The 46,252-nt window shown below is 46.9% G+C and carries 42 protein-coding genes and 1 other annotated feature; of the genes, 11 read left to right on the top strand and 31 right to left on the bottom strand.

Annotated elements, in window-relative coordinates; translation table 11 throughout:
* Window positions 1-386: 386 nt before the first annotated feature.
* From DIJ65_RS13240 to DIJ65_RS13205, 8 genes are all read right to left on the bottom strand, one after another.
* Window positions 387-770: an FxsA family protein gene (locus DIJ65_RS13240; RefSeq protein ID WP_313903023.1), complete on the bottom strand. Its 384-nt coding sequence runs from the start codon at window positions 768-770 to the stop codon at window positions 387-389.
* 27 nt (window positions 771-797) lie between these two features.
* Complete coding sequence (gene pyk / locus DIJ65_RS13235) at window positions 798-2,558, bottom strand: pyruvate kinase (RefSeq protein ID WP_117302998.1); 1,761 nt, start codon at window positions 2,556-2,558, stop codon at window positions 798-800.
* 21 nt (window positions 2,559-2,579) lie between these two features.
* Window positions 2,580-3,539: a 6-phosphofructokinase gene (pfkA, locus tag DIJ65_RS13230; RefSeq protein ID WP_117302996.1), complete on the bottom strand. Its 960-nt coding sequence runs from the start codon at window positions 3,537-3,539 to the stop codon at window positions 2,580-2,582.
* Window positions 3,540-3,687: 148 nt separating this feature from the next.
* Complete coding sequence (locus DIJ65_RS13225) at window positions 3,688-4,653, bottom strand: acetyl-CoA carboxylase carboxyltransferase subunit alpha (protein ID WP_117302995.1); 966 nt, start codon at window positions 4,651-4,653, stop codon at window positions 3,688-3,690.
* A complete protein-coding gene (gene accD, locus DIJ65_RS13220; RefSeq protein ID WP_117302993.1) occupies window positions 4,646-5,518 on the bottom strand; it encodes an acetyl-CoA carboxylase, carboxyltransferase subunit beta in 873 nt (290 codons plus the stop codon). The genes DIJ65_RS13225 and accD overlap by 8 nt, the downstream gene beginning before the upstream one ends.
* A complete protein-coding gene (locus DIJ65_RS13215; protein WP_117302991.1) occupies window positions 5,502-6,155 on the bottom strand; it encodes a FadR/GntR family transcriptional regulator in 654 nt (217 codons plus the stop codon). Before DIJ65_RS13215 ends, accD begins: the two co-directional genes overlap by 17 nt.
* A 111-nt stretch (window positions 6,156-6,266) precedes the next feature.
* The gene (gene dnaE, locus DIJ65_RS13210) at window positions 6,267-9,329 is read right to left on the bottom strand and encodes a DNA polymerase III subunit alpha (protein ID WP_230321423.1); all 3,063 of its coding nucleotides are present in this window, start codon (window positions 9,327-9,329) and stop codon (window positions 6,267-6,269) included.
* Between the two features lie 22 nt (window positions 9,330-9,351).
* Window positions 9,352-10,296 carry a DHH family phosphoesterase gene (locus DIJ65_RS13205; protein WP_117302987.1) on the bottom strand — a complete coding sequence of 315 codons (945 nt, stop codon included), beginning with the start codon at window positions 10,294-10,296 and terminating at the stop codon, window positions 9,352-9,354.
* Window positions 10,297-10,391: 95 nt separating this feature from the next.
* Between DIJ65_RS13205 and DIJ65_RS13200 the strand changes: the two genes are divergently transcribed.
* Window positions 10,392-10,691: a YtpI family protein gene (locus DIJ65_RS13200; RefSeq protein ID WP_117302985.1), complete on the top strand. Its 300-nt coding sequence runs from the start codon at window positions 10,392-10,394 to the stop codon at window positions 10,689-10,691.
* Between the two features lie 33 nt (window positions 10,692-10,724).
* Here DIJ65_RS13200 and DIJ65_RS13195 read toward each other — a convergent pair whose 3' ends face one another.
* Window positions 10,725-12,032 (bottom strand): DRTGG domain-containing protein, encoded by a 1,308-nt coding sequence (locus DIJ65_RS13195; protein ID WP_117303007.1) that lies wholly within the window; start codon window positions 12,030-12,032, stop codon window positions 10,725-10,727.
* Window positions 12,033-12,128: 96 nt separating this feature from the next.
* Window positions 12,129-12,809 carry a metal-dependent hydrolase gene (locus DIJ65_RS13190; RefSeq protein WP_117302984.1) on the bottom strand — a complete coding sequence of 227 codons (681 nt, stop codon included), beginning with the start codon at window positions 12,807-12,809 and terminating at the stop codon, window positions 12,129-12,131.
* A gap of 90 nt (window positions 12,810-12,899) precedes the next feature.
* Between DIJ65_RS13190 and DIJ65_RS13185 the strand changes: the two genes are divergently transcribed.
* Window positions 12,900-13,997, top strand: a complete 1,098-nt coding sequence (locus tag DIJ65_RS13185) for a M24 family metallopeptidase (RefSeq protein WP_117302982.1) — start codon at window positions 12,900-12,902, stop codon at window positions 13,995-13,997.
* A gap of 587 nt (window positions 13,998-14,584) precedes the next feature.
* On the opposite strand, the gene ald is transcribed toward DIJ65_RS13185, so the two are convergent.
* Together ald and DIJ65_RS13175 are read right to left on the bottom strand one after the other, a co-directional pair.
* A complete protein-coding gene (gene ald, locus DIJ65_RS13180) occupies window positions 14,585-15,700 on the bottom strand; it encodes an alanine dehydrogenase (RefSeq protein WP_117302980.1) in 1,116 nt (371 codons plus the stop codon).
* A gap of 55 nt (window positions 15,701-15,755) precedes the next feature.
* Window positions 15,756-16,016, bottom strand: a complete 261-nt coding sequence (locus DIJ65_RS13175; RefSeq protein ID WP_117302979.1) for a hypothetical protein — start codon at window positions 16,014-16,016, stop codon at window positions 15,756-15,758.
* Between the two features lie 96 nt (window positions 16,017-16,112).
* Between DIJ65_RS13175 and DIJ65_RS13170 the strand changes: the two genes are divergently transcribed.
* Entirely contained in the window at window positions 16,113-16,607 is a 495-nt protein-coding gene (locus DIJ65_RS13170; RefSeq protein WP_117302977.1) for a universal stress protein, read from the top strand.
* A 57-nt stretch (window positions 16,608-16,664) separates the two neighbouring features.
* Here the strand turns inward: DIJ65_RS13170 and cuyB are convergent, their stop codons facing one another.
* From cuyB to ezrA, 14 genes are all read right to left on the bottom strand, one after another.
* A complete protein-coding gene (gene cuyB, locus DIJ65_RS13165; RefSeq protein ID WP_117302976.1) occupies window positions 16,665-17,366 on the bottom strand; it encodes a cysteate racemase in 702 nt (233 codons plus the stop codon).
* Between the two features lie 3 nt (window positions 17,367-17,369).
* Entirely contained in the window at window positions 17,370-18,587 is a 1,218-nt protein-coding gene (locus tag DIJ65_RS13160; protein ID WP_117303006.1) for a carboxylate--amine ligase, read from the bottom strand.
* Between the two features lie 289 nt (window positions 18,588-18,876).
* On the bottom strand, window positions 18,877-19,011 hold the full coding sequence (locus tag DIJ65_RS16595) for a hypothetical protein (protein ID WP_260678706.1): 135 nt from the start codon (window positions 19,009-19,011) through the stop codon (window positions 18,877-18,879).
* A gap of 38 nt (window positions 19,012-19,049) precedes the next feature.
* A complete protein-coding gene (locus DIJ65_RS13155) occupies window positions 19,050-19,469 on the bottom strand; it encodes a universal stress protein (protein WP_117302974.1) in 420 nt (139 codons plus the stop codon).
* A gap of 147 nt (window positions 19,470-19,616) precedes the next feature.
* Entirely contained in the window at window positions 19,617-19,802 is a 186-nt protein-coding gene (locus DIJ65_RS13150) for a hypothetical protein (protein ID WP_117302972.1), read from the bottom strand.
* Between the two features lie 71 nt (window positions 19,803-19,873).
* A complete protein-coding gene (locus DIJ65_RS13145) occupies window positions 19,874-20,797 on the bottom strand; it encodes a class I SAM-dependent methyltransferase (protein ID WP_117302971.1) in 924 nt (307 codons plus the stop codon).
* Window positions 20,798-20,850: 53 nt separating this feature from the next.
* Window positions 20,851-21,357 (bottom strand): thiol peroxidase, encoded by a 507-nt coding sequence (tpx, locus tag DIJ65_RS13140; protein WP_117302969.1) that lies wholly within the window; start codon window positions 21,355-21,357, stop codon window positions 20,851-20,853.
* Between the two features lie 35 nt (window positions 21,358-21,392).
* A complete protein-coding gene (locus tag DIJ65_RS13135; protein WP_117302967.1) occupies window positions 21,393-21,971 on the bottom strand; it encodes an RDD family protein in 579 nt (192 codons plus the stop codon).
* Between the two features lie 12 nt (window positions 21,972-21,983).
* Entirely contained in the window at window positions 21,984-22,997 is a 1,014-nt protein-coding gene (sppA, locus tag DIJ65_RS13130; RefSeq protein WP_117302966.1) for a signal peptide peptidase SppA, read from the bottom strand.
* Between the two features lie 54 nt (window positions 22,998-23,051).
* Window positions 23,052-23,987: an EamA family transporter RarD gene (rarD, locus tag DIJ65_RS13125; protein ID WP_117302964.1), complete on the bottom strand. Its 936-nt coding sequence runs from the start codon at window positions 23,985-23,987 to the stop codon at window positions 23,052-23,054.
* 351 nt (window positions 23,988-24,338) lie between these two features.
* Complete coding sequence (gene mbcS / locus DIJ65_RS13120) at window positions 24,339-25,910, bottom strand: acyl-CoA synthetase MbcS (protein ID WP_117302962.1); 1,572 nt, start codon at window positions 25,908-25,910, stop codon at window positions 24,339-24,341.
* 106 nt (window positions 25,911-26,016) lie between these two features.
* Window positions 26,017-27,219, bottom strand: coding sequence for a tRNA uracil 4-sulfurtransferase ThiI (gene thiI / locus DIJ65_RS13115; protein WP_117302960.1), 1,203 nt, complete (start codon window positions 27,217-27,219; stop codon window positions 26,017-26,019).
* Window positions 27,209-28,327, bottom strand: a complete 1,119-nt coding sequence (locus DIJ65_RS13110) for a cysteine desulfurase family protein (RefSeq protein WP_117302959.1) — start codon at window positions 28,325-28,327, stop codon at window positions 27,209-27,211. Before DIJ65_RS13110 ends, thiI begins: the two co-directional genes overlap by 11 nt.
* Before the next feature lie 135 nt (window positions 28,328-28,462).
* Complete coding sequence (ezrA, locus tag DIJ65_RS13105; RefSeq protein ID WP_117302957.1) at window positions 28,463-30,166, bottom strand: septation ring formation regulator EzrA; 1,704 nt, start codon at window positions 30,164-30,166, stop codon at window positions 28,463-28,465.
* 153 nt (window positions 30,167-30,319) lie between these two features.
* Between ezrA and hisJ the strand changes: the two genes are divergently transcribed.
* Entirely contained in the window at window positions 30,320-31,126 is an 807-nt protein-coding gene (hisJ, locus tag DIJ65_RS13100; protein WP_117302955.1) for a histidinol-phosphatase HisJ, read from the top strand.
* Between the two features lie 13 nt (window positions 31,127-31,139).
* On the top strand, window positions 31,140-31,619 hold the full coding sequence (locus DIJ65_RS13095) for a GAF domain-containing protein (RefSeq protein ID WP_117302953.1): 480 nt from the start codon (window positions 31,140-31,142) through the stop codon (window positions 31,617-31,619).
* A 111-nt stretch (window positions 31,620-31,730) separates the two neighbouring features.
* Here DIJ65_RS13095 and megL read toward each other — a convergent pair whose 3' ends face one another.
* The gene (megL, locus tag DIJ65_RS13090; protein ID WP_117302951.1) at window positions 31,731-32,945 is read right to left on the bottom strand and encodes a methionine gamma-lyase; all 1,215 of its coding nucleotides are present in this window, start codon (window positions 32,943-32,945) and stop codon (window positions 31,731-31,733) included.
* A 363-nt stretch (window positions 32,946-33,308) separates the two neighbouring features.
* Between megL and rpsD the strand changes: the two genes are divergently transcribed.
* A complete protein-coding gene (gene rpsD / locus DIJ65_RS13085; protein ID WP_117302950.1) occupies window positions 33,309-33,911 on the top strand; it encodes a 30S ribosomal protein S4 in 603 nt (200 codons plus the stop codon).
* 121 nt (window positions 33,912-34,032) lie between these two features.
* A complete protein-coding gene (locus DIJ65_RS13080; protein WP_117302948.1) occupies window positions 34,033-34,830 on the top strand; it encodes a cobalamin-binding protein in 798 nt (265 codons plus the stop codon).
* Between the two features lie 91 nt (window positions 34,831-34,921).
* On the opposite strand, the gene DIJ65_RS13075 is transcribed toward DIJ65_RS13080, so the two are convergent.
* Window positions 34,922-35,464, bottom strand: a complete 543-nt coding sequence (locus DIJ65_RS13075; protein WP_117302946.1) for a general stress protein — start codon at window positions 35,462-35,464, stop codon at window positions 34,922-34,924.
* 146 nt (window positions 35,465-35,610) lie between these two features.
* On the bottom strand, window positions 35,611-36,879 hold the full coding sequence (gene tyrS, locus DIJ65_RS13070) for a tyrosine--tRNA ligase (RefSeq protein ID WP_117302945.1): 1,269 nt from the start codon (window positions 36,877-36,879) through the stop codon (window positions 35,611-35,613).
* A gap of 114 nt (window positions 36,880-36,993) precedes the next feature.
* Window positions 36,994-37,186 (bottom strand) — a binding site (T-box leader).
* 105 nt (window positions 37,187-37,291) lie between these two features.
* On the opposite strand from tyrS, the gene DIJ65_RS13065 reads away from it, so the two are divergent.
* Window positions 37,292-40,366 (top strand): transglycosylase domain-containing protein, encoded by a 3,075-nt coding sequence (locus tag DIJ65_RS13065; protein ID WP_117302943.1) that lies wholly within the window; start codon window positions 37,292-37,294, stop codon window positions 40,364-40,366.
* A gap of 100 nt (window positions 40,367-40,466) precedes the next feature.
* Here DIJ65_RS13065 and acsA read toward each other — a convergent pair whose 3' ends face one another.
* Window positions 40,467-42,185 (bottom strand): acetate--CoA ligase, encoded by a 1,719-nt coding sequence (gene acsA / locus DIJ65_RS13060; RefSeq protein WP_117303004.1) that lies wholly within the window; start codon window positions 42,183-42,185, stop codon window positions 40,467-40,469.
* A gap of 170 nt (window positions 42,186-42,355) precedes the next feature.
* Between acsA and DIJ65_RS13055 the strand changes: the two genes are divergently transcribed.
* From DIJ65_RS13055 to DIJ65_RS13045, 3 genes are read left to right on the top strand one after another with little or no spacing between them, the layout of a single operon-like run.
* On the top strand, window positions 42,356-42,988 hold the full coding sequence (locus tag DIJ65_RS13055; RefSeq protein ID WP_117302941.1) for a GNAT family N-acetyltransferase: 633 nt from the start codon (window positions 42,356-42,358) through the stop codon (window positions 42,986-42,988).
* Between the two features lie 18 nt (window positions 42,989-43,006).
* Window positions 43,007-43,651, top strand: coding sequence for an acetoin utilization AcuB family protein (locus DIJ65_RS13050; protein WP_117302939.1), 645 nt, complete (start codon window positions 43,007-43,009; stop codon window positions 43,649-43,651).
* Window positions 43,621-44,811, top strand: a complete 1,191-nt coding sequence (locus tag DIJ65_RS13045; protein ID WP_185959555.1) for an acetoin utilization protein AcuC — start codon at window positions 43,621-43,623, stop codon at window positions 44,809-44,811. The genes DIJ65_RS13050 and DIJ65_RS13045 overlap by 31 nt, the downstream gene beginning before the upstream one ends.
* A gap of 75 nt (window positions 44,812-44,886) precedes the next feature.
* Here the strand turns inward: DIJ65_RS13045 and ccpA are convergent, their stop codons facing one another.
* Window positions 44,887-45,888 carry a catabolite control protein A gene (gene ccpA / locus DIJ65_RS13040; protein WP_117302938.1) on the bottom strand — a complete coding sequence of 334 codons (1,002 nt, stop codon included), beginning with the start codon at window positions 45,886-45,888 and terminating at the stop codon, window positions 44,887-44,889.
* Between the last annotated feature and the right edge of the window lie 364 nt (window positions 45,889-46,252).

Genomic DNA, 46,252 nt, shown 5'->3' with positions numbered 1-46,252 from the left:
GCGAGTCGGTTTCCTGGTCCGGATTCTGAGATCCACGCATCCGCACGACTTCACTTCACTTCTACAAAAAAATAGTAGCACAGACCATGGCCGTGGTCTGTGCTACTAATGTTAGTATGTTTCCGCGTGGAACGGCCTGACGTGTCATTCTTGTTCGAGTTTCTCTTTCTTAAAAAGAACTAAAAAAGACAATCCTTTTTATTGAAGAAATCCTGAGATATGGAGCAAAACAGCGAAGACGCCCAGGGGACCAAGCGAAGTGCTGAGATCCACTCGGGCGAAGTGAAACGAGCCCGAGTTAGCTCAGCGCGAGCCCCCAGGCAAGCGAAGCTGTTTTACGCAATATCGATTTAAAATACTCATTTCTAAAAAACAAAATACTCGGGTTATCCAACTATAACCCGAGTATTTTTCATTCTTTTTTGGATAAATCGGTAAACCAACGGCTTATACAGCTTTTGGGTTGGTGCAAATAACAGGCTGAATCCGACAGCGTCAGAAATAAAGCCGGGGGTCAGCAGCAATACGCCGCCAACCAGAACGAATCCGGCACTCAGCAGGTTTTCACCCGGTGGCTGATAATTCGACATTGCTTTCTGAATGTCGCCGATCGCTTTTAGTCCCTGCTTTTTGGCAAGAAAGGCTCCGACCAAACCGGTGGTGATAATCATGGCTACAGTGACGAAAAACCCGATATTATTTGCTGCCCAAATCAGCAGCGCCAATTCCAGCGCCGGAACAACGATCAATAATGCAATCAGCCACTTCATGATGAACTGGCACCTCCTGTTTGAATCTTATAGAACACTCGCGTGCCCGTGGTAAATGACTCCACTGTCTGCATCAATGGTGATATCTTCTTTGTCCTTGAGAATACTTGTCGCATTTTCAACGCCTACGATAACAGGAATTCCAAGGCTGAGACCGACTACAGCAGCATGGCTGGTCAATCCGCCTTCTTCTGTTATGATGCCCGCGCATTTTTCTATTGCCGGCATCATTTCACGGTCGGTTCCGATTGTGACAAGAATTTTGCCTTCAGTATCCACTGCGTTCGCTTCTTCTGCGGTTCTTACGATAAGGGATTCGCCATAGCCGACCGACTTGCCGATCCCCTGGCCTTTGGCAGCAATATCTCCAATAACATGGACCTTCATCAGATTCGTTGTTCCCGCTTTCCCTACGGGTACTCCGGCAGTAATCACGACAAGATCACCATGATCAACATAATCGTGCTTCAGGCTTTCCTCAACCGCACTTACGAACAGTTCATCAGTTGATGACACCGCTGCTCCGACTATCGGCTGGACGCCCCAGACCAATGTCAGTTTTTTCGCTGTTAATACTGAAGATGACACAGCGACAATCGGTGATTCCGGACGATATTTTGCGATCATTTTGGCGGTAGTGCCACTTTCCGTAGGTGCAATGATCGCTTTCACTTTCAAGTTCAAAGCTGTATAGACCACTGCCTGACCAATTGCTTCAGTCATATTCGATTCTTTTTCTTTTCTTCTGGTTGAAACAAGCTGTTTGTAATTGAGCGCAGATTCTGTCGCCTTGGCAATACGGTCCATGGTTTCAACCGATTCAACCGGGTATATCCCCGCTGCTGTTTCTCCGGACAGCATAATCGCATCCGTGCCATCAAAAATTGCATTGGCTACATCACTTGCTTCAGCTCTTGTCGGCCGCGGATTGCGCTGCATGGAATCAAGCATTTGCGTGGCAGTGATGACCGGCTTCCCTGCACTGTTGCATTTCTTGATCAGTGATTTTTGGACGAGTGGCACTTCTTCTGCCGGAATTTCCACGCCCAAATCTCCTCGGGCAACCATCAGGCCGTCAGAAACCAGGAGAATATCGTCAATATTATCTACGCCTTCCTGATTTTCGATTTTCGGGATAATATGGATATGAGAACCGCCATTTTTTTCCAGAAGTTCCCGGATTTCCATTACATCCGACGATCTTCTGACGAAAGAAGCGGCTACAAAATCCACTCCCTGACCAATGCCGAATAAAATATCCTGCGCATCTTTCTCGGTCATTCCAGGCAACTGTACCGAAACCCCTGGTACATTTACACCTTTTTTGGTTTTCAGGGTACCCGCATTTTCTACAATGGTATGGATCAACCCGTTTTCCATATCAATGCTCTCGACACGCAATTCAATCAAGCCGTCATCCAACAGAATAATGGAACCTTCATGGACATCTTCGATGAGGGATTCGTAAGTGATTGAGAACATTTCAGGTGTACCGAGCACTTCTTTCATGGAAATGGCGATTTTCTGATCCGTCACCAAATCAATTCCGTCGTTTTCCATTTTGTGCGTCCGTATTTCAGGACCTTTCGTATCCAGGAGAATCCCGACAATTTTGCCTGTTTTTTCTGAAGCCTGACGGATTCTTTTAATACGCTCCGCATGCTCCTCGTGATTGCCGTGCGAAAAATTAAGTCGGGCAACATTCATGCCGGCTTTGATAAGATCTTCCAATATTTCCGGCGATTCACTCGCTGGTCCGATGGTACAAACGATTTTTGTTTTTCTCAATTGGCTCACTCCATTTTGCATTTAAATTGATAGTTCTTTTGATAACGTATACAAGCTCATATCGGTGTCATGTTCACCAAGGAACGCTTTAGTCATATCATAGTCTACCACTTGATGATTCTTCATGCCAATTGCCTGACCTCCGGTTCCTTCGAGCAGAACTTCCACCGCTCTAGCGCCAAACAGGCTGCCCAGGACACGATCGCGCCCGGTCGGTGAACCGCCCCGCTGGATATGCCCCAATACAGAGACCCTGGTTTCGAGCTCAACTTTTCCATGAATCATTTCAGCAAGCTGATTGCCCCCCATGACCCCTTCGGCCACGATAATGATACTGTGCTTTTTGCCGCGTTTCTTCCCTTTTTGCAGACGGTCAATCATATCATCCATGTCAAAATCGACTTCCGGTATCAAAATCGTCTCCGCGCCTCCTGCAAGACCTGCCCAAAGCGCAAGGTCACCAGCATCACGGCCCATTACTTCAATGATGAAAGTCCGTTCATGGCTTGTCGCCGTATCACGGATTTTATCGATTGCTTCAATAATTGTATTAAGGGCCGTATCAAATCCGATTGTGTAATCCGTACCCGGAATATCGTTATCGATCGTGCCGGGAACACCGATGCAGGGAAAGCCTTTTTCCGTCAATGCCATCGCGCCACGGTATGAACCGTCTCCGCCGATGACCACGAGTCCTTCGATGCCATGCTTCTTCAACTGTTCAATGGCCTGGTGTTGACCCTCTTCCGTTTTGAATTCCTCGCACCTTGCCGAAAACAATTTCGTGCCACCCCGCTGGATAATATCTCCAACATCACCTGCTTCAAGCTTTTCAATATTTCCGGCCAGTAAGCCCTGGTAGCCGTAATAAATTCCAAAGACTTCCACTTCATGAAAGATTGCCTTCCGCACCACAGCCCTCACCGCTGCGTTCATTCCAGGCGAGTCTCCGCCACTTGTCAAAACTCCGATTCGCTTCATATTCCATGCCTCCCTGGTCTTCCTGATACTTACTTCACCTTACCACGATTTGTGGCTTACTGTCAGTTCGGTTACCCTGTTTTTTTCATTTTATAACCAGTTCCGGAAATCTTCCCAAAAACACAAAAAAAAACCGCCGAAGCGGTCGTTATTCTGAAAAAACACCGATTGCCTTGAATTTTTTATAGCGCTGATCGATTAATGCAACTGCATCCAGAGGATTCAATTCGTCCAATGATTTTTCGATGGCAGCTGTCAGCAGTTCAGCCTGTTTCACGGGATCGTGATGTGCCCCACCCCGGACCTCGGAAATCATCCGTTCGATAATTCCCATTTCAAATAAGTCAGGCGCTGTTATTTTCATTGCTTCGGCGGCAGTTTGCGCCAGTGCCGAATCTTTCCATAATATTGATGCTGCCCCTTCAGGTGAAATCACTGAAAAAGTCGCATTCTCAAGCATCAGAATATGATTTCCGACACCAAGTGCAAGAGCTCCGCCGCTTCCGCCTTCACCGATGACTATCGATATTACAGGAACTTCCAGACCCGCCATTTCCACCAGATTGCGGGCAATTGCCTCACTTTGCCCTCGCTCTTCCGCCGCTTTACCTGGATACGCGCCTTTTGTATCAATCAGGCAGATGATCGGCCTTTTGAACTTTTCGGCTTGTTTCATAAGACGCAATGCTTTACGATAGCCCTCCGGATGAGGCATTCCGAAATTCCGGCGGACATTCTCTTTTGTATCTTTGCCCCGCTGATGTCCGATTACGGTTACCGGCTGGCCTTTAAAGGAAGCGATGCCACCGACAATTGCTTCGTCGTCCCCATACAGGCGGTCACCGTGAAGTTCGATGAAGTCCTCGAATATCAACGGAATATAGTCCAGTGTTGTCGGCCGGTTCGGATGGCGTGCCACCTGGACGCGGTCCCATGGTTTCATATCTTCGTATATTTCGCTTTCCAGCTTTTCCAGCCTGGTTTCCAGACTGTTGATCTCTGAACTTAAATCCACTTCCGCACTTTCGGTATATTCCTTCAGCTCCGCAATCTTTTTTCGGAGCTGGATCAATGGTTCTTCAAATGGCAGCGACTTTTGATCTTTTTTAGCCATGTTCCACAGCTCCCTTCGTATGCAGCCTGATTAACGAGGACAATGTCTTGCGCATATTATGGCGGTGAACGACAGCATCAAGCTGGCCGTGTGCCAATAAAAATTCTGCAGTCTGAAAATCTTCCGGCAATTTTTCCCGGACTGTCTGTTCAATTACACGGCGCCCCGCGAAACCAATTAAAGCTTTCGGTTCTGCAAGATTGATATCCCCGACGGAAGCAAAACTGGCAGATACGCCACCTGTCGTCGGATGAGTCATAATGGAGATGAACAATAAGCCTTCATTGCTGTGGCGTTTTAATGCGACGCTGGTCTTAGCCATCTGCATCAGCGATAAGACGCCTTCCTGCATACGCGCTCCGCCACTTGCAGTGAAAATGACAAATGGATAGCCTTTATCTGTTGCCAATTCGACGGCACGTGTTATTTTTTCACCCACGACCGACCCCATGGAGCCCATGCGAAAATGGGAATCCATAATCGCGGCTACCACCGGCTGCCCATCAATTTTCCCGGTGCCTGTCAGAACTGCCTCGTTCAAACCCGTTTTCTTGCTGTCAGCTTCGATTTTTTCACTGTAACCCGGAAAGCTCAACGGATTTCCGCTTTTTAAATGGTCATCGATGGATTCAAATGTTCCCTCATCCATTAGGCTCTCTACCCGTTCCCATGCTGTCATCTTGCAATGATGGTCACATTTTGAGCAGACTTTCTGAAGTTTCGTCATTTCCTTTGTCAATTCGATATGCTTACATTCAGGACATTTGTACATCAGCCCTTCCGGGACATCTTTAGCTGCTTTGGAAGGTATGGTCGGATCGTTCCGTTCTCTATTTCGTTTGAAAATATCACGTATCATTGTCATTTTCTTTACTCTCCTTTTGCAGCCAGTCAATCCAGAAGCTCAGTCCGGAAGTGGCTTTTTCAGCGTTTTGTTGCCTGATGGCATCCAATATATCTTTCATCATTGACGTTTCCTCTTCTGATACCCGGTCCTTATAAGGATTGCCGCTGTATTGGGTCAACAGCAGCCAGATTTTCAGAGACAGCCGGTTACCGGAAAGGACCAGCATCTCCCGGATTAGATCTTCACGGAGGAACCCTTCCCCCTCATCCAGTTTCTGTGAAAAGCTTTCCCAAACCGGGAGACGGCAGACAGCATCATTTTTGCAGATCGCCTGAATTGCTGCAATTTCATGAATCAGCCTTGTCTCCCATACATCTTTTTGTGACTGGTTATCCTGAAGTATGAATGTTGATAATACCTCAACCAGCTGATGATTGCGATGATCGGCAAGAAATGTGCCTTCTCCTCTGCGCGTTTCGATCAGACCCAATAATTCAAGGCTTCTCAGTGCTTCACGAATCGTCGAACGGCCGACTTTTAAAGTTTCGGCCAATTCCCTTTCTGATGGAATCTTATCACCCGGCCTGATATTTTCCTGACTAATCATTTTCCGTATATCCAGGACAATGTCCAAATATCGTTTTGGTTGATTCATAATTGACCCCAGTTCCATTTTTTTGAAAGTGGTCTGACCACTTATATCCCTACAATACAAAAAAAACTGTCCGACGTAAAGAAAAAACTGCTTTTCTTTTCAGAAAAGCAGTCATTTGCTGATATTTTTACATATAACCGATGTCCGGTTCATGCGGTTTTCGATGGTGCCCTGCACTTCCAGAATTGCATCTTCCTGGAGCAACGCATTGAATTTTGCATATTCCTCCGGGAACAGGGTTACCGAAGCCGGCCCCGTGTCGTCCTGAAGATTGACAAAAGCCATGGCATCCCCTTTTTTTGTGCGGATTCTTTTGACTTCCTCAACCATGCCGAGCACGTGCACGCGGTCTTTGTCCCGCTTATGCTTCAACGATTTCAGATCATCGAATTTTTGGTTTCTCTTTTCCTTTTCACGTTGGAGCGGGTGTGTGGACAGATAGAAACCGAGTACTTCCATCTCCAGATCCAATTTCAGATTCTCGGGAATCGGAGAAGCCTTCGTATACTTCGGTTTCATGAAACTCGCACCCATTTCATCGAACAGGCCAGGTTCTTCATCCGGTTTGACCAGCTCAGCATGTTTCACAGCGCTGTCAAGAGAAGCCAGCATCACTGCACGGTCCAGCTCAAAATCATCCAGTGCACCTGCTTTGATCATAGGTTCGAATGCTTTTCGGGTGAAATGAATTGCCGAAATCCGCTCCGCGATATTAAAGAGGCTTGTAAAAGGCCCTTCTTTTCGTGAAGCGAGCAGCGCTCTGACTGCTGTTCCTGGTACCCCTTTGATGCTGTTCAGCCCGATTCTGATTTTACCTTCTTCTATAGAATAGGAAGAAAAGCTCTTTTGGACGGAGGGCGGCAATAACGGGATGTTCTTTTCTTTCACTTCCTGAAGAAGCTGCTTGGTTTTTTCAGCGTTGCCGGCGGAATTTCCGAGCATTGCCGTATAGAAATGGACGGGATAATTCGCTTTCATAAATGCCAGCTGGTAAGAGATCATGCTATAAGCGACAGCATGGCTTTTCGGAAAACCATAATCGGCAAAGCGGACAATCAAATCATAGACTTCGGTCGCTTCACTTTCCTTGAAGCCCTTCTTTAATGCACCGTTCACAAAATTGACTCTTTCCTGATCCAGGATTTCCCGTTTCTTTTTGCTGACAGCCCGCCTTAATATATCGGCCTCACCTAAAGAGAACCCGGCCATTTGGGCAGCAATTTTCATGATTTGTTCCTGATAGACAATGACGCCGTAAGTTTCGCTCAGAATCGGCTCCAATATCGGGTGGACGTAAGCGACGGATTCCTGTTTATGCTTTCTTCTGGCGTATAACGGAATAAATTCCATCGGACCCGGCCGGTAAAGTGCATTGACAGCGACAATATCCCCGAAAGCCGTTGGCTGAATTTGCCTCAGGGCTTTTCGCATGCCGTCCGATTCCAGCTGGAAAACGCCCGACGTGTCGCCTTCCGCCAATAATGTATACGTTTTTTCATCGTCCAGTGAAAGTTTCCGGTAATCAATCGTGCGGCCGGTGTCCCGCGCCAGCAGTTTTCGTATTTGCTCAAGTATCGTCAAATTCCGTAAACCAAGAAAGTCCATCTTTAACAGGCCAATCGTTTCAAGATCACCCATCGGCCATTGCGTCAGGTAGATGCCTTCATTGCCCTCTTCAATTGGTACATATTCCACCAGCGAAGACGGGCTCAGTATCACTCCTGCCGCATGGGTCGAGGCGTGCCGCGGGAGTCCTTCAAGCTGGATCGCGGTCTTAAACCAGGTTTTGCGCTCTTCCCGGGCAATGATCCAATCATTCAGAGCCTTGTTCTCTTTCAACGCTGAACGCAACGTGGTACCCGGCCGATTGGGAATCAATTTGGATATAGCTTCCAGGTCTTCACTTTCAAAGCCGAAAACCCTGGCTGTATCCCGGGCTACCGCTTTTGCAGATAATGTACCGAATGTTATTATTTGGGCAGTTCTTGTCTGGCCATATTTCCTGGCGACATATTCAACCACCTCATGCCTTCTGTGATCAGCAAAATCAATATCAATATCCGGCAGCGTCACCCGTTCCGGGTTCAGGAACCGTTCAAACAGCAATCCGTGCTCCAATGGATCAACATCCGTTATCTGAAGGGAAAACGCGACGAGGGAACTGGCGGATGAACCACGTCCCGGCCCTGTCAAAATCCCTTCTTGGCGGGCAAATTTCATGAAATCTGCAACAATCAGAAAATAATCGATATAACCCATTTTCTTTATGACATCCAGCTCATATTCCAATCGGGCCAGATATTCACTCCAAAGGGAGGTGGTGCCGAGCCTCTCCTCCAGTCCCTGTAAACAATATTCCTTTATGTAATCCGCTTTGTTTATCTCTTCTGCCAATGGAAATACAGGCAAAAGTTGACGGTTTGTACGGATCGCCACTTTGCAGCTTTGGAGCATTGCCGCGGCAGCGTCCAGCCATTCGGGCTTGTCCGAAAACCACAATTCCATCTCATCTGCAGTTGGTGCATAGGCATTGGTGTGTGCCGGCAACAGCCGCTGGCCATCCGACAGCTTCAATCCCTGGCCGATGGCTGAGGCCACTTCATAAGCAAAAGCACCTTCTTTTTTAAGGTACCGAACTTCCTGCGTGGCGATAATTGTAAGGGAAACACGTCCGCAGGCAGCAATAAACCCTTCTTCACTTTCCGCTATTTCACCACCTGGCCGCTGGACACTGCCAAAACAGCGGTCTCCGAAAATTCCGGAAATATAGTTAAAAACTTCACTTCTGTCCGTCAATGTCCATTCAAGTTTATCGGGAATCACACAAACGAGGCCCTCTTGATATGCTTTCAGCCATTGTTCCGGAATCGACTCGCGCTTGCGTGTCGCCAGGGCACTCGAAATTTTCAGCAAGTTGCTGTAGCCCTCATTAGTCTTTGCATACAGCACGACCGGATAATGCTGCTCCTCAAATTCAATGGACGTCGAAAAGCCGAGCACCCCGTGGATGCCGGCCTGGTTGCAGGCTTCCCAAAAAGGAAGTGCGCCGTATAATGTGGAATTGACAATGGCAACGGAGGCCGTCCCTTGTTCTTTCAGAAAAGGGAAAAGTTCGTCAATGCGCACCGTGCTCTTCAGCAAGTCTGCAGACGTGCTTATGTATGGGTAGACCATTGACAAAAGAATCCCTCCTTTTTCATGCCTCTGACGCGCAAATTTCTTTCAGGCGAACAATCACTCGTTCCGCTTCTTCCCAGGAGTAGGCTGTAGCCCCGGAAGCCATCGGATGGCCGCCGCCGCTGAATTCTTTTGCCAACCCATTTATCACCGGGCCTTTTGAACGGAGACGCACCCGGATTTCATCTTCTTCTTCAATGAAAATGACCCACGCTTTCATCCCTTTTACATTGCCGAGTGAGCTGACAAGCAGCGAGGTTTCGGTGGCCGTCACTTCGTATTCCCGCAGAACATCCAATGTGATCTTTACAAAAGCGGCTCCATTTTCATCCATTTTGAAATTTTGATACATATATCCCTGAAGATGAAGAAGTTTTCTATCCATTTCATACATGCCGTTATGCAACGCATTTCGGTCAAAATCGCTTTTGATCAATTCACCGGCAATCTTGAATGTCTTCTGGGTTGTGCTTGGGAACAGAAATCGACCGGTATCGCCGATGATGCCGGCATAGAGCTGCCGTGCAGCGGATGTTGGGAGTTCCCAGCCTTCCTGTTGCTGTCCGGTTGCAAATAGTTCATAGACCATTTCTGAAGAGGAGCTGGCCCGTGTATCGACCAACAGAAGGTCGCCATAAGCATCGTCGTTCGGGTGGTGATCGATTTTGATGATTTTTTCCCCGCCGACATAACGCTGATCGTCGATCCGTTCTGTGTTCGCAGTATCTGTGACGATGACCAGCGATCCGTTGAAATCGGTATCCGCTACTTCATCCGGCATTCCGAGAAAATCCATCGTCCCATCATGTTCCCCTGCAGCCAGTATCCGCTTTTCAGGATAATTATGTTCCAAAAGGTATTTTAGTCCCAGCTGGGAACCGTAGGCGTCCGGATCCGGCCTGACATGCCGGTGGATAATAATCATTTCATATTGTTTAATTGTGTCGATGATTTGACTGTTCATAGAGCCGTTCCCCCCGTTTTCAAGGAAATCCATTCGCATTCACACCCATTTCTCAGTACAATAGAAGAAGAGTTTTCGAATACAGGAGGTCCTTTATGTTAATATTCGTATTTTTGATAATACTGTCAATCGTGTTTTATTTCTATTATAAAACAAAACAATTTCGCGCCAAATTGCCGATCCGTAAAAAATGGTACGCTTCCACAGCATCGATGTTCCTCGGAAGTTTCATCCTGTTTTTTGGCATTAATCAGTTGACGATCTTCCAGAGCACCATCACTTACCTTATTGCGGGCATATTCATTGTTCTGGGCTTGGCGCTGGTCATCTTCAATTTCAAAGCGGCAAGGCATTACCATAAATTCGTGGCTGAAGAAACACGATTGAACCAATAGCAAGTCCCCCTCTGGCTGAGGGGGTTTTTTTATTCAGCGATCCAGCAATTGGTATGTCAACAGGGCCTTACCGATGATTTCCCCTTCAAACGATACCTCTATATCGACTTTAGCTGATTTCCGGCTGATATCAAGTATCGATGGTTTGATGGTTATCAGCGAGTCGAGCTGCACAGGTTTCAGGAAATAAACGGCCATATTCTCCAGCACGCTGTCTTTCCGGTTTTTTGTCTTTAAAGCAGCTGTAGCGGCTTCCGACAGGATGGTGGTATAAGCCCCATAAGAAATGGACCCATAGGAATTGGTCATTTGCGGAGTCACCCTGAATTCCAATGAAAGCTTTTCGTGCGGCTTCATCTGGAGCTGGCTGATGATGATGTCATCAATCGTTTCCCCCTGCTGCGGTTGCCGCTGTGCCGTCTGAATCGCTTTCAGTACATCCTGGCGGCTTATGACACCGAGCAGTTTGCCGGAATCGCCTATGACCGGAAGAAGGTCGATTCCCTCCCAGATCATCCGGTGACCGGCTGATGCAACGCTGGTTTGAAGCGATACGGTAATGGGATCTTTCGTCATCGCTTTTTCGACAGAGTCCGCATCCTGAAAGCCGATTATATCCCTTGAAGTCAGAATCCCGATAATTTTGCCTGCATCATCAACTACCGGGAACCCTCCATGCGTGGTTTCCCGGTTCAATTCGCGGTAGCGGCTGATCGGATCGTGGTGATGGAGAAAATGAGTGTTTTCCAGCGGAATCAAAATATCCTCAATCAACAGGATCTCTTTCTTGATCAATTGGTCATAGATAGCCCGGTTGATCATCGTAGCCACCGTGAATGTATCATAACTCGTTGAAATGACCGGCAGCTCGTATTCGTCAGCCAGTTTTTTGACGGTGTCCGAAGCGTCAAATCCCCCTGTCACCAAAACAGCTGCACCCGCTTGCAGCGCATATTCATGGGCTTTAAAGCGATTGCCGACAATCAGCAGATTGCCTGCTTCCGTATAGCGCATCATATCTTCAAGCTGCATTGCCCCAATGACAAATTTGGTCAATGATTTGTGCAATCCGGCCCTGCCGCCGAGGACCTGCCCATCCACGATATTGACGATTTCCGCATAGGTCAGTTTTTCGATATTTTCTTTCTTTTTTCTTTCGATGCGTATTGTGCCGACACGTTCGATTGTCGATACGAGTCTTTTGTTTTCCGCTTCTTTGATGGCACGGTATGCAGTGCCTTCACTGACTTGAAGTTCCTTTGCGATGCGGCGGACGGATATTTTTTCCCCGACATCCAATGTCTCGATATAGTCAAGAATCTGTTCATGTTTCGTCGCCATCGTTTCACCCATTCTTTCTGCTTTCCTGATGCTTTCAGTGTACCATATTTCCCATAACAGAAACCCCCGAAGAATTTGCTCTTCGGGGGTTTTGCATCATAATTCGAATGAATCTCCGGCATTAAGAATCCGGACTTCCGACGATTTGACCAATTTCTTGAATTCCTGCGGATCCTGCCTGATGGGCGGGAATGTGTTGTAATGGATCGGCACGACGGATTTCGCTTTCAGCAGTTCGGCCGCATATGCAGCATCTTCCGGTCCCATCGTGAAAAAATCTCCTATGGGCAGGAACGCCACATCGATTCGATTGCGGTTGCCGATCAGCTCCATATCTCCGAAAAGGTCTGTGTCACCCGCATGATAAATGGTTTTTCCTTCCGCTTTGAAGAGAATACCCGCCGGCATGCCGCCGTAAATGACTTCTCCTTCTTCAGTTGTATAGGAAGAACTGTGGAACGCTTTTGTGTATTTGACGGTGCCGAAATCAAACTCTTTTGCACCGCCCAGATTCATGCCGACTGCATCCAGCCCGAAAGTGCCCAGGTAATTCGCCAGTTCCACAGGGGCAACGACTTTTGCATTGCTTCCCTGCGCCAGCTCCACAGTGTCGCCCACATGGTCATTATGGGCATGTGTCAGCAGGATCACATCCGGCTTCTCTTCTGCCACCTTCAAATCCGTCAGGCTGTTGCCGTTGATAAACGGATCGATCAAAATCGTTTTGTCTCCCGTCAGGATTTTGACAACGGAATGTCCATGGTAAGAAATTTTCATGTTATCCCTCCATTAGGTAATGCGTTCAGTTTCTAGCTGTCTTATACCCTCATCTTTGTTATGCTACACATAAAGAGGAGGAATTCATTTATGAATAAAATCAGTAATTTGCAGGCGTATTTAAAAGAGAACAGAATTGATGCGGCGTTCATCACCAATCCTGACAACGTCTTTTACTTTACCGGCTTCAAGAGCAATCCCCATGAACGTCTGCTCGGCGTCATGATTTTCAACGAGGCTGAACCATTCCTGATCTGTCCGCAGATGGAAATTCCGGATGCAAAAGCTGCCGGCTGGAATGGCGACATTGTCGGCCATACCGATACGGAAAATGCGATGGAGATTCTCCAGCGCACCGCTCACGAAAAGGTTTCTTCAATTGCTACTTTGGCAATTGAAAAGTCTCATATGATTGTCGAGCGTTCCGATGCGATCAATGAATTTTTCAATACACCCGCCATTGTCGGCATCGATGACAAAATCAACGCCATGCGGGTCATCAAGGATGCTGCCGAAATGGAAATTCTGCGCGAAGCAGCTGCGCTTGCCGATTACGCAATCGAAGTCGCTGCCAAAACCATTAAAGAAGGCATTACGGAAATTGAAGTAATGACCGAAGTGGAATTGGCACTCAAAAAACGCGGCGTTACGCACATGTCATTCGATACGACGGTGCTGACGGGTGACCACGCCGCTTCTCCGCATGGCAAAACCGGGGACCGCAAACTGCAGAAAGGCGACCTCGTCCTTTTTGATCTGGGAGTTGTCCACAAAGGCTACTGCTCCGACATCACCCGCACCCTGGCACTTGGCGAACCCGGCGAAGAACAGAAAAAAGTGTACAGCATCGTGCTTGAAGCCGAACTGGCTGCACTGCATGCTGTGAAACCCGGCATTACCGCCGCCGAACTTGACGGAATCTCACGCGGTGTCATTGAGCAGGCTGGATATGGTGAATACTTTACACACCGCCTGGGACACGGTCTCGGCATTTCGGTACATGAGTTCCCGTCCCTTCACGGGTCGAATGAGATGAAAATGGAAGAAGGCATGGTGTTTACGATCGAACCCGGCATTTATGTGCCCGGTACCGTCGGCGTTAGGATTGAAGACGATCTTGCCGTGACGGCAGATGGCGTCGAAGTCTTGACGAAATACCCGAAAGAACTTCAGATAATAAATAACTGATAATTGTCAGCTTGTTGAGAAAAAAGATAGGAAACCGATATTCCGCAAAACAGCTCCGCTTGCCTGGGGGCTCGCGCTGAGCTAACTCGGTCTCGTTGCACTTCGCCCGAGTGGATCTCAGCACTTCGCTTGGTCCCCTGGGCGTCTTCGCTATTTTGCTCCATATCTTTAAACATTTTCTATATAAGATATTCATTTTACCTGTTTTATAGTATAGAAGCAGATACTCTATGCCGGAACATAATCCGAATAAAGTGACAGACGGTGAAGGACAAAGATGTGCTCCTGCATCGCTCCGCTGCTTCGTCGCAAAGACTTGTCCTCGCAAGCTTCGGCCAATGTCTTTCCTGCGGGAACCAGAGCGAGTCCTGAGACCCCGCAAGGAGCGACGCGACTGAGGAGGCTTAGGCCGCAAGCATCCGTCTAAAGCGGAATGATTATAGAAGTTGATGGTTTCTCGACTGCCTGAATTATACCAGTGTGAAATCCCTTCGTTCAATATACTGTAAAAAGCTGCACCGGATAAAATCCCGGTGCAGCTTTTCTTATTTCTATTGAAGCCGCGCAATAGCGGTTCGTGTTCTTTTTTAAGCCAGCAGCTCTTCAAGGGGTTTATACAACAATTCATGATCATCAGCAACCGCTTTATACGTAACATAGCCCTCAAGGGTATTGACGCCTTTTTTCAGTGCTTCGTTATCAAGTATTGCCTTTTTATAGCCTTTGTTGGCAATTTGAACAGCATATGGCACAGTGACGTTTGTCAATCCGATTGTAGAAGTCCGCGGAACCGCCCCAGGCATATTCGCAACAGCGTAGTGGACAACATCATGTTTGATGTATGTCGGTTGATCGTGGGTCGTAATGCGGTCACTTGTTTCGAAAATCCCGCCCTGGTCAATTGCAATATCCACCACCACTGATCCCGGTTTCATCGATTTGATCATATCTTCTGTCACCAATTTCGGCGCTTTTGCACCTGGAATCAGAACTGCCCCGATCACCAGATCCGAATTGGAAAGTGATTGTGCAATATTCAACGGGTTTGAGATTAAGGTCTGTACGTCCGTGCCAAACAAATCGTCCAATTGGCGCAGGCGATCCGGATTCAAGTCAAGGATGGTTACATTTGCTCCCATTCCGACTGCGACTTTGGCAGCGTGCGTTCCTGCCACTCCCCCGCCGATTACTGTAACTTTGCCGCGTGATACACCAGGAATTCCTCCAAGGAGAATACCGCCGCCGCCATGGATTTTTTCCAGGAATTGAGCACCGATCTGTGTCGCCATCTTGCCTGCAACTTCACTCATTGGAGTTAATAACGGCAATGAGTTATTTGGAAGCTGTACAGTTTCGTAAGCAATTCCGATGACTTTTGAATCCAGCAACGCTTTTGTCAATTCCGGTTCAGCTGCCAAATGCAAATAAGTGAACAGGATCATTCCTTCCCGGAAATATCCATATTCAGAAGACGTCGGTTCCTTGACCTTCATGATCATCTCCTGGTTCCAAGCCTCTTCAGCCGTTGCAACCATGCTGGCCCCTGCCGAACTGTAATCTTCATCAGTAAAACCGGATCCGAGACCGGCCCCCTTCTGAATAAAGACTTCGTGTCCGTATAAGGATAAATTGACAACGCCTGATGGTGTCATTGCTACTCTGTTTTCATTGTTCTTCACTTCTGTTGGAACTCCAATACGCATGACGAAACCCTCCATTAAACTTTAATAGGAAATATAGATCAGTAATTTTTATACTTCAAAGCAAATCCATTCTATCAGATATTATTAAACTTTGCCCCTTTTTCTTACCAAACCAAAAATCTTTTTCTGGCCCGGGCAGAACTGCAGCATTTTGGAATGGTAAAAGGCGGAATAATGGAGAGCATTTCCAAATTAAAATTATATTAATATAGATAAAACGCTTTTTGTTGCCTACAATATCGTCGGATAATAAATCTCCTCCCCTTTTATTGGCAGCAACAGGCACAATGTTCGTTTCATTTACATTTCTATTCATATAGCAGACACATATTTCAGGCATTTTTTTAAAGAAAAAGAAGGAACTGGCTCCACCGACAGCGAATTTCATAGATAGATAAGGAGGAATGCAATTATGACATTAGAATATCGACAGATCCTGGTGGCAGTGGATGGGTCAAAAGAAGCTGAATGGGCCTTCAAAAAATCTGTGGGGATCGCTACACGTAATAAAGCAACATTGAACCTCGTCAACATCATCGACACAAGATCATTTGCAGCAATCGAAGCTTATGACCGCTCCATCGCGGACAGAGCTCAGAAATTCGCTGAGGACCTACTGGCAGACTATAAAAAAGAAGCAAACGCAGCAGGCGTTGAAAACGTCAATATCGTGGTTGACTATGGTTCACCGAAAACCATGATTTCCCGGGATCTCGCTGCCAAGATGCATGCAGACCTGATCATCTGTGGTGCCACCGGCCTGAATGCCGTGGAACGGTTCCTTATCGGCAGTGTATCAGAACATATCGTCCGCTCGGCCAGATGCGATGTACTCGTAGTCCGGACAGACGATGCGCCAGCCGAACTGGAAGCACGAGTAAATCAAGATCAAGATCCAATCACTTGATGCAAAGCTTTTAAAAAAGCCTTTTCCGTAAAAACGGAAAAGGCTTTTTTCTATGACTTAATCAGCGAGTTCGTAGCCGCACGACAGGATGGCGAGTTCTGCCAGAACGAGCAGCGAATCAAGGTGGTATTCCGACAGTTCAAGTTCCTTCTTCACGATGGAGAGCTCCGTGCAGCCTAGCACGAGCCGGTCACAACCCTGTACTTGCATATAATTTTCAATTTCACGCCATTTTTCCCGGTCTGCCGCTTTGCCGGCTTTCACATTATCATAAATAATGGACATGACTTTCTCCTGGATTTCTGTGCTCGGCACAACCGGTTCCAGGCCGAAATCTTTTGCCGCACGCTGGTACACTTCTGACGTAACAGTGCCTGTGGTGGCGAGGATGCCTACTTTCGCGGCGCCCTCATCAGCTGCCCGCTTCATCGTTTCACGAATCATATGGATAACGGGAACAGGACTGCCCTGCTGAAGTTCCTGGTAAAAAGTATGGGCGGTATTACAGGGGATGATCAGTATTTCCGCACCCATGGACGTCAGCCTTTCCATATCGGCTATCATGACAGGAATTGGATTTTCCTCTGAATCTCCCACGATAAAAGCGGTACGATCCGGGATTCGGGTATTGTTCGTGATGATCGAATTGACATGATCCTGGTCTTTTACAGCCTTTGTGCGGCGTACGATCATTTCACCGATGAACATAGTGGCCAGCGGGCCCACACCGCCGACAATGCCAAGAGTCTTTTTTTCCATAGTTTACGACAGACCTTTGTTATTGAAGTATTTTTTGTATTTTCGATGATAATTTAAATTATTCAAGCTGAGTTTCGCCCAGCGTTTCGGGTTGAAATCTTTCTTATAGAAGAGGGAATTCGTTGCTTTCCCTTCTTTGATCAGCCGCTTCGCTTCTTTTTTCAGGACCTCATTCTGTGCATATTTAAAGAGCACCTTCTTAGGGATGATGAGCCAAAGATGCTTGTCTTTTGCATAAACCAATTGCTGGGGTTTATTGAAGATATGGTCATCTGCAACGTATTTCATCAGGTTATGTCCGCTTGCAGTGACGTAGTAGCTGCTTCTTCCATTACGGAGGTTGATTTCAAATAATTTATAGGAATCATCCCGTGCATCATATTTCATGTCAAAATTGGCAAAGCCGGTATAGCCGATGTCTTCAAGAAAGAATCGCACTTTATCCAGCAGTTTCTGATCGAATGTATTGATGATGGCCGCGTAGCTGCCGATCCCTTCAGGAGAGTGCTCCTCGAGAATCGGATTGCCGAGTGCCATCAACTTCACTTTTCCATCTTTGCCTACATAGGCATTCAGAACACGCATAAAGGAATCGTCTCCCGGAATGAATTCCTGGATAGTCAGATTGTCTTTATAGGAAGAGCTGTAGATGGCTTCCAGAATGGCATCTTTTTCAGCTTCGTCATGTGCTACAAATACTTTCTTTTTGCCCGGGAACGAGCAATCCCAGTAAGCCACAGAATTGGAAGCCTTGATAATGATTGGATACACGAAGTTCGGAGAGAAGTTTTTATAAGTCTCATATGTGCATAAGTCAGTACGGGGATAGCTGAAACCGTATTGCTCGCAGATATCATAGAAATTTTCTTTCAGAACAAGCCGGTCCATCAATTTCTCGTCGATATAAGGAACCGCGAAATAGGGTGTCAACTTTTCCTTGTTGCGGATGATCAGTTTCGCATAATCATCTCCGCAGGCAAGCAACAGCAGTTTCTTTCCTTTATATTGGGATGCGATATCCAGCAATGCAGGAAGAAATGTTTCCTGTTCGTTCAACTCTTCAATTACCCGAAAGTCCAGGATACTGCTGTTCTGGGTAGCGGAAAGATTTGCACGTCCCAAAACAAGGGACTTGATGCCGTAAGCTTCGTAAAACGAGCGGGCCATGCCGTATGCATTCATATCCGAACCCAGGAGTATTGGTAAAAATGTGGATTCCATCTCTTTTTCAGTCAAAATTATCAGCTCACTTTTAAATTATTATAGTATAAGTCTATCACAACCCGGGATACCTTCACTGTACGGAGGCATGCCCTTCCATAAAACAGTCTTTACAATCAGCTATTATAGCATTTCCCAGTGCTTCAAAAGAAATCACAAGCTGAAAATAGGATAAATTACTTAGGGAGGCGGCTGAAAAAACAGCAAAAAGGACGGAGTAAATCCGCCCTTCCTTCTATATCCTATAATTCGCCAATGAAAACCGGAATTTCTGTTATTTTGACTCTTTTCAATCGATAGACACCTGAACTCTCTCTAGTTCTTCTTTCAATTTTGCAACCTCGTCTTCCAATTGACCGATTCGATGATGAATTTTATAGAAAATCGGGATATAAGCAATCACTACAATAATCATCCATATCATTCATGCACACTCCTCATTAAAGCTGAATTTTGCAGATGTCATTTAACAATCAGCATGGGGACATCAACCTTGTTTAACACAGAACGGCTGACACTTCCGAGCACCATTTCCTGCATCGGATTCAATCCTCTTTTTCCCATTATGAGCAAATCGAAATTTCGGTCACTTGCATATTCAGTAATTACATGCGACGGGATGCCATAGATCATTTCCACTTTATGAAATATCTTTTCCTTTTCCAGTAAGTCGATGACAGGCTGAATTTTCTGCTGTCTCGCCATTTCAAATTCCGGAGAAGCACCGTGGTGTATTTCTTCATTTCCCGCTTCATTGTGATCGATGACATAAAGGATGGTCACTTCCGCCCCTTTGGCCAACGAAGCCATTTTGACCGCTTCTTTCGCTGCACGCACGGAATTATCAGAGCCATCAGCCGCTATCAAAATTGTTCTGTACATGTTTCCCACTCCCTTGAATGCGGATTTTGTTTCCTGTCATTATTAAATTACTTCTATAAAACTGTCCGTAACCCTTTATTTCGAAAAGGGAAAACTCGAAATTACATGCGAAAAGGCAGACCTTGGAGGTCTGCCTTTCCCGGATGGTCACACGCCCATTTTGCGGCGGGTGTTATTAACTTTTTTCGTCTGCTGGCTTTTCATCTTTTTGGTTTCCGAAGATGAATTGCCGCTTCCTTTGTTGCCTGAAGCCTGATTTTTTTTGGCTTCGAGCTGGCGTTTTACTGCTTCCTGCAAACTTACTTTTTTGGGTGTTTCATTGGATTCACTCACGTGTCATCCCTCTTTTCGATTGGACTGGTGCAATATTACTGCTGAATCCAGTATAGCATATTTCTGTCATTTCATTCTTTATTTTCTTTGAACCAATTACTTACTTGTGCAAAAAATTTGGACATTGAATCCGGCTTCGACATATTCGGAACTCTTGCCAACAGAACTTCCCGCGGTGCTTTTAAGCCTTCTTTTTTCTTTTGAAGAACCAGGATCGCTTTGGCATGAGAGGCGTTTTTAAAAAGGGTGTCGGGCAATTCCATGACCGATTGGATATGGGCTGTTTTCTTCAAATAAGTATGAAGCTGGTCCGCCATCGGCGACTCGAACAGCGCTTTCGGCACGATAAAAAAGAGATAGCCGCCTTCTGCAGTATGTTTCAATGATTGTTCGATGAATAAATGATGGGCATAGGACATGCCTTCCTCCGCCTTCAATTCATAGGTTGCAGCATTTTCATCATTCGGATAATAGCCGACGGGCAGATCCGATACAATTGCATCCACCGGGTCGATCAACAATGGCTGCAGGGCATCCTGCAGATAAAGCGTTACCGGTTGCTGCACCAGATTCCCGGTGTTTGAAGCCAATTTGATCAGGAGTTCATCGATTTCCACTCCGGCTCCCTGTAATTTGCCGTCCAGGTAATTCATGATGGTGAACAAAAGGTTTCCTGTGCCGGCAGCAGGATCCAGAATTGTCGCCTGCTCTTTTTTAACAAATAATTCAACCAGATATCCCATCAGCAAACCGAGTGCATCCGGGGTCATCTGATGATGCGGTTGAATATGCTCTTTCATGCCTTTCAGCACAGCCAGCTGGATCGCTTTCCGGATATCTTCTTTTCCAGCTTCTCCATCCGGTTGAATCACACCGTCCAGCCATTTCTCTGTAGTAGTCAGCAGGCTTTCAAGATAGGAATTTTCCTGTTGCTGTTGTATTTCGGTTGTATGCTGGTCGATAAAATTAAATATATTCTCCATTGATGAATTCATTAGTTCTCCGTCCCCAATAAGGAAACCCACTCAGGAGAGTGGGTTTCAAGTTTTTATTTCGTCAGTTCTTTTACTGCTTGGATCGCTTTATCGTAATCAGGGTGATCCGTTCCTTCAGAAACATATTCAACGTATGCCACTTCATCATTTTCATCGACGACAAAAATGGATCTGGCAAGCAGCCGAAGTTCCTGCATTGATACTCCGAACGATTCTCCGAAAGATAAATCCCGGTGATCGGACAGAGTTGTCAGGTTATTGACGCCGTTGATTTCGGTCCAGCGTTTTTGTGCAAACGGCAAATCACACGAAACAGCCAGAACTTCGACATTGTCTCCAAGCGACGCTGCTTCATCACTGAAGCGTTTGGTCTGATCGGAACACACGCCTGTATCAAGTGAAGGTACGACACTGAAAAGCCGAATCTTTCCTGCAGTATCCTGGGCAGTTACTGGGCTCAGGTCATTTGCCAGAACTGTGAAATCCGGGATTTTTTCTCCAGCTTTGACTTCTTTATTCGGTAACGTAACAGGATTTTCTTTAAATGTAATTTGTACCAATAAGAACGCCTCCCTTTCGTATTGTCTTCATCATACTAAAAGGCGCTCTTCTCTTGCAACTCAGACCCATTGCGGCGAATCTTCTGCATCATGCGGCGCTGTCTGTAAGATTGTTCATGCACGACCGTTGTATCCGCGAAAAAATCATGCACTCCCTGCTTTAATGGCGTAAATCCCACGATAAAATAAAGCGGGAGAATGGTTGCTGAGATGAACCGGCCAATCCATTCCCGGAACAAGAGGGTGCTCCAATCGAGCGTATCTTTTTGGAGCGACACAACCCGAATGGCAAAAATCATCTTTCCGATTGTCTGACCAAAAAATTTTGTCATCAAGACAAAATAAGCATAAAACAGGATTGCTGACAGAAGCGCAAAAGGTGCATACCAGGGTCCAGAGCCGGTTTCGCTTCCTATAAGCGCAAAAATCGGCTTCAACAAAATTGAAGCAAGAGCTGAGATCACCAGCAAATCGATCAGGTAGGCACAAAAACGGATCCAGAATCCGGCTGGTTTGCGTTCATAAAACATCACTTCTTCGTATTCCAAGCCGCCAGGGCGTTTGTCCCGGGGTTCAGCGACATTCGATTTTTCAGGAATATCATTGTTTGCCATGTTCGCCCCTCCTTATTTGTCACCGTATAAATACATCATGCGCGGCGAACTGTATTCAGTCATCAGCTTCGTCAGCATTTGCGTTTCAATATCATTTCCGAATAACGATTGAACTTTCACAGCAAAAAGTGAACCCCAACTTTCGGATGTTCCATATTTAAAAACCTGGGCATTCGACAAGTCGAAGTCGGCACGGAGTTGGGCAATGACATCTTCTTCATAGCCGAAATCATCTGCCAGATTCGCCTCAACTGCCTGACGGCCATTCATGATGCGGCCATCAGCGACAGCCAGCACTTCGTCTTCGGGCATGTCACGCCCTTCTACAATGATATCCACAAATCTCTGATAGGAATCGTCCAGCATTTCTTCCAATAACGCGCGTTCTTCTTCCGTCATGTCCCTTGTAGGGCTCATGATATCTTTATAAGGGCCTGATTTGATCGTTACAAAATCAACCCCGTATCGTTCTGCAAGTTCGCCATAATTGACGCTTTGCATGATGACACCAATCGACCCTGTCAAAGTTTCCTTGTTAACAAATATTTTATCCGCTGGTGCAGCAATATAGTAACCGCCTGAAGCTGCAATGGCACCCATAGAGACATAGAACGGCTTGCCTGTTTCTTCCTGGATTTCAGTAATTTCGTCGTAAATCTCTGCCGACTCGACCACTCCGCCTCCAGGCGAGTTGACCTTCAGCATTACCGCTTTGACTGTGTCATCTTCTTTTATTTGCTCCAGCTGCTCCATGAAAAATTCATGATTATAGCCTGTTGCGCCGAACAGCGGAGATGCTTCTCCCGTATCCTGTATGGCGCCTTCAACTTCCAAAACTGCTATGCGTGATACAGCGCTCCCTTGCTCGATGACCGTCTCGTCAATCTGTGCAGTCTCCAAAGTCATCAAATCCGAAAAATCACTGACAAAATCATTTTGGAACATCGCAAAGACCGAGTTGATCACCAATGACACCATAAGCACCGCCCCTGCTATAAGCAACGCGATCCATCTTTTTGTGTTCATGAAAAATTGCCCCCTTTTTTTATTCTTACTATACGATCCACCCATAAAAATGTTTCATTGTTTTGCGCTGTAGGCAATCGGATTTTTCACTTTTTCCCTTCGAATCTTGCGGGCTTCCGACACTTTTGAGGCTGTGAACAGGATCAGCGCCACCCAAATGAATGAAAATGAAATCAGGCTGATCCGGTTGAATTCCTCTCCGTACATGAGCACTCCTATAATAAGCATCATTGTAGGCGCTATATATTGAAGGAAACCGATCATATACATCGGAATGAGCGGTGCACCGGTTGCAAACAATACCAGCGGCAACGCTGTAACAGCCCCGCTCAGGATCAGCAGCCAGTCAGTTTCCGCATTGACCGTCGTAAACGACACCCGATCGATGGCAAACAGGTAAATGTAAAATGCAGTTGCGATCGGCAGGACAAAAAGTGTTTCAAGTGCAAGCCCGCGCAATGCATTCAATTTGATCATTTTTTTGATCAGCCCGTAAAACGCAAAGCTGAGTGCCATGCCGGCTGCCATCCAGGGAAATGTCCCATACGACACCGTGAGGATTGCGACACCGATGGCTGCAAGGACAAACGCAAATTTAATGGCGGGTGTCAGTTTCTCTTTCAGAAAGAACACACCGAGCAGCATCGATACCAATGGATTGATGTAATACGCCAAACTCGTTTCAACAATCCGGTCGTTGGTCACCGCATAAATGTAAAGGAACCAGTTCAGCGTAATCAGATAGGACGCAAGCATCAGGGTGAAAAATGCTTTCTTTGATTTCCAGAGGCTTTTCAGATCGGCTAAAAGATTTTTATGCCCCCCGATGGCAAAGATGAAGGCCACGGTTATCCAGAAAGCCCAAAAAATTCGCGCTGCCAGTATTTCATCACTTGGAACGTGCCCAAGCTGCTTCCAGTAAATCGGAAGGACTCCCCACATCGCGTAAGTCAGTATCGTAAAAATTATTCCTTTTTTCTCATCCGCCATATTCAGTACGCACCATTCTGTTATTATTTTGCAAAACGAAACATTATTCAATTATAGGCTCCCGACTAGGGGAAGGCAATATTAAAAGCAGCCTGGAGAAAGGCTGCTTTAGCTTGTTGAGAAAGAATGATGCTGCTGATCGATATTCCGCAAATCAGCTTCGAAGACAGTAGACGTGTCCTGCACGGATACTGTCTTTGCGACGAAGTGCGCAGCACTGCAGGAGCACGATTTTAAGGCTGCTCCTGCATCGGGTTTCCGCAGCGACTAAGGAAGCTCAGGCCACTCCCCGCGGAAAGCGTTCCCCAAAGCACAATGATTGTAAAAATCACCAGTCAATCGGATGCTCTTTTACTTTTTCATTTCCTTCTGCCGGAGTTCGATGCGGCGGATTTTGCCGGATGCGGTTTTCGGCAATTGCTCCAGGAATTCAATGGCCCGCGGGTATTTATAGGGAGCCGTCAATTCCTTTACATGGTTCTGCAGGTCCTTCACCAGTTCCTCTGTCGGTTCAGTGCCTGGAACCAACACGACAAATGCCTTTACAATGGTTCCGCGGATCTCATCCGGCGATCCGACAACGGCGCATTCCTGCACCGCGGGATGTTTCACCAATGCATCCTCCACTTCGAATGGCCCGATCGTATAGCCGGAAGAAATGATGATGTCATCGCCGCGACCCTCAAACCAGAAATAACCGTCGTCATCCTTCGAGGCCTTGTCTCCGGTAATGTAATAATCGCCGCGGAATTGCATTTTCGTGCGTTCATCGTCTTTATGATAACCCTTAAACAATGCCGGAGTCTCCGAGTGGACAGCGATATCACCGACTTCCCCCGGTGGGCACGGCTGCCCGAACTCATTGACAATCTCCACTTTGTTGCCCGGCGTCGGTTTGCCCATGGAACCGATACGGATTTCCATTCCTTTCATGACTCCAACGAGCAGCGTGTTTTCTGTCTGGCCGTAGCCATCTCTGACTTCCAATCCGAAATGTTCCTTGAATACATTGATGACTTCCGCATTGAGCGGTTCCCCGGCGGACACAGCGCTGTGAAGTGCGGACAGATCAAAAGTCGACAGGTTTTTCTGTTTCGCCATCAGGCGGTATTCTGTCGGCGTACAGCAAAGCACATTGATCCCTTTCGCTTCCAGGATCTGCAAATACTTTTCCGGATCAAATTTCCCGTTATAAACATAGCCGGTTGCTCCGCTTCCCAATGTTGCGAGGAACGGGCTCCAGATCCATTTTTGCCACCCGGGACTGGCCGTTGCCCACACCAGGTCATCTTCTTCCACACCCAGCCAGTGCTCAGCAGACGTCCGCAAATGGGCATATGCCCAGCCGTGGCTGTGCACCGCTCCTTTGGGATTGCCAGTGGTCCCCGATGTATAGGACAGGAACGCCATATCATCGCTGTGAGTCGCCGCTTTTTCGTATAATTCGGATGCCGACTCCATTTCCTTTGTCAGGGAAATCCACGAACTGTCCGAATTTCCGATAACGAATTTCACCACACGGTCCATTTCCGGCACTTCACTGAATTGATCCATAAAGGGTTCGTAGGCGATCACCGCTTTGGCACCGCTGTGATTCAACCGGTAGGAAATATCCTTCGCCCGAAGCATTTCTGAGCTGGGGATTACGGTAAGCCCTGCTTTTAAAGCTCCAATATAGGATACATAGGCTTCAATCAGCCTCGGCACCATGACGAGCACGACATCCCCTTTTTGGAGACCCGCCTTTTCAAAACTATTGGCGGCTTTGTTCGCCAGCCCCATCAATTCATCATATGTGACAGTTTTCGAATCGCCTCCGTCGTCCTCCCAGACGATGGCTTTTTTCCCTTCCCCGTTTGCAAATTTCTCGATTTCATCCACCAGATTGTAATTTTTCGGAGCCAATAATGCTTCCCGATCCATGTTGAAACCTCCTCTATGTATTAGCTGTATTCGTTCATTATTGTACCGCAATAATTTTATTATTCAAAATAATTAAAGAAAAATAAAGGCCGCCTTTTGGCAGCCTTTACAATAATTCGTCAAATTCGTTTATTTTGGCTCTTGGAAATTTGATGACTTCCCGTTTTTCGACCGCTTCCTGAATCAGCTCGTCGAAAGAAACGAATCCCTCATAATATTCCACTTTTTCCAGCTTTGGTTTTGTTTTCGGATTTGCCGGAGTGAATATGGTGCAGCAATCTTCATAGGGGCGCACCGAAATGTCATGCGTGCCGATTTGCATGGCTGTATCGATTATCTCCAACTTATCTGTTGCTATCAATGGACGCAGGACAGGTGTAGTGGTCACTGCATTGATTGCATGCAGGCTCTCGAGTGTCTGGCTCGCCACCTGCCCAAGGCTTTCACCGGTGATGATCGCTTTGCATCCAGTTTCTTCCAATACACCATCCGCTACCCGCATCATCATGCGCCGTGTTGAAGTCATCGTGATATTGTCGGGAACCTGTTTATGGACTTCCTGCTGCAGTTTGGTAAAGGGAATGATGTGCAAATTGACCGATGAACCAAATTCACTCAGCTTTTGCGCCAAATCAAAAACTTTTTCTTTTGCCCGGTCATTCGTAAAGGGCGGACTGAAGAAATGGATCAATTCCAGCCGGACGCCTCTTTTCAGCATATGAAAACCTGCGACTGGGCTGTCGAGACCTCCCGACAGCATCAGCAGCGCTTTGCCTCCTGCTCCGATCGGCAAACCACCTGCGCCCTGTATGACTTCAGCCGTCATATACGCAGCTTTGTCCCGGATCTCCACTTTCAAATCGATTTCCGGATTCTTCATCTGAACCAACAGTCCGGGAAACGCCCGCAGAACATGGGAACCGATGCCGTGGAGAATTTCGGGTTTTTGAAGCTCGAAATCTTTATTGGCGCGTCTGACAGTAACCTTGAAACTTTTGCCTTCCGTATCCATTTTGCCTATTAAAGTTTCAGCCGCCGACTTCATCGCTTCCAGCGACAATTCCGTCTCCGTAACCGGGCTGAATGATTGGATGCCAAACACTTTCGGAAGCCGGGAGATAACTTGTTCCATATCCTCTTCGCTGTCGGAATTGATGAACATCCGGTCGCGTTCCGCTTTTATCTGCAGCTTGCCCAGATCACTGAATGTATGGTGGATATTGTCACGAAGCCTGCCGATAAATGAACTTCTGTTTTTACCTTTTGTCGAAAGCTCGCCGTATCTGACGAGAATTTGATTAGTTTTCATTATTTCGAACTCCTTTGATTATCCGGTGGACCTTTTTGAAAGCACGTTGGAAATCTGTAATATTTTGTTGCGTGGTAAATGCGCCGAAACTGATCCGGATCACACCTTCTCTGAATACAGGAGGCAGATTCAGCGCTTCTATGACATGGCTCGTCTCCGTATTTTTTGATGAACAGGCACTTGATGTGGAAACAAACACTGCTTCATCCTGCAGTCCCGAAACCAGAACTTCCCCTTTCGCTCCCCTGAGGGCAACAGAAAGGATATGCGGTGCGGCATTGTCGGGGCTGACAATCATGATGTCGTCAAAAGAACCGAAAAATTCCCGCAGGTTCCTGTTCCATTCTGCGAACAGCGGATTCGGCTGCGCCAGGCGAAGCGCTTTCGCCAATGCAGCCGCTTGGGGAACCGCAACCGTACCGCTGCGATATCCCGATTCCTGGCCGCCGCCGAACAGAATCGCTCCGGGCTGGACCTTATTGAACGCCAGGACGCCGCTGCCCTTCAAACCATGGATTTTATGTGCGGACATCGTCAGTAAATCCGGCATGGAATCCGTGTCCAGCGGGACTTTTCCGATGCTCTGGACAGCGTCTGTGTGAAGCAGGGCGCGCGTACCGCCCAGAATTTTTTTGATTTCCGCAATCGGATGGACTGCCCCTGTCTCGTTGTTGATATGCATTAATGTCACAAGAATCGTATCGCTTCTCACGCTGTTCTTCAACTCATTTAAATCAATCTGTCCGAACTTATCCACTGCCAGCCGGGTGACTTCAAAGCCTCTGCGTTCCAGTTCTTCCAATGGTTTCAATACGGATGCATGTTCCGTTACAGCGGATACGACGTGACGGCCGCGGGAACGGTAAGCATCGGCTGTGCCCAGAATCGCCAGGTTATTCGATTCAGTGCCTCCGGATGTAAAGACAATTTGGTCCATCTTCAGCAATTGTGAGATTTGCCGGCGCGCAGATTCCAGCAGTTTCTCAGCCTCATTGCCAATTTTATGAAGGGACGCCGGATTGCCAAAATACTCTTCGCTTGCCTTGAGAAATGTTGCCAGGATTTCTTTATGCGGTTTTGTTGTTGCACTGTTATCGAGATAGATCATAATATTGCCTCCAAAAGAAAACCACCAGCAGGAGAGCTGGTGGTTTCAAATTTTTACTGGTTGAGAAATTATAACCTTCAGCGTCTGGAAACTCTTGCTGAAAAGGTTTTCAGACTCCGGGCCCCGCCGCTTTATTTATACTCGCCAAGCGTCTTCTTTTACAAATACTTCAATCCGTTTCATCGATCCCGGCTCAAAGCTTTCGACTGCAGTAGCAGCCTCTTCAAGCGCTTTTGAATAGCGGAGCTGGCGGAATGATTCCTCAGCCTCAATCAATTTCTGGTTCATTTGTGGATTTGTTTTGCGGTACCGGTTGCCGTACTGGATAATGCGTTCGATCAAGTGGACATTCTCCACCATTTCAACCGATTTTTCCTCCACTTCTTCAATGGAGCGCTCCGCTTTCAACAAATAATTATCCACTAATTTCATATTCAGCGGCACTTCCTGCAAGCCCTGCATCGCTACAAACAAGTTTTCTTCCGCTTCTTCAAGCCTGACATCCATTTCCTCAGGAATTCCCGGAATGTTTGCTTTGTGGAGCATCCGGTCAGTTTCCTGCAGTTTCCTTTTCAGAATTTCGAGTCTTGCGCGTGCTTCGTGTTCATCGGTCCGCAGGCTTTTCAGTGACTCGAAGAAACCTTCCTGTGTAGCATTGATCGTTTCCAATTCAGCCCTGATTTCACTCAACTCTTGGTGAAGGCTGGAATAGGCGGATCGATCTTCCTGCGTCCGGGAATGCAGCATGTCAAAACGCTTCTGAAGCTCTTCCAGCGATTCCAGGCAGTTTTTTGGAATTTTGGCTTCCTGTTCCGGGATCTTATAGCTTCGCTGCACGACAGCGCATTCATCAGACATTTCCCTGGTTTCTGCAGTGACTTTTTCCAGCATGTCAGCAGTGGAATTTTTATGCTGATCAACGTAATGTTTCGATTCGACTTCTTTTTCAAGAAGTTCATAAAACAGCTCTACTTTTTCTTTCATTTCTTCAACAGCTGCTTTCGGTTCATCAATAGTAAGATTGATGACCTGCTCTTTTGCAATTTCGAGGTCTTTTTCCATTGCATCAAGTTGAACTGAAATTTCAAGGTGCTCCAGATAATAGCTTTGGGACTCCATTTCGCGGATGCCGCTCCGAAGTTCGTTTATATAGGAAGGTATTTTGGATTGGATGTCTGCAAGCAATGGCGGTATGACTTCAATAAGTCTGAAGATATGCTTGCCTTCGCCCGACAGGCTGATGACGATTTCCCGGGCTTTCAAATAATTCCCTTGCGCCGTCAACTCATCATATTCCTCGAACAGCGGTGTGAAAGTTTCGAGCTTCTTCTCGAGAGGTTCAGCAGCCGCGCCATAAGAATACTGGTGTGCCAGCAGTGTTTTGCGTGCCTGGCGGTATTGATCCCTGAGAAGATCCATTTCATTGCGGTTCTTCTCATCACTGCCGATCAATTCTTCCAATTCTATGAGGATCTCATTCATCTGTTGGTCGACTTCAGTGATCTTTTCTTCCGCCTCATTTTCTGAAGCTGAAGCTTTTCCGAAATTGAAACGGTCGATCGCATCTTCTGCATCAAACAGCAGACCGTCAATTTTCGGAATATGTACATCCATGACTTCGGTCCAGTTCGAACGCCAGCGCTCAAACATTTCTTCAGTTTGGCCGTTCATATTCAATTGTTTCACCTTTGTCAGTTCTTCCAATATCGGTTTGTTTTGTATTTGCAGTTTTAACTGTTCCAAGCGTTCAATTTCCGCGTGATGCTTCTTTCGAAACATAAAGCCGACGATAATTACCGCTAATAGAATGATGACCGCAATGATGATATACTTCACCATAAGCCATATAGCCCCCTGTTCAAAATCACATTTCCAGCTCGATAAATTTAAAATCCTAGATTCTTCTATTTTAGCATGTAATGGACTCTTTTGTTCGCGAAAATAAAATAAATAGCATAAAAATTTTCATTTTAATCGAAAGCGGGTTTTTCCATGAAAAGAGATGCGCACATCCATTCCCCCTATTGCCCTCACGGTACAAAAGATGCCCTGAGTGCCTATGTTGAAAAAGCGATAATTTCAGGTTTTACAGATATCAGTTTCACAGAGCACGCTCCCCTCCCGCCTTCCTTTGAAGATACGACGCCTGACCAGGACAGCGGGATGGACTTACCGACACTGGCCGCTTACCTTGATGCGGTCGAGCGGGTAAAAGAGTCATACAAACAAGATATCACCATCCGAACCGGTCTCGAGGTCGACTATGTCGAGGGCTACGAAGAAGAGACCCGTGCATTTCTCGATGAAATCGGTCCACGGCTGGATGATGCGATTTTATCCGTCCACTTTCTGAAAATTGGTGACCGCTACTTTTGCATAGACTTCAGCGAAGAGGTATTTATGGAAGCAGCCCGGCTGGCAGGGTCGACCAAAAAACTTTATGACCGCTATTATGACGCAGTCGAAGCATCGGTGACAGCTGATCTTGGCGTATACAAACCCATGCGCATCGGCCACCCGACATTGATACACAAATTCCAGCTCCACCACGGCGATAAGATTGATGATCACATCCGCATTGAAAGGCTGTTCCGGACTATAGCCAAACAGGGATACGAGATTGATATGAACGGAGCCGGCTTCTCCAAAGCCGGTTGCCTGGAATCCTATCCGCCGGCCGCTTACCTTCCTTATGCTAAATCGCTGGGCATCCCTTTGGTATTCGGTTCGGACGCCCACAATGTTCAGGGCTTGCACAAGCATTATGAAAAATTTTATAATGAATCCACTCCAAAATGAAATGAGGGTCTCCATGTTTACTCAAACAGATTACAGTGGAACGCGCGCTGAACAATATTCAATGCTCGGCAAGCAGCTCGATGCCCTGCTCACAGGGGAAACAAACCGAGTTGCGAATTTAAGCAACGCCGCCGCCTTGCTTAACCAATTTTTGGAACGCATCAATTGGGCTGGTTTTTACCTGATGGAAGAAGGCGAATTGGTCCTGGGCCCCTTCCAGGGACTTCCCGCCTGTGTTCGCATCCAAGTCGGACGCGGTGTCTGTGGAACCGCAGTCTCTGAAAAAAAGACCATGCTTGTTGAAGATGTCCATCAATTCCCGGGACATATCGCATGTGACGCAGCTTCACGTTCGGAGATCGTCATTCCGCTGATTCAGGACGGCGAGGTGCTTGGCGTCCTCGATATCGACAGCCCTGAACTCAGCCGCTTTACAGAAGAAGACCAGGAAGGCCTCGAAGCTTTCACAGAAATTTTAATGCGCCATATATAAAATAGAAGCCGGAAACTCTATCCATGAGTTTCCGGCTTCTATTCATTTCATGAGGGTTTCGCTATTACATCCGCAGGAACAACTGATTGTCGTTTCTTTAGAGATTCGAATTTAAATTTCCTGCAGTTTCGCTTCCGGCGCAACTTTCTTAAATGCTCCAGCCAGGTCGGCAATAATGTCTTCAGATGCTTCCAATCCGATTGACAACCGCAGCAGTGAATCCGAAATTCCCATGGCCTGTCTTGAAGACTCAGGCACGACGGCGTGGGTCATTGAAGCCGGGTGCTGAATCAGCGTTTCCGCGTCACCGAGGCTCACTGCGATTTTGATCAGGGACAAAGCATTCATGAATTTCTGCGCTTCCCGCTTGCCTCCAGCAAGTTCAAATGAAATCAAACCGCCGCCTTTTGCCATTTGTTTTTGCGCCAGACTGTATTGCGGGTGGCTGGCGTCCATTGGATAGAAGATTTTCTTCACTTCTGGCTGCTGCTGCAAAAACTGCAGAACTTTTTGGGCGTTGTCAATATGCCGGTCCATTCTGACATGCAGCGTTTTAAGGCCCCTCAGGAGGAGCCAGGCATCAAATGGAGACATGATTCCCCCAACGTCTTTCTGTACAGTCATCCGCAGGTGCTGCATTTCTTCGCCGTCTTTTCCGACTAAAATCCCCCCGATGACATCTCCGTGGCCATTCAGGTATTTCGTTGCGCTGTGAAGAACGAAGTCTGCACCCATTTTCAACGGATTCTGAAGGTACGGTGAACAGAATGTATTGTCGACCACCACACGGATTCCGTGTTTCCTGGCAACTTTAACCACTGCCTCCAAATTGACGAGTTCCATTGTCGGATTGATCGGGGTCTCGACGTAAATGCACACCGTCGAAGGTTTAATGGCCGCTTCGATTTCTTCTTCCGTGGTCATTGAAACCAGATCATGTGTGATGTTGTACTTTTCTTCCATAATCTCCAGAAGTCCGAATGTGCAGCCATAAATACCGCGTGAACAAAGTACATGGTCATTCGCTTTTGTCAGGTAGATCAGGATTGCACTTACCGAAGCCATACCTGATCCGAATGCCAATGCCCCTTCACCGTATTCGATTTCAGCCATACGCTCCTCAAGCACCCGAACTGTGGGATTGCCCAGGCGCGAATAAATGTTTCCTTCCGTGTTTCCGGCAAACCGGTTTTCCCCTTCTTCTGCTGTGGCAAATGAAAATGTTGATGTCTGATAAAGCGGCGTCGATAAACTGTCATGATGCTTCGAACTGTCATATCCTTTGTGAATCACCGCAGTTTCCATACTCATTTTTGGTTTCTCCATTATTCACACCCCTTATCCATATATAGAAAGCGCTTACATTATTCAGCTTCATTCTACCGCGTATATCAAAAAAAGAAAAGCCCCCTTTCCTGACGATAATTTTTCAATTGACTTTGTTCCATGAAATCGGTTATACTATGCTTTGTGTAAAATAATCGCAGCAGTTGTATGTGCCTGCTCGCCCATTTTGTTCCTCTGATGAAAAGCGGAAGCCCCTTTGTGGTGCTGAAGCGCAGACTGATGAGGTGTATCGTGTAACTCTTGGCTGCTGAGCGAAGATACAGGAATATAAAATGGCTTGCAGCATGAGTACATCTGGTTTTTATTTTACTCTAAAAACCAAAAACAGAGGAGGAGACTTATATGTCTCGTTATACAGGTCCAGCATGGAAACTGTCCCGCCGTTTGGGAATTTCCCTTTCAGGAACAGGTAAAGAATTGGAAAAACGCCCTTACGCACCAGGTCAGCACGGTGCCAACCAGCGCAGAAAAGTTTCTGAGTATGGTTTGCAACTTCAAGAAAAACAAAAACTTCGTTTCATGTTCGGAGTAACTGAACGCCAATTTAAAAACCTATTCAACAAATCCGGCAAAATGCCAGGTAAACATGGTGAAAACTTCATGATCTTGCTTGAAGCACGCCTTGATAACGTTGTTTATCGTTTAGGTCTTGCGCGCACTCGCCGCCAGGCTCGCCAATTGGTAAACCACGGACACATCCTTGTTGATGGTAAACGCCTTGACATCCCGTCTTACAGCGTAAAACCAGGACAAACGATCACTTTCCGTGAAAAATCAACCAACCTTGACATCGTCAACGAAGCAATCGAAGTGAACAGCTTTGTTCCTGAGTACGTTTCAATCGACGCTGACCAAAAAGAAGGTACGCTTGTACGCTACCCGGAACGCAGCGAATTGTCTGCTGAAATCAACGAGCAATTGATCGTTGAGTACTACTCACGTTAATCTTACGATTTCAAAACCCCAAACCGGACCTCCGGTTTGGGGTTTTTCTGTTGAGCTGCAGCCGGTTTTCCGGGAAGAGCTTTCTTCTTTATGCTAAACTGATGAAAATGGAGGTGCAGCAATGAGAATCATATCAATTTGTCCGAGTAATACGGAATTATTGGCTTTTTTGGGAGCTGAAAAAATGCTGGTCGGCATTGATGATTTTTCCGATTGGCCAAAAGAAATCACCCATTTGCCAAAGCTTGGACCGGATCTTTCAATCCGCATGGATGAGCTCGAGCTCTTGGAGCCCGATCTTGTGCTGGCGTCGTTAAGTGTGCCGGGCATGGAAAAAAATGTGGAAGAGCTGAAAAAAAGGAATATTCCCCATATGATTTTGAATCCTCAAAGTCTTTATGATATTGGCCAGGACTTGTTGGCTGTCGGCGAAGCATGTGGAGTCGATGCACTTTCTGCCTACGCTGCCTATACTTCAGCCATCAACGACATCAAATCCCGTTCTGCAAATGTCGAAAGCCATCCATCACTCTATTGGGAATGGTGGCCAAAACCGATCTTCACCCCGGGCAAAATCAATTGGCTGACTGAAATCAGCAATATCACCGGTGCACGAAACCTTTTCGATGATATCGATTCGGCCAATGTCCAAACCGATTGGCCGGATATTCTGCGCCGCGATCCGGATTATATTCTTCTTGCGTGGGTCGGTATCATGACAGATAAAGTGAAACCGGAACTGGTCCGCAAGCGACCGGGCTATGAAACAATGAAGGCTGCCGGAAAAATTCATATTATGGAAGAAGAATTGTATTGCCGCCCTTCCCCCCGCCTGGTGGAAGGAGCCATCAAGCTTGGCAAGATTCTTCATCCTGAACAATTCAATTCCATGGAGACGCCTGCCTTCTTAAAGCGCTGACATAACGGCTGCCCCAAAATTCATTTTTTCTTTCCAAACAAAAAGCAACGCCTTCAAAAGAAGGCGTTGCTTTTTTGTTACTGTTTTCTTATTACAGCTTTCTTGTCCCTCTTATACCGCCTGTTCCACGCTCATCACCGATTAACGGATCATCGGAAGCATCGGAAGTAAAACGGTCCCGGTCGTTATGATCGGGAATATGGATCGTTTCATCCTCAACGAGCACCAGGATTTCCCCTTCGTTGAAGCGGTTTTCATAATCCTTCGCTTCATCTTCCGGAATACCCATGCCAATCAAAGCTCCTGCCAGGCCACCGACACCTGCGCCCGCTGCAGCTCCTGTCAACCCGGCCACAATCGGGCCGGCAGCCACAATCGGGCCGATTCCCGGAATCGCCAATGCTCCGATCCCTGCAAGCACTCCGCCAAGTCCGCCAAGGGCACCACCAGCCAATGCGCCTGTTGCAGCACCTTCGCCGGCATGCGTGCCTGTTTCTTCAGTTACGTTTCTTGTTTCTTCTTCGTTTTTTCCCAACACTGATATGTCTTCGGATTGGTGACCTTGTCTTTTCAAGTCCTCAATCGCTTCAATTGCCTCTTTTTCTGTTTTGTAAGAACCTACTACTTTTGACATTATTACGCCTCCTTAGATTTGTAAGTCAATTGAAAAGGTGCACAGTTAAAAGTTACCCTTTGAATAATGGATTAAACATTTTTGACTGCGAAACCCTCTTCAAAGGCCCACAGAGCAAGGGGAGAAGCTATATTACATCAAAAAAATCAGGCCTGAAACTGTACCATATGGTATTTCTTTTTGCCCCGGCGAATAATCGAAAATGCATCTTCGAGGCGGTCTTTTTCATCCATGATGTAATCCAGATCTGTTACTTTTTCACCGTTGACCGAGATGGCGCCATTCGTGATATCTTCCCTTGCCTGGCGTTTCGAAGGCGAAATTCCCGCTTCTACAATCAGCTCCACAATGGACTTTGGCTGGCGTTCCATTTCAATAGAAGGAACATCCTTGAATGCAGCTTTCATTTCGCTTGCGGTCAATGCTTTCAGGTCTCCACTGAATAAAGCTTTCGTTATGCGCAAGGCATCCTCCAAAGCGGACTCCCCGTGAATCAGCTTGGTCATTTCTTCCGCCAGCACTTTCTGTGCTTTCCGGAGATGGGCTTCTGTTTCAACCGACTGTTCCAGTTCTTCTATTTCTTCCCGGCTGATAAAGGTGAAGATTTTCAGGTATTTTATGACATCAGCATCCGAAGCGTTGATCCAGAACTGGTAGAACTCGTAAGGAGATGTTTTTTTCGCGTCAAGCCAAACCGATCCACCGGCGGATTTCCCGAATTTTGTGCCGTCTGCTTTGGTGACAAGTGGAATGGTAATCCCATATGCTTTCGTTTCTTCTTCATGTGTCTTACGGATTACTTCCAAGCCTGAAGTGATATTCCCCCATTGGTCTGAACCGCCGACCTGGACACGGCAATTGTAGTTATCGAATAGATGGTTGAAATCGATTGCCTGGATAAGGGTATAGGAGAACTCGGTAAACGAGATGCCGGTTTCCAGGCGGGACGCCACTGAATCCTTGGCAAGCATGTAGTTTACCGAGATCAACTTGCCGTAATCGCGCAGGAATTCGATGACACTCATTGCACCGATCCAATCCCGGTTGTTGACCATCCGGGCTCCATTCTCGGTTTGGAAATCGAAAATCTGCTGCATTTGAACTTTGATGCCTTCCACATTGCGGTCGATCTGTTCAGTCGTCTGCAGCTGGCGTTCTTCGTTGCGGCCCGAAGGATCACCGATCATTCCTGTGGCTCCGCCCACCAGCAGGATCGGCCTGTGTCCGTGCAACTGAAAACGGCGCAGCGTCAGAAGCGGCACGATATGGCCGATATGCATGCTGTCGGCTGTAGGGTCGACACCGCAGTACAGGGATATTTTTTCTTTCTCCAATAACTCCGTAAGTCCTTCTTCATCGGTTTGCTGGTACAACAACCCTCTCCATTTAAGATCTTCCAATAATTCATTCGACATTCCAATTCCTCCTCGAGTACAATTACTTTAGACTGACACCACAGGTTCTTCATCGAGTGCTCCGGAGTGGCCTGTTTCCCCGGGGCAAATAAAAAAGCCCCTGCATGTCAGACATGCAGGGACGCAATTGCGCGGTACCACCCAGCTTGAAGGAATAAATGATCCTTCCACCTCAATTGTGCCAAACGCGGCACATCCGTAAACTCCAAACCTGTAATTCAGCTGCTGCATTTTTACCGGTTTACACCAACCACCGGCTCTCTTTGAAAAATCACAGTTCCTACTTCGGGTTCTTCACAGTTTTAATATTAAAATATACTAGTAGTGTACTTTATTATTCCGGATTGTCAATATCTTAGTCGACAATATAAGAATATGCTATAATATAAAAAGATTTTAGGGGGTTGATGATGTGCGCGAACGATTAAGTTATTGGCAGAAGAAATCTGAAGACACATACAATAAATGGAGATCAACGAAATGGGCGAAAGCCTTGAATATCACGACCGGCGTCTTTTGGAATCTTGCAATCCTGCTTGCGATTATTCTTGTGGTCGGCGGCGTTTTTGCTGCATCTGTAGGCGCAGGGTATTTCGCATCTCTTGTAGACGAAGAAAAACTGCGCACCGAAAGTGAAATGCGTGGGGAAATTTATGCCTACGAGGAAACTTCGGAGATATTTTTCGCAAATGACCAGTATCTTGGGAAATTGAGAACTGATCTGGAACGCGAAGAAACGAATCTTGACAAAGTTTCCGATTACGCGATTAACGCGGTTCTTGCTACAGAGGATGAATATTTTGAAGAACACGAAGGCATAGTTCCAAAGGCAATCTTCAGGGGCCTTTTCCAGGACGTGTCGAATGCAGACAACCAAACCGGCGGTTCTACGCTGACACAGCAGCTTATCAAAAATCAGGTGCTGACAAATGAAGTATCTTATGAGCGTAAAGCGAAAGAGATCCTGTTGGCAATGCGCCTTGAAAAGTTCATGAAGAAAGAAGAAATTTTGGAAGCATATCTTAACATCATACCTTATGGCAGAAATTCAGCCGGAACGAATATTGCCGGCATCGAAACTGCAGCAAACGGAATTTTCAATGTACCGGCAAGTGAGTTGAATCTTCCACAGGCGGCATTTATCGCCGGCGTACCGAAAGCGCCTTTCCGCTATACACCTTATTCATCCGGTGGCGGGCTGAAGGAACCGGAGTATTTGGAATTTGGAATCGACCGGATGCGAACAGTGCTTTACCGCATGCTGGAAACTGAATATATTACGCAGGAAGAATATGATGCAGCACTGGCTTATAATATTACCCAGGATTTCAGGACTGATGAAACCCGTTCTTATGAAAGATATCCGCATATTACAACCGAAGTGGAGAAACGGGCTACCCGCATCATCATGGACGTTCTTGCAGAAGAAGCCGGAATCGATCCGGCAACTTTGAATGAGAACGATAAGCTTTATGAGGAATATGAGATTTTGGCAGACCGGGCCGTTCGTTCCAGAGGCTACCGGATTCATTCCAGCATTGATAAAGAGCTTTACGAAGCTCAGCAAAAAGCCAAAGATGCTTATGAATCCTATGGACCGACTTTGACCAAAAAAATTGTCAATCAGGAAGGCCAGGAAGAAGAAGTTCCGATGCCAGTCCAGGTTGGTTCCACGACAATTGAAAATGACACCGGCCGTATATTAAGCTTTGTCGGCGGCCGTGACCACGATTTATCCAATTTCAATTATGCATCGCAGGCCTACCGCTCCATCGGTTCGACGGCAAAACCGTTGCTGGTTTATGCTCCGGCCATCGAGTACGGCAAAATCGGTGCCGGCAGCCCAGTGGTCGATGTGAAATTTGAAATAATCGACAATGACGGCGAACCTTGGGGACCGAGTAATTTTATCGCCTCAAGTGAACAGGGCATCATGCCGGCGCGTGATGCTTTAGCGCAATCTCAAAACTTACCGGCCGTGCGCCTTTTCGCACAAATCCAAAGCCAGATGCCGATCGATTACTTATTGAAAAACGGCTTAACTGCTGTCGATGAATCGGACAATGGGAATGTTACTGCCGCTCTCGGAGCAGGAGTTGAAGCATCTACCGAAGAAATTGCGAATGCCTATGCTACATTCGCAAATGGCGGAACTTTTGCTAAAGCATCCATGATTGACCGTATTGAAGATGCTGAAGGCAATATTGTCTTTGAACACAAAATTGAAACGGAAGAAGTCTATACACCTCAGTCTTCATATATTATTACGGACATGATGCGCGATGTCTTTGAAGGTGAGCGTGGAACAGCGAACCGCGCAAACAACCTATTGAAATTCAATTCGGATTTTGCCGGCAAAACCGGTACTTCACAGGAAACACGTGATGTGTGGCTGGTTGGCTACAATCCGAATGTCACCATGAGTGTTTGGCTTGGGTATGACCAGGAGAGAAGCTCTCTGGATATCATGCGAAACAGCACACTGGCACCATCAACACGCGTCAACCAGGTATGGGCGACGTTAATGAACGCATCATACGACGTTAATCCTGAGTTTTTTGGCACGGAAGAAAAATTCAAATCACCTGAAGGCGTCGTCAGCCGCTCATTCTGCGGCATTTCGGGCCTTGCTCCAAGTGATGGCTGTTCCGGAGATGGCCTTGTCAGATCCGACTTGTTCAATGCCAATGTAATGGTGCCGAATAAAGCGGACGACAGCCTTACTACCGGTAAATATACAACAATCGACGGCAGCCGTTACGCTGCACTTTCTTCGACACCGGAAGAATTTGTTTCCGGCGGCGGAGTCGGCGTTTCGGAAGATTTCATCGACCGGATGCTCGCACCGTTCGGCGGGGACGCCAGCAAATTATTCCCGCAGGATTCACGATTTTCTAACGTTGTTTCATCGACAAGCTTTGATGCCGATGATTCAGCACCATCGCCTGTACGGGCTACACTGGATGGCAACAAGCTCAGCTGGAGCGACTCGGCTTCAAATGATGTGATCGGCTATCGCGTATACAGAAATAACGGCGGAGCCAAATCGAAAGTTGCCACCATCTCTGAATCGGTCGCCAATTCTTATACAGTTTCAGGACCTGGAAACTACTATGTGGTTGCCGTCGATATTACAGGCAGGGAATCAGCCAATTCCAATGCTGCAACGATCGAAGCACCTGAACCGGAACCAGAACCTGAGCCGGAGCCGGAGCCAAGAGAAGAAGAGAATAATGATACACCTGCGCCACCACCGGAAACTCCACCAGCTACCGAACCGGAGGAACCTGAAGAGCCGGAAGAGCCGGTTGATCCACCATCCGAACCGGAAGAACCTGAAGATCCTCCTGCGGAACCAACAGATCCGCCTGACGAGCCTGTAGATCCTCCGGAAGAACCGGAGGATCCTGAGGAAACAGTAGAACCTGCAGCAACTCGTGAACCTGAAGGAACGGACGATTCAGAGGAAACGGATGACGCAGCATAACGTGTAAAAAGATCCGGACCATTAGAATTGGTCCGGATCTTTTAAATTCCCATAAAAAAGGACAGCGGAGATTTTCCCCGCTGTCCTTTTTGCTTTACCATCAGTCTTCCATAGTCGACAGATCGCCTGTCGGCAGATCCAATTCCCATGCTTTAAGAACACGGCGCATTATTTTACCGCTTCGCGTTTTTGGAAGTTTGTCCTTGAATTCAATTTCTTTTGGAGCTGCATGGGCAGCAAGGCCTTTCTTGACAAATTGCTGAATGTCCCGAGTCAGTTCCTCGGACGGCTCATAACCTTCCACAAGAGCCACAAAAGCTTTGATGATTTCTCCCCGCACTGGATCCGGTTTTCCGATAACTCCCGCCTCAGCTACAGCTGGATGCTCCAACAGTTTGCTTTCGACTTCAAACGGTCCTACCCGCTCTCCGGAAGTCATGATGACATCGTCGACGCGCCCCTGGAACCAGTAATACCCTTCTTCATCTTTATATGCGGAATCCCCGGAAACATACCATTTATCCTTCAGGAAATAGGATTCAAATTTTTGGGGATTGTTCCAGATTTGGCGCATCATCGAAGGCCACCCTTTTTCAATCGCCAAATTGCCCATCTGGTTTGCAGGAAGCTCGTTGCCATGGTCATCGACAATGGCAACTTTGATCCCAGGGATCGGCTTGCCCATTGAACCTGGTTTGATGGCCATAGCGGGATAATTACAGATGACCTGTGCACCGGTTTCCGTCATCCACCACGTATCGTGGATTCGTCGCTTAAATACCTGCGCTCCCCATCTGATCACTTCGGGATTGAGGGGTTCTCCAACAGACAGCACATGGCGCAAAGTAGAGAGGTCATATTCTTCCACTAACGCATCCCCTGCCCCCATCAGCATGCGGAATGCGGTAGGTGCGCTGTACCAGACAGTTACGCCGTAATCTTCAATGGCTTTATACCAGCCTTCGGGTGAAAAACGGCCGCCGATAATGACGGTGGTCGTGCCGTTCAGCCACGGCGCAAATACGCCATAGGATGTTCCGGTAACCCAACCCGGATCTGCTGTACACCAGTATATATCCTGTTCATTGAAATCGAGCACCCATTTTGCAGTCTGGAGATGCTGGACCATAGCATATTGTGCATGCAGAACCCCTTTGGGTTTGCCTGTTGAGCCTGATGTATAATGCAGGACCAGTCCGTCCTCTTTATCGAGCCATTCCACTTCAAAGCTGTCAGGGCAATTCGGAAGATGTTTCAAAACGTCAACCGTATGATTATCTTCCTCAATATCTTCTCCAACCAGGAACACCGTCTTTAAGTTCGGCAACTTATCGAAAGGGATCCGAGATAAGAGCTCCGGTGTCGTAATGATCGCTTTCGCATCGCTGTCGTCGAGGCGGTCATAAATCGCCCCTTCCATGAAGGCTTCGAACAACGGTCCTACAATCAGCCCCATTTTCAAAGCACCGAACATCGCAAAATAAAGTTCAGGGGAACGTGGCATGAAAATAAACATCCGATCGCCTTTTTCCAGATCGGAATGGGATTTCAGCATGTTCGCCGCCCGGTTGGTCATCCGCTTCATCTCGTAAAAAGTATAAGACTCTTTTCTGTTGGAATCCATGTAATACAGGGCCACTTTATTTTTCCGGTCTGACTCGGCATGGCGGTCGATGGCTTCGTGAGCCATATTGACTTTACCTGTCTCGTACCAGCTGAATTCCTTCTCAGCTTCTTTCCAGTCAAATCCAGATGCAATTTCATCGTAATTATGTAAATTGAAATTCCCTGGCACTGCTGGCAATGATTCCACTTTCATCCAAATCATCCTTTCCATTCTTATCTCTTTTTTATTCTACCTCAGCCGATGTCAGAATTGCCAACTTTTTTAACTTTTTAGAAAATAGAGAGCGCTTTCAAAGAGAATAGCCAAGTGCTGGTTATTTCATGTATAATGTAGCTAATTGCAAACTTACAGGCGGTGAAATAATGGAACACAAGAAAACCTACAATGCTATGGAACTTAAAACAAAGCACGGCAGGATCGTCATCGAAGGTCCTGTTCCCTCCCACGAACTGGAGTCACTCGATTTCCATGAAGACCTGATCGCATTCCGTCCTGCAGACCAGCAGCACAAAGCCGTCATTGGAATAGCTGATTTGCCCGAAGGACGCATCCTCATTGCACGGGACAATAACACCATCGTAGGATATGTCACATTCCTTTACCCCGATCCGCTCGAACGATGGTCAGAAGGAAATATGGAGAACCTGATCGAACTTGGTGCAATCGAAGTGATTCCGAAGTTCAGGGGCAGCGGCGTCGGCAAAGCCTTATTGAAAACTTCGATGATGGATGATGCATTAGAAGATTTCATCGTCATCACGACTGAATATTACTGGCACTGGGATTTGAAAGGCACCGGACTCAATGTCTGGGAATACCGTAAAATCATGGAGAAAATGATGCAGGCCGGCGGTCTTGAATATTATGCGACCGACGAACCCGAAATCAGTTCACACCCTGCAAATTGCCTGATGGCGAAAATAGGCAAACGCGTGGACCGGGAATCGGTGCAGCAGTTCGATCAATTGCGTTTTAAACACAGGTATATGTATTAACCAAAAGGGGTGTTTGTTTTGCTATTGGAAGAAATCATGAAAACCGAAGTTCACACATTAACTCCCGAACAGACTGTGCAGGATGTCATTGATTTATTTGAGAAAGCCAGAATCCGACATGCCCCGGTTACGGATCAAGGAAAAGTCGTCGGCGTCGTCACCGACCGGGATTTGAAAGACGCGCTTCCCTCCCGTTTTACCATTTCACCGAAAGATGCACCCTACCAGAAAAAAGTGGAAGAAATCATGACCAAAAATCCAGTGACAGCCCATCCAATGGACTTTGTCGAAGAGATTGCCATGGTTTTTTATGAACAGCACATCGGCTGTCTGCCTGTCGTCAGTGGCGGCGAGCTTGTCGGATTCATCACCGAAACGGATCTCTTATATACCTTTATCGAATTGACCGGCACCCATCAGCCCGGCTCACAAATCGAGATTCGCGTACATGATCGTTCCGGTGTTCTGCTGGAAGTGTCAGAGGTTTTCTATCGCCATAATATCAATGTGCTCAGTGTGCTGGTCTATCCGGACAGAAGCATAAAGGAAAACAAGATTCTCGTTTTCAGGGTCCAGACAATGAACCCTCTGGCACTCATTAACGACTTACGTAAAGAAGGTTTTGATGTCTTATGGCCAAACATGCCGCAAATCAACGAATAAAACATGCTGTCTTCGTATATTCCGAGGATCAGCTGGGCTACAAATTTTCTGAGACCCATCCCTTCAATCAAAAGCGCCTCGTGCTGACGGTCGATCTGCTTCGTGAAATGGGTGCGCTGCCGGATGATTTGATCGTTCCCGCCCGTATTGCGACTGATGAAGAATTATTGCTGGCACATGACCAGCGTTATATCGATGTCGTCAAAAAAGCGGGCAAAGGGGAAATTACACCAGCCGCCGGTGAGAGCTATGGCATCGGTACAGAAGATACCCCGATTTTCGAAAATATGCACGAAGCCAGCGCACGTCTGGTAGGGGGAACGTTGACAGCTGTGGATTACGTTATGCAAGGCAAAGCACAGCATGCTCTGAATCTGGGTGGGGGCCTTCACCACGGATTCCGTGGAAAAGCTTCCGGATTTTGTATATATAACGACAGCTCAGTCGCCATCAATTATCTGAAAGAGAAATACGGAGCCCGTGTCCTTTATATTGATACAGATGCCCACCATGGTGACGGTGTCCAATGGAGTTTCTACGACGATCCTGATGTCTGCACGGTATCGATCCATGAAACAGGGCGCTACCTCTTCCCGGGAACCGGAAACATCAATGAACGGGGTAATGGACAGGGTTACGGAACATCATTCAACTTTCCAATTGACGCATTTACCGAAGACGAATCTTTTCTTGAAATCTACCGTACATCGATGAAGGAAATCATGGAACATTTCAAACCCGATGTCATCCTGTCGCAGAATGGCGCCGATGCCCATTACCTGGATCCGTTAACCCATCTCTATGGAACAATGAACATCTTCCGGGAAATTCCGAAAATCGCACACGAACTCGCCCATGAGTATTGTGGCGGCAAATGGATCGCAGTTGGAGGCGGCGGCTATGATATCTGGCGCGTCGTCCCCCGTGCCTGGTCCTACCTCTGGATGGAAATGAACAATTTCCCGATCCCTTCCGGCAAGCTGCCGCAGAATTGGCTGAACAAATGGCAGCCTGAAGCACCTGTTGCACTGATCGAGACCTGGGAAGATCCGCAGAACATGTATGACCCCATTCCCCGGAAAGAAGAAATCACCGACAAAAATTTCCAAATTATGGAAAAGTCACTTTATATCATACGCCACACTCAGAAAAATCTTTAAGAAATTCAAAAAGCTGCCCCGGAAAAACTCCGGTGCAGCTTTTTTGTCTCTACTTTGTCTCTATATAAGTTGAACTTACTCTTCATTTTTCGTTGAGTGACGCTCTTCGATGCGGTAAGGAAGGATGACCTGATTCTCGCTGATGTCTTCCTTGTTCATGTATTTTGTCAGCAGTCGCATCGATACCGCCCCGATATCGTATAAAGGCAATGCCACCGATGTCAGCGTTGGACGGGCCATCCGTGCAAGTTTGGAATTTTCATAACTGATGATTTCCACTTCTTCCGGAATCTGCTGGCCGTTTTCCTCCACTTGATGGATGACCCCAATTGACATTTCATCATTGCTTACGAAATAAGCGGTAGGTTTTTGCGGTTTCAACTCCATAACTGCTTCCATGCCCTCGTCATAGGAATTATTGCACTCGATGACAAGCTCCGGCTTAAACTCGATGTCTGCATCTTCCAATGCCTCCCGATAAGCCTTCATTTTGTAATCCCTGTTGATTTTGGAAGTTAACGGGCCGGAAATGAAGGCAATGGTTTTATGGCCATTGTCGGTCAATTTTTTCACAGCTTCATAAGCAGCTCCATAATAATCGATGTTTACGGAGGCAATCTTACCTGTCTCCTCTATTGATCCTGCCAGCACAATCGGAGTTGGTGAACGTTCCAATTCATGAAGCAGTTCAGATGTAATTACATCGCTCATGAAAACTATGCCGTCCACTTGTTTGCCCAGCATCGTCTCAAGAAGCTGCAACTCCTTGTTTTCGTTCTGATCTGAATTACTTAAAATAATGTTATACCGATACATCGTTGCAATATCTTCGATACCCCTTGCAAGTTCTGCATAAGTGCTGTTGGAAATATCCGGGATGATGACACCGACCGTAGTGGTCTTTTTGCTGGCGAGGCCGCGCGCCACTGCATTCGGACGATAGCCAAGCTCTTCAATCACTTTTAATACTTTTTTTCTTGTAGCCGGCTTGACGTTCTGGTTTCCATTTACTACCCGCGACACTGTCGCCATGGAAACGTTCGCTTCCCGTGCCACATCATAAATTGTTACGGTCATGTAAGCGCCCTCTTCCTTTTTCTTCAATCATACGACAGTAAGTTTATGTATATCAACTAAAAAGAAAAGCGACAGCGCCCGTTAAGCTCTGAAAGGCATAAGACAGAACAGCGTAGTGGCGCTCCGCCACGCAGCTGGGCTGGCTTATGACCCGAAGAGCTGGGCCGCTGGAGTCTGGACAACGATTCCCTTTTCCAAAGCTAATATAAAACTAAAAAGTTCTATACTTCCTTTTCTTCAATCGAGTAGGAGGGAGCGATTAACTCCCGACCTCTCACACCACCGTACGTACCGTTCGGTATACGGCGGTTCAATTAAGATGCATAACGCAAAGTTTCATAACGTGCTACCAGACTTTTGAGCC

This window comes from Planococcus salinarum, from assembly GCF_007004625.1.
Classification (GTDB): Bacteria; Bacillota; Bacilli; order Bacillales_A; family Planococcaceae; genus Planococcus; species Planococcus salinarum.
Note: the sequence above shows the minus strand (reverse complement) of the source record. Positions and strands in the feature narration are given on the sequence as shown.

Coding starts and splice junctions, on each gene's coding strand:
- DIJ65_RS13240 (WP_313903023.1), bottom strand. CDS start 770: ATGAAGTGGCTGATTGCATTATTGATCGTTGTTCCGGCGCTGGAATTG.
- pfkA (WP_117302996.1), bottom strand. CDS start 3,539: ATGAAGCGAATCGGAGTTTTGACAAGTGGCGGAGACTCGCCTGGAATG.
- DIJ65_RS13225 (WP_117302995.1), bottom strand. CDS start 4,653: ATGGCTAAAAAAGATCAAAAGTCGCTGCCATTTGAAGAACCATTGATC.
- accD (WP_117302993.1), bottom strand. CDS start 5,518: ATGACAATGATACGTGATATTTTCAAACGAAATAGAGAACGGAACGAT.
- DIJ65_RS13215 (WP_117302991.1), bottom strand. CDS start 6,155: ATGAATCAACCAAAACGATATTTGGACATTGTCCTGGATATACGGAAA.
- dnaE (WP_230321423.1), bottom strand. CDS start 9,329: ATGGTCTACCCATACATAAGCACGTCTGCAGACTTGCTGAAGAGCACG.
- DIJ65_RS13205 (WP_117302987.1), bottom strand. CDS start 10,296: ATGAACAGTCAAATCATCGACACAATTAAACAATATGAAATGATTATT.
- DIJ65_RS13200 (WP_117302985.1), top strand. CDS start 10,392: ATGTTAATATTCGTATTTTTGATAATACTGTCAATCGTGTTTTATTTC.
- DIJ65_RS13195 (WP_117303007.1), bottom strand. CDS start 12,032: ATGGCGACGAAACATGAACAGATTCTTGACTATATCGAGACATTGGAT.
- DIJ65_RS13190 (WP_117302984.1), bottom strand. CDS start 12,809: ATGAAAATTTCTTACCATGGACATTCCGTTGTCAAAATCCTGACGGGA.
- DIJ65_RS13185 (WP_117302982.1), top strand. CDS start 12,900: ATGAATAAAATCAGTAATTTGCAGGCGTATTTAAAAGAGAACAGAATT.
- ald (WP_117302980.1), bottom strand. CDS start 15,700: ATGCGTATTGGAGTTCCAACAGAAGTGAAGAACAATGAAAACAGAGTA.
- DIJ65_RS13175 (WP_117302979.1), bottom strand. CDS start 16,016: ATGAATAGAAATGTAAATGAAACGAACATTGTGCCTGTTGCTGCCAAT.
- DIJ65_RS13170 (WP_117302977.1), top strand. CDS start 16,113: ATGACATTAGAATATCGACAGATCCTGGTGGCAGTGGATGGGTCAAAA.
- cuyB (WP_117302976.1), bottom strand. CDS start 17,366: ATGGAAAAAAAGACTCTTGGCATTGTCGGCGGTGTGGGCCCGCTGGCC.
- DIJ65_RS13160 (WP_117303006.1), bottom strand. CDS start 18,587: ATGGAATCCACATTTTTACCAATACTCCTGGGTTCGGATATGAATGCA.
- DIJ65_RS16595 (WP_260678706.1), bottom strand. CDS start 19,011: ATGATATGGATGATTATTGTAGTGATTGCTTATATCCCGATTTTCTAT.
- DIJ65_RS13155 (WP_117302974.1), bottom strand. CDS start 19,469: ATGTACAGAACAATTTTGATAGCGGCTGATGGCTCTGATAATTCCGTG.
- DIJ65_RS13145 (WP_117302971.1), bottom strand. CDS start 20,797: ATGAATTCATCAATGGAGAATATATTTAATTTTATCGACCAGCATACA.
- DIJ65_RS13135 (WP_117302967.1), bottom strand. CDS start 21,971: ATGGCAAACAATGATATTCCTGAAAAATCGAATGTCGCTGAACCCCGG.
- sppA (WP_117302966.1), bottom strand. CDS start 22,997: ATGAACACAAAAAGATGGATCGCGTTGCTTATAGCAGGGGCGGTGCTT.
- rarD (WP_117302964.1), bottom strand. CDS start 23,987: ATGGCGGATGAGAAAAAAGGAATAATTTTTACGATACTGACTTACGCG.
- mbcS (WP_117302962.1), bottom strand. CDS start 25,910: ATGGATCGGGAAGCATTATTGGCTCCGAAAAATTACAATCTGGTGGAT.
- thiI (WP_117302960.1), bottom strand. CDS start 27,219: ATGAAAACTAATCAAATTCTCGTCAGATACGGCGAGCTTTCGACAAAA.
- DIJ65_RS13110 (WP_117302959.1), bottom strand. CDS start 28,327: ATGATCTATCTCGATAACAGTGCAACAACAAAACCGCATAAAGAAATC.
- ezrA (WP_117302957.1), bottom strand. CDS start 30,166: ATGGTGAAGTATATCATCATTGCGGTCATCATTCTATTAGCGGTAATT.
- hisJ (WP_117302955.1), top strand. CDS start 30,320: ATGAAAAGAGATGCGCACATCCATTCCCCCTATTGCCCTCACGGTACA.
- DIJ65_RS13095 (WP_117302953.1), top strand. CDS start 31,140: ATGTTTACTCAAACAGATTACAGTGGAACGCGCGCTGAACAATATTCA.
- megL (WP_117302951.1), bottom strand. CDS start 32,945: ATGGAGAAACCAAAAATGAGTATGGAAACTGCGGTGATTCACAAAGGA.
- rpsD (WP_117302950.1), top strand. CDS start 33,309: ATGTCTCGTTATACAGGTCCAGCATGGAAACTGTCCCGCCGTTTGGGA.
- DIJ65_RS13080 (WP_117302948.1), top strand. CDS start 34,033: ATGAGAATCATATCAATTTGTCCGAGTAATACGGAATTATTGGCTTTT.
- DIJ65_RS13075 (WP_117302946.1), bottom strand. CDS start 35,464: ATGTCAAAAGTAGTAGGTTCTTACAAAACAGAAAAAGAGGCAATTGAA.
- tyrS (WP_117302945.1), bottom strand. CDS start 36,879: ATGTCGAATGAATTATTGGAAGATCTTAAATGGAGAGGGTTGTTGTAC.
- acsA (WP_117303004.1), bottom strand. CDS start 42,185: ATGAAAGTGGAATCATTGCCAGCAGTGCCAGGGAATTTCAATTTACAT.
- DIJ65_RS13055 (WP_117302941.1), top strand. CDS start 42,356: ATGGAACACAAGAAAACCTACAATGCTATGGAACTTAAAACAAAGCAC.
- DIJ65_RS13045 (WP_185959555.1), top strand. CDS start 43,621: ATGGCCAAACATGCCGCAAATCAACGAATAAAACATGCTGTCTTCGTA.
- ccpA (WP_117302938.1), bottom strand. CDS start 45,888: ATGACCGTAACAATTTATGATGTGGCACGGGAAGCGAACGTTTCCATG.